50 protein-coding genes (1 of these 50 running past the window's edge) are annotated in these 56,489 nt (G+C 71.5%); 20 read left to right on the top strand and 30 right to left on the bottom strand.

All coding sequences use genetic code 11. The features are described 5' to 3' along the window. A protein-coding gene (locus FV226_RS03670) for a glycosyltransferase (RefSeq protein WP_147761856.1) crosses the window boundary here: on the bottom strand, nt 1-669 show its 5' portion. The gene continues 501 nt to the left of window position 1, outside the view; 669 of the gene's 1,170 nt are visible here — the first part of the coding sequence; its start codon is at nt 667-669; its stop codon lies off the left edge, out of view. 271 nt (nt 670-940) lie between these two features. Continuing rightward, entirely contained in the window at nt 941-2,059 is a 1,119-nt protein-coding gene (locus tag FV226_RS03665) for a glycosyltransferase family 1 protein (RefSeq protein WP_147761855.1), read from the bottom strand. 53 nt (nt 2,060-2,112) lie between these two features. On the opposite strand from FV226_RS03665, the gene FV226_RS03660 reads away from it, so the two are divergent. The 5 genes from FV226_RS03660 (at nt 2,113) to FV226_RS03640 (ending at nt 8,625) form a co-directional block, all read left to right on the top strand. Further along, nucleotides 2,113-3,366, top strand: coding sequence for a glycosyltransferase family 4 protein (locus FV226_RS03660; RefSeq protein WP_147761854.1), 1,254 nt, complete (start codon nt 2,113-2,115; stop codon nt 3,364-3,366). Next, nucleotides 3,347-4,708, top strand: coding sequence for a glycosyltransferase family 4 protein (locus tag FV226_RS03655; protein ID WP_147761853.1), 1,362 nt, complete (start codon nt 3,347-3,349; stop codon nt 4,706-4,708). Before FV226_RS03660 ends, FV226_RS03655 begins: the two co-directional genes overlap by 20 nt. Continuing rightward, the gene (locus FV226_RS03650) at nt 4,698-6,248 is read left to right on the top strand and encodes a lipopolysaccharide biosynthesis protein (protein ID WP_246691482.1); all 1,551 of its coding nucleotides are present in this window, start codon (nt 4,698-4,700) and stop codon (nt 6,246-6,248) included. Before FV226_RS03655 ends, FV226_RS03650 begins: the two co-directional genes overlap by 11 nt. Before the next feature lie 229 nt (nt 6,249-6,477). After that, a complete protein-coding gene (locus tag FV226_RS03645; protein WP_147761851.1) occupies nt 6,478-7,794 on the top strand; it encodes a hypothetical protein in 1,317 nt (438 codons plus the stop codon). Between the two features lie 183 nt (nt 7,795-7,977). Then, a complete protein-coding gene (locus FV226_RS03640; RefSeq protein WP_147761850.1) occupies nt 7,978-8,625 on the top strand; it encodes a GIY-YIG nuclease family protein in 648 nt (215 codons plus the stop codon). Between the two features lie 129 nt (nt 8,626-8,754). Here FV226_RS03640 and FV226_RS03635 read toward each other — a convergent pair whose 3' ends face one another. The 7 genes from FV226_RS03635 to FV226_RS03605 form a co-directional block, all read right to left on the bottom strand. After that, the gene (locus FV226_RS03635) at nt 8,755-9,798 is read right to left on the bottom strand and encodes an SMP-30/gluconolactonase/LRE family protein (protein WP_246691481.1); all 1,044 of its coding nucleotides are present in this window, start codon (nt 9,796-9,798) and stop codon (nt 8,755-8,757) included. Between the two features lie 73 nt (nt 9,799-9,871). Then, complete coding sequence (gene garD, locus FV226_RS03630; protein ID WP_147761849.1) at nt 9,872-11,467, bottom strand: galactarate dehydratase; 1,596 nt, start codon at nt 11,465-11,467, stop codon at nt 9,872-9,874. Between the two features lie 26 nt (nt 11,468-11,493). Beyond that, the gene (locus tag FV226_RS03625; protein ID WP_147753506.1) at nt 11,494-12,867 is read right to left on the bottom strand and encodes an MFS transporter; all 1,374 of its coding nucleotides are present in this window, start codon (nt 12,865-12,867) and stop codon (nt 11,494-11,496) included. A gap of 146 nt (nt 12,868-13,013) precedes the next feature. Next, nucleotides 13,014-13,925 carry a 2-hydroxy-3-oxopropionate reductase gene (locus FV226_RS03620; protein WP_147761848.1) on the bottom strand — a complete coding sequence of 304 codons (912 nt, stop codon included), beginning with the start codon at nt 13,923-13,925 and terminating at the stop codon, nt 13,014-13,016. A 423-nt stretch (nt 13,926-14,348) separates the two neighbouring features. Further along, on the bottom strand, nt 14,349-15,113 hold the full coding sequence (locus tag FV226_RS03615) for an HpcH/HpaI aldolase/citrate lyase family protein (RefSeq protein ID WP_147753504.1): 765 nt from the start codon (nt 15,111-15,113) through the stop codon (nt 14,349-14,351). A gap of 114 nt (nt 15,114-15,227) precedes the next feature. After that, on the bottom strand, nt 15,228-16,589 hold the full coding sequence (gene gudD / locus FV226_RS03610) for a glucarate dehydratase (RefSeq protein WP_147761847.1): 1,362 nt from the start codon (nt 16,587-16,589) through the stop codon (nt 15,228-15,230). A gap of 134 nt (nt 16,590-16,723) precedes the next feature. After that, a complete protein-coding gene (locus tag FV226_RS03605) occupies nt 16,724-17,614 on the bottom strand; it encodes a LysR substrate-binding domain-containing protein (RefSeq protein WP_147761846.1) in 891 nt (296 codons plus the stop codon). 225 nt (nt 17,615-17,839) lie between these two features. On the opposite strand from FV226_RS03605, the gene FV226_RS03600 reads away from it, so the two are divergent. After that, a complete protein-coding gene (locus tag FV226_RS03600; protein ID WP_147761845.1) occupies nt 17,840-18,076 on the top strand; it encodes a hypothetical protein in 237 nt (78 codons plus the stop codon). Next, the gene (locus tag FV226_RS03595) at nt 18,073-18,285 is read left to right on the top strand and encodes a hypothetical protein (protein WP_147753500.1); all 213 of its coding nucleotides are present in this window, start codon (nt 18,073-18,075) and stop codon (nt 18,283-18,285) included. The genes FV226_RS03600 and FV226_RS03595 overlap by 4 nt, the downstream gene beginning before the upstream one ends. A 109-nt stretch (nt 18,286-18,394) precedes the next feature. On the opposite strand, the gene FV226_RS03590 is transcribed toward FV226_RS03595, so the two are convergent. Further along, on the bottom strand, nt 18,395-19,720 hold the full coding sequence (locus FV226_RS03590) for an MFS transporter (protein WP_147761844.1): 1,326 nt from the start codon (nt 19,718-19,720) through the stop codon (nt 18,395-18,397). 216 nt (nt 19,721-19,936) lie between these two features. Here FV226_RS03590 and FV226_RS03585 point away from each other — a divergent pair, with 216 nt between their 5' ends. Then, nucleotides 19,937-20,392: a GNAT family N-acetyltransferase gene (locus FV226_RS03585; RefSeq protein WP_147761843.1), complete on the top strand. Its 456-nt coding sequence runs from the start codon at nt 19,937-19,939 to the stop codon at nt 20,390-20,392. Between the two features lie 15 nt (nt 20,393-20,407). Here the strand turns inward: FV226_RS03585 and FV226_RS03580 are convergent, their stop codons facing one another. After that, nucleotides 20,408-20,665 carry a hypothetical protein gene (locus FV226_RS03580; protein WP_147761842.1) on the bottom strand — a complete coding sequence of 86 codons (258 nt, stop codon included), beginning with the start codon at nt 20,663-20,665 and terminating at the stop codon, nt 20,408-20,410. Nucleotides 20,666-20,726: 61 nt separating this feature from the next. On the opposite strand from FV226_RS03580, the gene FV226_RS03575 reads away from it, so the two are divergent. The 3 genes from FV226_RS03575 to FV226_RS03565 all read left to right on the top strand — a co-directional run bounded on the left by FV226_RS03575 (nt 20,727) and on the right by FV226_RS03565 (nt 24,079). Further along, entirely contained in the window at nt 20,727-21,266 is a 540-nt protein-coding gene (locus tag FV226_RS03575) for a hypothetical protein (protein WP_246691480.1), read from the top strand. 252 nt (nt 21,267-21,518) lie between these two features. After that, nucleotides 21,519-21,887 (top strand): DUF393 domain-containing protein, encoded by a 369-nt coding sequence (locus tag FV226_RS03570; protein WP_147761841.1) that lies wholly within the window; start codon nt 21,519-21,521, stop codon nt 21,885-21,887. Between the two features lie 50 nt (nt 21,888-21,937). Then, complete coding sequence (locus tag FV226_RS03565) at nt 21,938-24,079, top strand: helicase-related protein (RefSeq protein ID WP_147761840.1); 2,142 nt, start codon at nt 21,938-21,940, stop codon at nt 24,077-24,079. A gap of 405 nt (nt 24,080-24,484) precedes the next feature. Here the strand turns inward: FV226_RS03565 and FV226_RS03560 are convergent, their stop codons facing one another. From FV226_RS03560 to rsgA, 7 genes are all read right to left on the bottom strand, one after another. Continuing rightward, nucleotides 24,485-25,675: an MFS transporter gene (locus tag FV226_RS03560; protein WP_147761839.1), complete on the bottom strand. Its 1,191-nt coding sequence runs from the start codon at nt 25,673-25,675 to the stop codon at nt 24,485-24,487. A 105-nt stretch (nt 25,676-25,780) separates the two neighbouring features. Continuing rightward, nucleotides 25,781-26,296 (bottom strand): 2-oxo-4-hydroxy-4-carboxy-5-ureidoimidazoline decarboxylase, encoded by a 516-nt coding sequence (gene uraD, locus FV226_RS03555; protein WP_147761838.1) that lies wholly within the window; start codon nt 26,294-26,296, stop codon nt 25,781-25,783. Nucleotides 26,297-26,312: 16 nt separating this feature from the next. Next, complete coding sequence (uraH, locus tag FV226_RS03550; RefSeq protein WP_147761837.1) at nt 26,313-26,660, bottom strand: hydroxyisourate hydrolase; 348 nt, start codon at nt 26,658-26,660, stop codon at nt 26,313-26,315. A 45-nt stretch (nt 26,661-26,705) separates the two neighbouring features. Then, on the bottom strand, nt 26,706-27,212 hold the full coding sequence (gene uraH, locus FV226_RS03545) for a hydroxyisourate hydrolase (RefSeq protein WP_246691479.1): 507 nt from the start codon (nt 27,210-27,212) through the stop codon (nt 26,706-26,708). Nucleotides 27,213-27,270: 58 nt separating this feature from the next. Then, complete coding sequence (locus FV226_RS03540) at nt 27,271-28,647, bottom strand: MFS transporter (RefSeq protein WP_147761836.1); 1,377 nt, start codon at nt 28,645-28,647, stop codon at nt 27,271-27,273. A 134-nt stretch (nt 28,648-28,781) separates the two neighbouring features. Further along, complete coding sequence (locus FV226_RS03535; RefSeq protein WP_147761835.1) at nt 28,782-30,419, bottom strand: inorganic phosphate transporter; 1,638 nt, start codon at nt 30,417-30,419, stop codon at nt 28,782-28,784. Nucleotides 30,420-30,564: 145 nt separating this feature from the next. After that, nucleotides 30,565-31,578 (bottom strand): ribosome small subunit-dependent GTPase A, encoded by a 1,014-nt coding sequence (gene rsgA, locus FV226_RS03530; RefSeq protein ID WP_147761891.1) that lies wholly within the window; start codon nt 31,576-31,578, stop codon nt 30,565-30,567. Between the two features lie 367 nt (nt 31,579-31,945). Between rsgA and FV226_RS03525 the strand changes: the two genes are divergently transcribed. The 3 genes from FV226_RS03525 (at nt 31,946) to FV226_RS03515 (ending at nt 35,222) form a co-directional block, all read left to right on the top strand. Next, the gene (locus FV226_RS03525; RefSeq protein ID WP_147761834.1) at nt 31,946-33,937 is read left to right on the top strand and encodes a malonate decarboxylase subunit alpha; all 1,992 of its coding nucleotides are present in this window, start codon (nt 31,946-31,948) and stop codon (nt 33,935-33,937) included. Between the two features lie 218 nt (nt 33,938-34,155). Continuing rightward, nucleotides 34,156-34,629, top strand: coding sequence for a hypothetical protein (locus tag FV226_RS03520; protein WP_238272067.1), 474 nt, complete (start codon nt 34,156-34,158; stop codon nt 34,627-34,629). Between the two features lie 176 nt (nt 34,630-34,805). After that, nucleotides 34,806-35,222, top strand: coding sequence for a hypothetical protein (locus tag FV226_RS03515; RefSeq protein ID WP_147761833.1), 417 nt, complete (start codon nt 34,806-34,808; stop codon nt 35,220-35,222). Between the two features lie 43 nt (nt 35,223-35,265). Here FV226_RS03515 and FV226_RS03510 read toward each other — a convergent pair whose 3' ends face one another. From FV226_RS03510 to FV226_RS03485, 6 genes are all read right to left on the bottom strand, one after another. Continuing rightward, nucleotides 35,266-35,598 (bottom strand): hypothetical protein, encoded by a 333-nt coding sequence (locus FV226_RS03510; RefSeq protein WP_147761832.1) that lies wholly within the window; start codon nt 35,596-35,598, stop codon nt 35,266-35,268. Between the two features lie 148 nt (nt 35,599-35,746). Continuing rightward, nucleotides 35,747-36,316, bottom strand: a complete 570-nt coding sequence (locus FV226_RS03505) for a hypothetical protein (RefSeq protein ID WP_238272068.1) — start codon at nt 36,314-36,316, stop codon at nt 35,747-35,749. Between the two features lie 75 nt (nt 36,317-36,391). After that, nucleotides 36,392-37,939, bottom strand: a complete 1,548-nt coding sequence (locus tag FV226_RS03500; protein ID WP_147761831.1) for a chromosome partitioning protein ParA — start codon at nt 37,937-37,939, stop codon at nt 36,392-36,394. Nucleotides 37,940-38,270: 331 nt separating this feature from the next. After that, on the bottom strand, nt 38,271-40,748 hold the full coding sequence (gyrB, locus tag FV226_RS03495) for a DNA topoisomerase (ATP-hydrolyzing) subunit B (RefSeq protein ID WP_210246494.1): 2,478 nt from the start codon (nt 40,746-40,748) through the stop codon (nt 38,271-38,273). 177 nt (nt 40,749-40,925) lie between these two features. Further along, nucleotides 40,926-41,885, bottom strand: a complete 960-nt coding sequence (locus tag FV226_RS03490) for an aldo/keto reductase (protein ID WP_147761830.1) — start codon at nt 41,883-41,885, stop codon at nt 40,926-40,928. A 5-nt stretch (nt 41,886-41,890) separates the two neighbouring features. Continuing rightward, the gene (locus FV226_RS03485) at nt 41,891-42,535 is read right to left on the bottom strand and encodes an MBL fold metallo-hydrolase (RefSeq protein WP_147761829.1); all 645 of its coding nucleotides are present in this window, start codon (nt 42,533-42,535) and stop codon (nt 41,891-41,893) included. 269 nt (nt 42,536-42,804) lie between these two features. Here FV226_RS03485 and FV226_RS03480 point away from each other — a divergent pair, with 269 nt between their 5' ends. Further along, nucleotides 42,805-45,147, top strand: a complete 2,343-nt coding sequence (locus FV226_RS03480; protein ID WP_147761828.1) for a TonB-dependent receptor — start codon at nt 42,805-42,807, stop codon at nt 45,145-45,147. Nucleotides 45,148-45,162: 15 nt separating this feature from the next. Here FV226_RS03480 and FV226_RS03475 read toward each other — a convergent pair whose 3' ends face one another. The 3 genes from FV226_RS03475 to FV226_RS03465 form a co-directional block, all read right to left on the bottom strand. Then, nucleotides 45,163-45,531, bottom strand: coding sequence for a hypothetical protein (locus tag FV226_RS03475; RefSeq protein WP_246691477.1), 369 nt, complete (start codon nt 45,529-45,531; stop codon nt 45,163-45,165). Nucleotides 45,532-45,595: 64 nt separating this feature from the next. Then, complete coding sequence (locus tag FV226_RS03470; protein ID WP_147761826.1) at nt 45,596-47,263, bottom strand: alpha-amylase family protein; 1,668 nt, start codon at nt 47,261-47,263, stop codon at nt 45,596-45,598. 67 nt (nt 47,264-47,330) lie between these two features. After that, nucleotides 47,331-47,645, bottom strand: coding sequence for a BrnA antitoxin family protein (locus tag FV226_RS03465; protein ID WP_147761825.1), 315 nt, complete (start codon nt 47,643-47,645; stop codon nt 47,331-47,333). A gap of 371 nt (nt 47,646-48,016) precedes the next feature. On the opposite strand from FV226_RS03465, the gene FV226_RS03455 reads away from it, so the two are divergent. Both FV226_RS03455 and FV226_RS03450 read left to right on the top strand, forming a co-directional pair. Further along, nucleotides 48,017-51,055: a transglycosylase domain-containing protein gene (locus FV226_RS03455; protein ID WP_147761824.1), complete on the top strand. Its 3,039-nt coding sequence runs from the start codon at nt 48,017-48,019 to the stop codon at nt 51,053-51,055. Nucleotides 51,056-51,195: 140 nt separating this feature from the next. Further along, entirely contained in the window at nt 51,196-52,179 is a 984-nt protein-coding gene (locus FV226_RS03450) for a hypothetical protein (RefSeq protein ID WP_246691485.1), read from the top strand. 75 nt (nt 52,180-52,254) lie between these two features. Here FV226_RS03450 and FV226_RS03445 read toward each other — a convergent pair whose 3' ends face one another. After that, nucleotides 52,255-52,494: a hypothetical protein gene (locus FV226_RS03445; RefSeq protein WP_147754639.1), complete on the bottom strand. Its 240-nt coding sequence runs from the start codon at nt 52,492-52,494 to the stop codon at nt 52,255-52,257. 262 nt (nt 52,495-52,756) lie between these two features. Here FV226_RS03445 and FV226_RS03440 point away from each other — a divergent pair, with 262 nt between their 5' ends. Continuing rightward, a complete protein-coding gene (locus FV226_RS03440; protein WP_147754640.1) occupies nt 52,757-53,005 on the top strand; it encodes a hypothetical protein in 249 nt (82 codons plus the stop codon). 288 nt (nt 53,006-53,293) lie between these two features. After that, nucleotides 53,294-53,914 carry a hypothetical protein gene (locus FV226_RS03435; protein ID WP_147761823.1) on the top strand — a complete coding sequence of 207 codons (621 nt, stop codon included), beginning with the start codon at nt 53,294-53,296 and terminating at the stop codon, nt 53,912-53,914. 20 nt (nt 53,915-53,934) lie between these two features. Here the strand turns inward: FV226_RS03435 and FV226_RS03430 are convergent, their stop codons facing one another. Continuing rightward, nucleotides 53,935-54,618: a hemolysin III family protein gene (locus FV226_RS03430; RefSeq protein WP_147761822.1), complete on the bottom strand. Its 684-nt coding sequence runs from the start codon at nt 54,616-54,618 to the stop codon at nt 53,935-53,937. 150 nt (nt 54,619-54,768) lie between these two features. Beyond that, on the bottom strand, nt 54,769-55,878 hold the full coding sequence (locus FV226_RS03425; protein ID WP_147761821.1) for a COX15/CtaA family protein: 1,110 nt from the start codon (nt 55,876-55,878) through the stop codon (nt 54,769-54,771). A 185-nt stretch (nt 55,879-56,063) separates the two neighbouring features. Between FV226_RS03425 and FV226_RS03420 the strand changes: the two genes are divergently transcribed. Beyond that, a complete protein-coding gene (locus FV226_RS03420) occupies nt 56,064-56,270 on the top strand; it encodes a DUF2842 domain-containing protein (protein ID WP_147754807.1) in 207 nt (68 codons plus the stop codon). The last annotated feature ends 219 nt before the right edge of the window (nt 56,271-56,489 follow it).

Raw genomic sequence — 56,489 nt, 5'->3', positions numbered from 1 at the left:
CGCGAAGGCCTGCACCACCGCGAGCACGTTCTTGTAGGGCACGAGGCGGCTCGCCACGAGGAAGTGCTCGCCGCGCGGCAGGTCCGCGCGGGTCGCCGACTGCGTCACCGGCGGATGGATCACCTCCGCGGTGCGGCCGTAGACCTTGCGGATGCGCCGGGCGACGAAGGCGGAGTTGGCCACCACCGCGTCCGGCCCGTTCGCGGTGCGGGTGTCCCACAGGCGCATCCGGTGCAGGATCATGCGGGCGACCATGCTCTTGACGCCGTGGTCGTATCCGCTCTCCCGCAGGTAGTCGTGCTGCATGTCCCAGGCGTAGCGCATGGGCGAATGGATGTAGGAGACGTGGACCTGGTTCGGCCCGGTCAGGATGCCCTTGGCGACGGCGTAGCTGCTCGAGATGACGAGGTCGTAGGCCGAGAGGTCGAACTGCTCGACGGCGATCGGCATCAGCGGCAGGTACGACCGGTGGCGGGTCCGCACGAACGGCATCTTCTGCAGGAAGCTCGTCTGCGTGGCGCCGAGGCCGATCCGGGCGCGGTCGGCCGGGCTCAGGAAGTCGAACAGCGTGAAGACGTCCGCGTCGGGATAGATCGCCAGGATCTCGCGCAGCACCCTCTCGGCGCCGCCGACGACGTAGAGCCAATCATGGACGATCGCGACGCGCATCTTCGAGACCTCGAAGGAGAGGGACGGCGATGGGACGCCGCTTGCGGATGCGACCGTCAGGTTGAGTGCCCTGAACGATCGCGACCTATGCTTTCGTTAGGTTGAGATGTTTGCGGTTTTAGAAATATCGACCGCTGAAAGGCCGCAGGACAGGCGTAAGACTGCCTATTTCCCCGACGTGGTAAATCTTAACTATACCGATCGCCGTGAATTCGAGGCCGCGTGCCATCGGGAAACGCGGACGGCGCGTGCGCCGGCCTGGGCCTCGCCGTCAGCGCGGGCGGGGCGGCGCGTCGGCGAGCACGGCGTCGAGCAGGTCGGCGTAGCCGCGGGCGGTGGCGGCCCAGGTGTAGCGGGCCTCGTTGCGGCGGCCCTTTGCGACCAGGGCCTCGCGCAGGCCCGGCTCGTCGAGGAGCCGGCGCAGGCATGCGGCCAGCGCGCCGGCGTCGCTGGGATCGAAGGTCAGCGCGCCCTCCCCCGCCACCTCCGGCGTCGCCGAGCGGTCCGAGCACACCACCGGGCAGCCCAAAGCCTGCGCCTCCAGCACCGGCAGGCAGAAGCCCTCGGCGAAGGACGACACGCACAGGCACAGGGCGCCGCGGTAGAGCGCGGCGAGCCGGCGGTCGTCGATGCGCGACAGGCGGACCACCCGGGTGGCCGCCCCGAGCCGCCGGAGCGTCCCGGCGACGGCGTCGGCCGGGTCCTCGCCGACGTGGACGACGGCGAGGTCGGGATGGCTCGGCGCGAGCGCGGCCACCGCTTCGGCGAGCAGGCCGAAGTTCTTGTTGTGCGTGGCGTTTCCGACCGCGAGCACGTAGTGCCCCGCCACCTCCGCGGGGTCCATCACGGCGAGCACGGCGGGGTCGAGCACGGCGGCGGACGGGATCACGCGGACGCGCTCGCGCGCCGCGGGATAGTGATGCTCCAGGTCGCGCCGGGTCGCATCCGAGACCGCGACAACGGCGTGGTTGCGCGCCAGCATCAGCCGGAAGATCCAGTCGGTGGTGAAGGCCTCGCGCGGGCCGGCGCTCTCGGGGATCGTGCGGAAGTACAGGTCGTGGACCACGACCACCCGCGCCCGCCCCCCGGCGCCCGCGCCGTAGGGGTCGATGTTCAGCACCACGTCGATGGCGTGCCGCCGGCAGCAGGCCGGGACGGTGACGAGCTGGGCCAGCACGTCGAGGACCATGATGCGCGGGCGCGGCACGGTCACGACCTCGACGGCGTCGCGGAACGCGGCGGGGAGCGCGTCGCGGGTCCAGGGCGAGCGCAGCACGACGGCCACGTCCGGGCGCCGGACGAGCTCTTCGACGAGCGCGAACGCGACCCGTGCGACGCCCGACGGCTTGCCCCCGAACTGGCTCGGCATGTTGAGGAGGATTCGCTTCATCGACTGGCAATAACCCCGCACTAGGGTCGATCTAGCACCGCCAGATCGAACAGATGCGTATTCTCCACATCACCTCGCTGTTTCAGCCCGAACAGGTCGGCGGGGCGGAGCTGATGGTGGAGACCCTCGTGCGGATGCAGGCGGGCCTCGGGGCGCAGGTCGGCGTCGCCTGCCTGTCGCGCCGGGCCCAGCCGCCCGAGCGGTCGGACGCGGCGACGATCTACCGCCTCGGCCACGGGACGCCGTTCCACGTCCTCGACTGGGCCGAGCACGGACGGCTCGACCGCCTGCGCTACAAGCTCGCCGTGCAGTGGGACGGGCGCACGCTCGCCGCGATGGAGGCGGCGGTCCGCGATTTTTCCCCCGACGTGGTGAACACCCACTCCCTGTCGGAGCTGACCCCGCGGATCTGGCCGATGCTGCGCCGCCTCGGGGTTCCGGTCGTCCACACGCTGCACGACTTCACGAGCCTGTGCAGCAACGGCGCGATGGTGCGCGACGGCCGGGCCTGCGAACGGCAGCACGCCAAGTGCCGCGCCTACGCGCTGCTGCACCGGGTCTGCCAGCGCCCGGTCGAGGCCGTGGTCGGCGTCGGCGCGGACATCCTGGCCCGCCACCTCGCGGCCGGGTACTTCCGCGACGTGCCGGAGGCCCTGCGGCAGGTGATCTGGAACCCGATCGAGGCGGGGTCGCCGCCGGCCCCGCGCGCCCTGCCCTCGGATGGGATCACCTTCGGCTACATGGGCCGGATCGAGGCGTCGAAGGGCGTCGACACCCTGCTCGAGGCCTGCCGCCGCCTGCCCCCTGCCGGCTGGCGCCTGCGCATCGCCGGGCGCGCCGCCGACGGGCTCGACCGCTACGTCGGCCTCGCCGCCGGCCTGCCCGTCGCCTTCGACGGGTTCGTGGCGCCGGACGCCTTCCTCGACCGCGTCGACTGCCTCGTGGTCCCCCCAGTCTGGCCCGAGGCCTTCGGGCGCACGGTCGCCGAGGCCTACGCCCGCGGCGTGCCGGTGATCGGCACGGCCGTCGGCGGCATCGCCGAGCAGGTCGGGACGGGCGATCCCGCCTGGCTCGTGCCGCCGGGCGACGCGGAGGCGCTGGCCGCCGCGATGGCGCGGGTCGTGGCCGACCCCGCCCGCCTCGCGTCCGGCCTCGGCAACGCGGCGACGGTCACCGCCGGGACCCGGCCGCAGGCTGTCGCCGCCCGCTATCTCGACCTCTACCGCACCCTCCTCAGCCCTGAGCCCGCCTTCGCCGACGGATCGCGACTCCAAGGATCAAGGCGCCATGCGCATCCTGCATCTTAGCTCGCTCTACCCGCCGCACATCGTCGGCGGCGCCGAGCGGTCCGTCGAGCACCTGGCGGAGGAGCTCGCCGGCCTCGGGCACACGGTCGCCGCCGCCTGCATCGAGCGGCAGGCCAAGGCGAAGACCGTGCGCAACGGCGTCACGGTCTACCGCATGGCCCACCACAACGACTTCTGGCTCGAGGACTGGGCGCAGCACGGCCGCTTCGCGCGCAACGCCGCCAAGCTGAAGCAGCAGTGGAATTTCGCGGTCGCGGCCGATTTCGGCCGGGTGCTCGACGACTTCCGGCCCGACGTGGTCAACACCCACTCGCTCCTCGACATCTCGACCCTGGTCTGGCGCGAGGCGGCCAAGCGCTCCATCCCGATCGTCCACACGGTCTGCGAGTACGACCTGATCTGCGGCAACGCCGCGATGTTCAAGCACGGCGCGCCGTGCACGCACTGGCACCTCGGCTGCAAGGTCGTGAACGCCTCCAAGCAGCTCACCAACCGCTGGGTCGATGCGGTGGCGAGCGTCGGCACCCGCATCCTCCAGACCCATGTCGACCACGGCCTGTTCCGCCACCTCGCCCCGGAGCGGCGCCGTGTGATCTACTATTCCTGCACGGTGCCCGACGGCGACCCGGAGGCGCGCCGCCGCATCGACCGCACGGGTAAGCCGATGACCTTCGGCTATCTCGGGCGGATCAACGTCGAGAAGGGCGTCGGCACGCTGATCGACGCGCTGGCCGAGGTCGGCTCACGCGCGCACGCCGCCGAAGTGGATCCCGGTTCGGCGAAAGCGTGCGCCTCTGAACCAGACCCTGGAGCCGCGACCGATCGCGCTGCGATCGGGAACGGCGCCGGCGGCTGGCGCTGCCTGATCGCGGGCCAGGCGATGGACGACTCGATCGAGCGCTTCAAGGCGAAGGCCGAAGGCCTGCCGATCGAGTTCGTCGGCTGGGTCGACCCCAAGGACTTCCTCACCGAGATCGACGTCCTCGTCGTGCCCTCGTTCTGGGCCGAGCCCTCCCCGCGCACGGTCTACGAGGCCTACGCCATGGGCGTGCCGGTGATCGGCGCCGATTCCGGCGGCATCCCGGAACTGGTCGGCGAGGACAACGCCGACTGGCTGTTCCGGGCGGGCGACGCGCCCGACCTCGCCGCCCGCATCCGCACGGTGCTGGCCAACGGCCGCTCGAACCTGCCGGACGAGCGCGCGTTCCAGCACGTCCTGCAGGAATCGACCTCCGAGCGCGTCGCCGAGAAGTACCTCGACCTCTACGCCGAGCTCCTCGCCGAGCGCCGCGGCACCGCACCGGACCCGTTGGCGGCGCACGGCCTCCATCATGGCGCCTAGCCCCCTCGGCCCCGCCGCGGCAGCGGACGCGGCGGCGCCGGAGGACGTGGCGGGCCGCTCCGTGCGGGCGGCCGGGTGGGTCGCCGTCAGCTCGGTCGGCAACGTCGTCCTGAGCTTCGTGGTCTTCCTGGTGCTCGCGCGCCTGCTCGACCCGAGCGAGTTCGGGCTCGTCGCCGTCGCGGTCGTGTTCATCGACATCCTGCTCATCGTCACGCGGGGCGGCCTGCCCGACCTCGTGGTCCAGACCGAGCGGCTCGACGACGGCTTCGTGGACACCGCCTTCTGGGTGGCGCTGGCCTCCGGCTGCCTCTACGGGCTGGCGCTCGTCGCGCTGTCGTGGCCGGTCGCCTGGCTGCTGCGCATCCCGGAGCTCCAGCCGGTGCTGGCGGCGCTGGCGGCCACCTTCGTGATCGCGGCGGCCGGCGTGATCCACGAGGCGCGGCTGCAGCGCCGGTTCGGCTTCCGCAGCCTCGCGATCCGGGCGCTCGTCGCCAACCTGATCGGCGGCAGCGTGGCGATCGCGCTGGCGCTCAACGGCTTCGGGGTCTGGAGCCTGGTGATCCAGCGCCTGCTGGCCACCAGCATGACGACGCTGCTGACCTGGGCGGCCTTTCCCTGGCTTCCGGGCTTGCGCTTCGTGCGCCCCCACGCCCGGCGCCAGCTCGCCTTCGGCTCGCGCGTGTTCTCGACCCAACTGCTCCTGACGCTGAGCATCCGCAGCCAGGAGGTGGTCGCCGCCTACTTCCTCTCCACCGCCGACATCGGGCTGCTGCGCATGGCGTGGCGCTGCATCGACCTGATCAGCCAGGTCGCGGTGATCCCGTTGGCCGCCGTGGCGCTGCCGACCTACGCCCGGCTGCAGGACCGGCCGCGCGAGCTGGCCGCGGCCTTCGACGGCTTCGTCGCGATGTCGGCGGTGCTGGCGCTGCCGGCCTTCGTCGGCATGGCCGTGGTGGCGCCCCACCTCGTGCCGCTGCTGTTCGGCGAGCAGTGGCGCGAGGCGGTGCCGGTGCTGCGCATCCTGGCGCTGCTCGGGCCGGAATTCGTCGCGACCTCGATGCTGTGGATGATCTTCACCGCCTCCGACCGGACCGGCACCGCCCTGGTGCTGTCGGCGGGGCAGTTCACGATCACGATCCTGGCCGCGATGGTGACGGCGCCGTTCGGCCTGTCGGCCCTCGTCGTCGGGCACGTGGTGCGCGCCTACCTGTTCTCGCCGCTGGTGGTGCGGGCCGCCGGCCGGTTCGTGCCGCTCGGCAACCTTCGGATCGCGGCCCTGCTGGCGCCGATCCTCGCCTGCTCGGTGGCGATGGGCGCCGCCGTCTCGCTGGTGCAGGAACGGCTCTATGCGCAGCTCGGCGACCACGAGGGCCTCGCGGCGGCGATCGGCCTCGGCATCCTGGTCTACGGCATCCTCGCGCTTCTGTTCCTGCGCGCGCCGCTGCGCCGGAGCGTCGCGCTGATCCTGAACCGCAAGGCCGCCCTGGCCACCGCCGCCGCGCCGCGCGCCGAGGCGGTACCAATCCCCGCGACGCCGTAACACCGAACCTCGGTGAGCCCGGCTCATCGAGGTTCGGCCCCCGCGACTGCGGGGCGGCGGAAGTCCGCCGGACCTCATGGGATCTGACCCATGAGACATGGTCTAATACCAGACCTCGATGAGCCCGACTCATCGAGGTCTTGCCCCCGCGACTGCGGGGCGGCGGCAATCCGCCGGACCTCATGGGATCTGACCCATGAGACATGGTCTAAGCAGTGAGGTGCGATCGATGCCGCCACGCGGGCCCGCCCTGCCCTGCCCTCCGGCCTCGTCGGGGCCGACCCGCCGCCTCGTGCTGGCGGCCGGCGCGTCGGCGCTGGCCGCGCGCCCTGCGCTTGCCGGCGCGCTGCCGTCCCACGCCTGTGCGGACTTCACCGGCTCCGTCGGCGTCAACACCCATTTCGGGCACGGCGGGACCCCCTACGTCGACCGGTTCGCACGCTGCGCGGCGGCGCTCGACGAGCTCGGGATCCGGCACCTGCGCGACGACATCGTGCTGCCGGGGGCGGAGGCGTCGGCGCCGCCGCAATTTCAGCGGATCGCCGAGCTGGCGCGGGCCGGCCACCTGTTCAGCCTGGTCTTCTACGACGGGCTTGACGTCGGGCCGCTGGTGCCGCCCCGGCGCCTGCCCGACGTCGCCGCCTGGTGCGCGGGCGGGCTCGAGATCGCCGAGGGCAGCAACGAGCCCAACATCGCCGCCGGCGCCGGCCGCCCGCAGGCCTCGGCCGAGCACCAGCGCGCGCTCTACCGGGCGGCGCGCAACGCCGGCGGCGCGCTGAAGGTCGCCGGGCCGAGCTACGTCCAGGCCAACGTCGCGGCCGCCGAGTCGCTGGCTAACGCCGTCGACTTCGGCAACATCCACCCGTACCCCGGCATGGAGCACCCGGAGACCACCGGAAACGGCGACCTGCGCCGATTCATTGCCGCCGCCCGGCCGATCTTCGGCCGCGCCCCGCTGCTCGCCACCGAGAACGGCTACCACACCGCGCTCGCCACCAAGAGCTTCCACTTCCCGGTCTCGGAGGCCGTGCGGGCGCGCTACACCCCGCGCCTGCTGCTGTGGAGCTTCCTCCAGGGCATCCGCCGCACCTACCTCTACGAGCTGATCGCCTCGGTCGATCGCGGCGAGGCCGACCCGGAAGGCCATTTCGGCCTGCTGCGCTTCGACGGCGCGCCGACCCCGACCTTCCGGGCGGTCGCCAACCTGATGCGCCTGTTCCGCGCCGGCGCCGCGGCGCCCGCCTCCCCCCTCGACGTGGCGGTCGACGCGACCCCGCGCGACCTCCAGGCCGTCCGCTTCCGGCGCGGCGACGGCGCCGTCCTCGTGCCCCTCTGGCTGGGGATCGACGGCTGGGACCCCGTCAAGCGCCGGGCCCGGCCCGACGCGCCGGCGCAAGCCGTCGCCCTGACGCTCTCGGCCGAGCCGAAGGCGGCCCGCCTTCACCGCTTCGCCGACGACGGCTCCGTGAGCGTGGAGACGCTCGCGCCCGCGCGGACGCTGACCGTCGGGATCACGGACCGGCTCGCGTTCGTCGAGCTGACTTGATCGGGGAGATCGGGGGCTGGGTGTGCGCGCGAGAGTTGGCTTGCGACCAAGTGCGGACGATCAGACGGTCTGTTTTTGGGCCATCGAATAGATCAACTACAGCAGCTTGGTCAGAGACCTGCAAGACCACCGCAGCAAACTGATCCATTGCCATTGTCCGCAGATTTCCTGTATCAGATGATTATGGATAGCATCGATCGTACAAGTTCAGGCTCGGGTCTCAGCATCGTCTACCTACTAACCAATCCCGCGATGCCTGGGCTCGTTAAGATCGGCCGCACGGCACAGGACACAGCCCAGGCACGGCTTGATCAGCTCTACACGACGGGCGTGCCAGTGCCATTCGAGCTGGTTTTTGCTTGCCGGGTCGAGGACGCGGTTCGCGTAGAGCAGGCCCTGCACATTGCCTTTGCTCCTCAACGCGTTAACGCGCGACGGGAGTTCTTTCGCATAGAACCGGAGCAGGCACTCGCAATCCTCCGTCTCCTACACATCGAAGACGCGACGCAGGTCGTCGAGGATCAGTCGTCCTCGATTTCCGAACAGGAACTTGGGGCTACACGGGCGCTTCGCGCGCGCCGACCAAACCTAGACTTCACGGTCTTGGGCATACCTATCGGTGCAGAGTTTCAATGTACGCGGAACGATGCCGTGGTGTTCGTCGTCGGATCTCGAAAGGTCCGTCTCGGAACAGACGAGCTATCGCTTACCGCGGCAACCCGTGAAGTCATGCAGCTGGAATACAGCGTCGCGCCCGGCCCATTCTGGAGCTACCAGGGCAGGTCCATCTCTGAGTTCTACGAGGACGCGTACGGCGAGCCGTCCGCTTAAGGACTGTTTAGTACGATCGCCGAAGCCGAAGGTCTGCTTCCCAGCCGCTGTCTAATTTCGGCTGACCATCCCTATCAGACGGTACCCAGCTTCAGTCTTGAACCAGCAACGCCAAGTCGCAAACACCCCCTACCGCACCGCCCCCCGCGTGTTGACGAACAGCGCGTAGAGCGACTTCGTCGAGGCCATGAACAGGCGGTTGCCGTCGGCGCCGCCGAAGCACAGGTTGGCGCAGCGCTCCGGCAGGCGGATCCGGCCGATCGCCTTGCCCTCGGGCGAGACCACCAGGACGCCGTCGAGGTCGGCGCCCATGCCCCAGCCGCACCAGAGGTTGCCGTCGGCGTCGGCCCGGAACCCGTCCGCGGTGCCCTTGCCGCAATCGAAGAACACCCGGTCGGCGGTCAGCCGCGTGCCGTCTTCCACCACGTCGTAGACCCGGATGAGCCGGTTCGGCTGGGCGCGGGATTCGATGACGTAGAGCTTTGTCTCGTCGGGCGAGAAGCACAGCCCGTTCGGGCCGGCGATGTCGGCCACCACCACCGTGGCCTGTCCGGTCCGCGGGTCGAGGCGGAACACCTGGCCCGGCCGTTCGGGCCTGGCCATCGCCTCGTAGGGGTTGGGGCCGAAGGGCGGGTCGGTGAACCAGATCGAGCCGTCGGAGCGGCAGACGACGTCGTTCGGGGCGTTGGCGGGCTTGCCCTCGAAGCCGTCGAACAGGGTGGTGATCGTGCCGTCGTGCTCGGTGCGGGTGACCCGGCGGGTCTTGTGCTCGCAGGTGAGCAGGCGGCCCTGGCGGTCGCGGGCGTTGCCGTTGGCGTAGTTCGCGGGCTTGCGGAACACGCTCGTCGCGCCTGTCGCCTCGTCCCACCGCAGGATCGCGTCGTTCGCGACGTCGCTGAACAGCAGGCAGCGCATGTCGCCGAAACAGACCGGCCCTTCCGCCCAGCGAAACCCCGTGGCGATCCGCTCCACCGTCGCGGAGAAGATCCGGTACTTGGCGAACGACGGGTCGAGGATCTCGATCGCCGGATCGGGCAGGCGCTCGGAGGGCTCGAAGGCGGCAAGCGCCCGGCCCGCCGGGCCGAGGGTGGCGGCGCCCGCGAGCGCGAGCAGGGTCCGGCGATCGAGGGCGCCCATGGTGATCCTCCCGGCCGGCGTCGTCCCGGCCTGCATGTCGTCTCGTCGTCGGCGGACCCGGCGCATGGCGTGCGCCTCGTCCGCCCTCAAGCGTGCGTCGCGAAGGCCCTCAGGTGATCGGGGCCGGGTTGAACAGCGTCAGGTCGTTGAACAGGCCCCAGCGGTCGGACCAGGGTTTCTTGCGCCCGCTCGCCACGTCGAGGATCAGGCGGAACAGCTCCTCGCCGACCTCCTCGATCGTCGCGTCGCCGGTGGCGATGCGGCCGGCGTCGAGGTCGATCAGGTCGGACCAGCGCTGGCTGAGCTCGGTGCGGGTCGCGACCTTGATGACGGGGCATTGCGCGAGGCCGTAGGGGGTGCCGCGCCCGGTCGAGAACACCTGCAGCGTGATCCCGGAGGCGAGCTGCAGCGTGCCGCAGACGAAGTCGCTCGCCGGCGTCGCCGCGAAGATCAGGCCCTTCTCCGTCACCCGCTCGCCCGGGGCGAGCACGGCGGAGATCGCCGAGGTGCCGGACTTGGCGACCGACCCGAGCGCCTTCTCGACGATGTTGTTCAGCCCGCCCTTCTTGTTGCCGGGCGACGGGTTGGCGCGCCGGTCGGCCTCGCCCTTGGCAAGGTAGTCGTCGTACCAGGCCATCTCGCGCACCAGCGCCGCGGCGACGGCGGGGGTCTTGGCCCGCGGCGTCAGCAGGTGGATCGCGTCGCGGACCTCGGTGACTTCGGAGAACATGACCGTGCCGCCGGCGGCGACGATCAGGTCGGCGCAATGGCCGAGCGCCGGGTTGGCGGTGACGCCGGAGAACGCGTCGCTGCCGCCGCATTGCAGCCCGACCACGAGGTCGGAGGCCGGGCAGGTCTCGCGGCGGCGCCGGTTCAGGATCTCGAGCCGGGCTTCCGCCATCGCCATGATGCTGTCGAGCATCATGGCGAAGCCCTGGTGGCGCTCGTCCTGCATCCGCACGACGCCGCCGTCCTCGGCTGCGTCGCCGTCCGGCAGCAGGCGCTCGGAGACGAGCTTTTCGCAGCCGAGACCCACCACCATCACCGCGCCGCCGAAGTTCGGGTTGCGGGCGAGGCTCTGCAGGGTGCGGATCGGGATCACCGCCTGGGGCGCGTTGATCGCGACGCCGCAGCCGTAGGCATGGGTCAGCCCGACCACGTCGTCGACGTTGGGGAAGCGCGGCAGCAGCTCCGCCTTGATCTTGCGGATCGCCACGTCGAGGGTGCCGGCGACGCATTGCACGCTGATCGAGATCGCCAGGATGTTCTTGGTGCCGACCGACCCGTCCGGGTTGCGGAACCCCTCGAAGGTGTAGCCCTGGAGCGGCGCCGGGGGCGCCGGCACGCGGGTCGCCATCTCCAGGGCGTCGAGCGCGGGCGCGGTCGGGGTGGCGACGCGCGATTCCTCGACCCAGGCGCCGCGAGGGATGTCCTGCGTCGCGATGCCGACGACCTCGCCGTAGCGGCGCACCGCGCCGCCCTCGGGAATCGCCGCGAGCGCCACCTTGTGGCCCTGCGGCACGAACTCGACGAGGGTCAGCCCGTCCGGGAACGCGGTGCCGGCCGGCAGGCCGAACGCGTTGACCACGATGGCGACGTTGTCGCTCGCATGCAGGCGGATGGTGCGGGGGGCGTCGCCCAGGGCGGGCCCGGCCGGCTGGGCCGGCGGGGCTTCGATCACGGCGTCGATCACGGCGTCCTGCATCGGATGCTCCCTGGTGGCGGTCGGTCTCAGGCGCGGCGCAGCTCGACCCGCCGGATGTCGCCGACGAGGAGGAGGTAGGCGCTCATCGCCACGAGCGCGTTGATCCCGACGAAGACCAGCGCCGTGTCGAACGAGCCCGAGGACTGGACGAGATAGCCGATGATGATCGGCGTGGTGATGCCGGCGGTGTTGCCGAACATGTTGAACAAGGCCCCGCTCAGGCCCGCCGCCTCCTTGGGCGAGGTGTCGGACACGACGGCCCAGCCCAGCGCCCCGAGGCCCTTGCCGAAGAAGGCCGCCGCCATCAGGCCGATCACCAGGGCTTGGGAATCGACGTAGTTGCAGGCGATGATCACCATCGAGAGCACCATGCCGGCGATGATCGGCACCTTGCGGGCGATGTTCAGCGAGCCGGTCCGGCGCAGGAGGGCGTCCGAGATCACGCCGCCGAGGATGCCGCCGACGAAGCCGCACAGGGCCGGCAGCGAGGCGGTGAAGCCGGCCTGGAGCACGCTCATGCCGCGTTGCTTGACGAGGTAGATCGGGAACCACGTCAGGAAGAAGTAGGTCATCACGTTGATGCAGTGCTGCGCCACGTAGATGCCGAGCAGCATCCGGTTGCCCAGAAGCTGCTTGATGGTGCCCCAGGTGCTCACCGTCGCGGTGCCGGCGGCCGGTGCGGCGTCGGCCCGCGCGGCCTTGGCGGGGTCCGCCGGGCTTGCGCCGACCTGCACCAGCGCGCCGCCCCGGGCGATCTCGTCGAGCTCGGCCGGCGTGACGTTCGGATGGTCCTCGGGGTCGTGGATCAGCCAGACCCAGAGCAGCACCATCACGAGGCCGATCAGGCCCATGGCGAAGAAGGCGTAGCGCCAGCCGAAGCTCTGGGTGACCCAGGCGGTGAGCGGCGCGAACAGCACCGGCGCGAAGTACTGGGCGGCGTTGAACACGGCCGAGGCCTTGCCGCGCTCGGCCGCCGGGAACCACGCGGTGACGAGGCGGGCGTTGCCGGGGAAGGACGGCGCCTCGGCGACGCCGACCAGCATCCGCATCAGGAAGAACACCGTGACCGCGGAAGCCGCGCCGAGGAAGCCGGCCCAGCCCTGGACGAAGGTGAAGAACGACCAGAAGAACACGCCGCCGGCATAGATCCACTTGGTGCCGTAGCGGTCGAGCAGCCAGCCGCCGGGGAGCTGGGCCGCGACGTAGGACCAGCTGAAGGCGGAGAGGATGTAGCCCATCTGCACGGGCGTGATGCCGAATTCCTGCGCGATCGGCACGCCGGCGATCGAGATGATCGCGCGGTCGGCGTAGTTCAGCACCGTGACCGCGAACAGCACGAGGAGGATGACGTAGCGGACGCGGAATCGCGTCGCCGCCTGCACCGGAATCGCCAGCGACATGGTTTCCTCCCGAGGTCGCCCGACGGATGCGTGCCCGTCGCGGTCGGTTTTCGTCAGGGTTCGAGACTAGTCCGCCCGGTCGATACCTTCCAATCCAAACGATGGATCGATCGATGCCGTCGCGGCATCGATCGATCGAGCCAGGGTCAGGCGGCGCCGACCTCGTGGGCGGCCATGAGCTCCAGGGCGCGGACCATCGCCGAGTGGTCCCAGGCCGCGCCGCCGTTGGCGACGCAGGCCGAGAACAGCTGCTGCGCCAGCGCTGTCGCCGGCAGGCTGACGCCGAGCGCGCGGGCGCCCTCCAGCGCCAGGTTCAGGTCCTTCTGGTGCAGCCCGATGCGGAAGCCCGGATCGAAGGTCCGGTCGATCATGCGCTTGCCGTGCAGCTCGAGGATGCGCGAGGTGGCCAGGCCCCCGGTGATGGCCTCGCGGACCTTGGCCGGGTCGGCGCCGGCTTTGGATGCGAACAGCAGGCCCTCGGCCACCGCCTCGATGGTGAGCGCGACGATGATCTGGTTGGCGACCTTCGCCACCTGGCCCGATCCGACCGGGCCGACATGGGTCACGGTCTTGCCCATGGCCGAAAACAGCGGTCGTACGCGCCCGAAATCGGCCTCGTCGCCGCCGACCATGATCGAGAGGGCGGCGTTCTTCGCCCCGACCTCGCCGCCGGAGACCGGCGCATCGAGGTATGCGCCGCCGCGCTCGGCGATGCGGGCGGCGAAGTCCTTGGTCGCGATCGGCGAGATCGAGCTCATGTCGACCACGGTCTTGCCGGTCTTGCCGGTCTTGCCGGTCTTGCCGGTCTTGATCGCGTCGGCGACGCCGTCCGCGCCGAACAGCACCGCCTCGACGTCGGGGGTGTCGGGCAGCATCAGGATGACGATGTCGGCGTGGCTCGCCACCTCGGCGGCGGTGGCGCAGGCGGTGCCGCCGGCGGCGACCAGGGCCTCGGGCACCGCCCGGCGGCTCTTCAGGAACAGGCTGTGCCCGGCGGCGATCAGGTGCCCGGCCATGGGGGCGCCCATGATGCCGAGGCCGATGAATCCGATGTTCATGGTGGTGTCTCCTGGAATGGCGCGGCGCGTCCTCCCTCGCCCGTCGTGGGCGACAGGATTCACGCATCCCTGAATTCTGGCGGTTCGCTTTGCGCGCATCCCCTCGCCCCGCATGGATCTCGGGCTTGCCCGAGATCCGAACCTGCCTGCCGAAATCGGGCAGGCCCGACTTGGGTGGGGGAGAGGGCTTCGGCGACCTCGTCGTCGGCGAAGCGAGGCGGCAGCCGACGGTGAGGGGGGCGCCCCGGAGGAGGCTCATCCGGTCGCGCCCCCTCACCCCCGCTTCGGCTTCGCCTCCGCTCCCCGGCTGCACGACGGGGTGCCGCCGGGCCTCTCCCCGCGCGCGGAGAGAGGGGAACCCGCGCTGCCTTCGGGATGCGCGGCGAGATGTGTGAGCCCGGTCGCCCGCGGCGGGGTCTCGGCTCAGCCCTTGAAGCGGGCGGCGAGCGCCTCGGATTGGCGGGCGAGCAGGCCCATGTCGGAGCCGACCGCGGTGAAGCGGGTGCCGGCGGCGATGTAGCGGTGGGCGAGCTCTTCGTTGGCGGTGAGGATGCCGGCGTGCTTGCCCGCCTTCCCGATGCGGGCGACGGTCTCCTCGATGATCGCCACCACGTCCGGATGGTTCTGCTGGCCGAGGTAGCCGAGGCTGGTCGAGAGGTCGCCGGGGCCGACGAAGACGCCGTCGACGCCCTCGACGGCGGCGATCTCGTCGAGGTTGTCGAGCGCGCGGCGCGACTCGATCTGCACCGCCACGAAGATCTCGGCCTCGCAGCGGGCGTGGTAGTCGGGGATGCGGCCGAAGCGGGCGGCGCGCGGCGCCTGCGAGAAGCCGCGCACGCCCCGCGGCGCGTAGCGGGTCGCGGCCACGGCGCGACGGGCCTGGTCGGCGTCGTCGATGTTGGGGATCATCAGCGACTGCACCCCGGTGTCGAGGATGCGCTTGATGGTGATCGCCTCGTCGCTCGGCACCCGCACCATGGCGTGGGCCGGGCTCTCCATCATCGCCTGGACCTGGGCGTAGACGTCCCGCAGGTCGTTGGCGGAATGCTCCATGTCGAGGAGCAGCCAGTCGAAGCCGGAGCCGGCCACGACCTCGGTGGAGATCGGGCTGGCGAGGCTGCACCACAGGCCGATCTGCTGATGGCCTTGGCCGAGCGCCGCCTTGAAGCGGTTGGTGAGGACGTCCATCGGATGGTCTCCTGTTGGAATCGGTCTTGAATCGGACGGTTTCGACGCCCCACCCCCGTCATTCCGGCGCTCGCCTTCGGCGAGCGCCGGAATGACGGGGGGAGGATGTCGCCCTCACCGCACGAGGCAGGGGCGCTTGTTGTCGAAGGTCCAGTCGGGGACGAGGAACCGCATCGCCGCCGCGTCGTCGCGGGCGCCGAGGCCGTGGTCCAGGTAGAGGGCGTGGGCCGCCTCGACCTCGGCCATGTCGATCTCGATGCCGAGGCCGGGGCGCTCCGGCACCCGCACGAGGCCGCCGCGGATCGCGAGCGGTTCCTTCGTCAGGCGCTGGCCGTCCTGCCAGATCCAGTGCGTGTCGATCGCCGTCACCTTGCCGGGGGCGGCGGCCGCGACGTGGGTGAACATCGCTAGCGACACGTCGAAGTGGTTGTTCGAGTGCGAGCCCCAGGTCAGCCCGTGGTCGCGGCAGAGCTGGGCCACGCGGACCGAGCCGGCCAGCGTCCAGAAATGCGGGTCGGCCAGCGGGATGTCGACGGCGCCGAGCTGGATCGCGTGGTTCATCTGGCGCCAGTCGGTGGCGATCATGTTGGTGGCGGTGGGGAGCCCCGTCGCGCGGCGGAACTCGGCCATGATCTCGCGGCCCGAGAACCCGTCTTCGGCCCCGCACGGGTCCTCGGCGTAGGCGAGCACGTCGCCCCGCCCCTTGCACAGGCGGATCGCCTCCGAGAGCGACCACGCGCCGTTCGGATCGAGGGTGACGCGAGCCTCGGGGAAGCGCGCGTGGATCGCGGTGACGGCGGCGATCTCGTCCTCGCCGGCGAGCACGCCGCCCTTCAGCTTGAAGTCCTCGAAGCCGTAGGTCTCGTGGGCGGCCTCGGCCAGGCGGGCGACGGCGTCTGGCGTCAGCGCCTCCTCGTCGCGCAGCCGCATCCAGCCGTCGCGGGCGGTCGGCTCGCGGTAGGGCAGATCGGTGCGGCGGCGGTCGCCGACGTAGAACAGGTAGCCCAGCATCGCGACGGCGTCGCGCTGCTGGCCCTCGCCCAGCAACGCCGCCACCGGCACGTCGAGGAACTGGCCGAGCAGGTCGAGGAAGGCGGATTCCACCGCCGTCACCGCGTGGATGGTGACGCGCAGGTCGAAGGTCTGGAGCCCGCGGCCGCCGGAATCGCGGTCGGCGAAGCGCGCCCGCATCGCGTTGAGCACCGCCTGCCAGGCGCCGAGCGGGCGCCCGACGATCAGGTCGCGCGCCTCTTCCAGAACGCCGCGGATGCGCTCGCCGCCGGGCACCTCGCCCAGGCCCCTCGCGCCGGTGGAATCCTCGAGGATCACCAGGTTGCGGGTGAAGAACGGACCGTGCGCGCCGCTGAGGTTGAGCAGCATGCTGTCGCGGCCGGCGACCGGCACGACCCGCATCGCGGTGACGGTGGGGGTGCGCGAGAACCCGCGCGACGGGGCATCGACGGCGTCGGCCTGCATGGTCGCCTCCCGGGGCGTTGACGGGACCGGCGTCTGGCGCGCCGTCTACGCGAAGTTCTCGCAAGGATGCCGATGCGGGTCCAAGCCAAAGGCTGGATCGATCGATGCGTGGCGTGCATCGATCTTGGTATCGATCATTCCGGCGGCAGCGCCGCCAGGATCGCGATGAGGCGTGCGATCAGCGGGTCGTCGCCGTCGCGGCGCCAGGCGAGGTGCAGCTCGGCCGGGCGCGGCGCCGGCAGGCGCAAGGGGCGGAACGCGACCTCCTCGAAGCGCAGGCGCTCGGCCGCCGCCGGCACCAGCGCGACGCCGAGCCCCGCGCGCACCAGCGCCAGGATCGAGTGGATCTGCGTCAGCTGCTGCACGATGCGCGGCTGGATGCCGGCCTCGGCGAACAGGCCGCGCACGAGGTCGTGGAAGTAGTGCGCCTCGTTGGGCGCGGAGGCGATGAACGGCTCGCGGTCGAGGTCGGCCAGCGTCAGCGTCGTGCGCTCGGCCAGCGGGTTGCCGGCGGGCACGGCCACCACCATCGGCTCGGCCAGCGCCCGCACCGAGGCGAGGTCGGGATGGGTGACCGGCGGGCGGACCAGCGCCGCGTCGATGCGCCCGGCCAGGAGTTCCTCGACCTGGTCCTTGGTCACCATCTCGCGCAGCGAGAGCGTCACGTCCGGCAGCTCGGCCCGGGCGGCGATGACGAGGCGCGGCAGGAAGTCGTAGGCCGAGGCCGCCGTGAAGCCGAGCTTCAGCACCCCGGCCCGGCCGGCCGCGACCTGGCGGGTGACGTGGGTCGCGGTCTCGGCGAGCCGCAGGATGCGCTGCGCCTCGGGCAGGAAGCTGCGCCCGGCGGCGGTGAGGCGCACCGAGCGGCTGGTGCGGTCGAGGAGCTGCACGTCGAGGACGCGCTCCAGCACCTGGATCTGCCGCGACAGCGGCGGCTGGGTCATGTTCAGCCGGGCGGCGGCCCGGCCGAAATGCAGCTCCTCGGCCACGGTCGCGAAGCACCGGAGCTGGCTGAAGTCGAACATGCGTGCTCCTGACGGGACCCACCGGCTCTCGGGCGTACCGGACTTCCTTGCATCGCGATGGCGGTCGCGGCCAGACGGACGAGGCCAGCAAGGCGCCGATCGGTCCTGTCGGCTTGCCCCGCGATGCGCTTGACGGTCGTCGCCGTCGTTGACGGTCGTCCGAGCCTCCCTCATTTTGCGGACATGTTCGCGGGGGTTCCCCGGGCGCATCACGGGATGACTCCGATGGCCGGCACGTCCGCTCCGAACAGCCTCGACGTCGCCGAGCAGGTCGCCCGCGTCCTCCGGTCGAACGCCGAGACCCAAAAATTCATTGAGGAGCAGGCCAAGCTGCGTGCCGAGGCGGACAAGCGCGCGCGCGCGCGTGCCTTGGCACCCTGGCAGGTCGCCCTGTCCGGCATGGCCGCGGGTGCTGCGCTGTTCGGCGCGGGCGCCGCCTTCGTCAAGGTGCTGGGCGGGTGACCGCCAGCCGCCTCCGCGACGTGCTCGCCCGGCTGCGCTGGTCGCAACGGGGCTTTGCTCAGGCGCTGGCCTGCGATGACCGCCTGGTGCGCCGCTGGGCGTCCGGGGATGCCGCGATCCCGCCCGATGTCGCACGCTGGCTCGAAGCTCTGGCCGAGGCGCATACCCGCCACCCCGCGCCCGAAGGGTGGCGGCGGCGGTCCGCTTGAGCAGGTTGCGCAGGCGTGCCGTGCGGTCCCGCGCAACCTGCGACCGGTCGGGACGCGTGACCGAAGACACGTCGCCGTTGAAGCGTTGCCTTGCCGACGCGAGCCGGCCCTAGCGCAGCTCCACCCGCCGGATCTCGCCGACGACGACGAGGTAGCAGAACACGGCGACGAGCGCGTTCATCCCGACGAACACCAGCGCGCCGTTGAACGACCCCGTCTGCTGCACGATGTAGCCGATCGCGATCGGGGTGGTGATGCCGGCGGTGTTGCCGAAGGTGTTGAACAGGCCGCCCGAGAGGCCGCCGCCCTGGCGCGGCGAGGTGTCGGAGACCACCGCCCAGCCGAGCGCCCCGACGCCCTTGCCGAAGAAGGCGAGCGCCATCAGCCCGACCACGAGGGCGTCGGTGGCGACGTAGTTGCAGCCGACGATCACCATCGAGAGCAGCATCCCGCCGACGATCGGGATCTTTCGCGAGGCGGTCAGCGAGTAGCCGCGCTTGAGCAGCCGGTCCGAGATCCAGCCGCCCAGGATGCCGCCGACGAAGCCGCAGAGCGCCGGCAGCACGGCGGCGAACCCCGCCTGCAGGATCGACAGGCCGCGCTCCTTCACGAGGTAGACGGGGAACCACGTCAGGAAGAAGTACGTCAGCGTGGTGATGCAGTACTGCCCGACATAGATCCCGAGCAGCATGCGGTTGGCGAGCAGCTGCCGGATGGTGCGGCCGGCGTCGACCTGGGCCACGCCCGCGTCGCGCCCGTCCATGTCGAGGAGGGCGCCGCCGGCCTCGATGTAGTCGCGCTCCCCCTGGTTGATCGCGGGGTGCTCCTTCGGGCCGTGGATCACCTGGGTCCACAAAAGGGCGAAAGCGATGCCGAGCGCGCCCATCAGGGTGAAGACGTGGTGCCAGCCGTAATGGTGGACGACGAAGCCCATCAGCGGCGTGAACAGCACGGTGGCGAAGTACTGCGAGGAGTTGAAGAAGGCCGAGGCGGTGCCGCGCTCGGCGGTGGGGAACCACGCCGCGGTGATCCGGGCGTTGGCGGGAAACACCGGCGCCTCGGCGAGGCCCACGAGGAGCCGCAGGCCGAACAGCACCGCCACCGCGGTGAAGCCGGTGAAGAAGCCGACGGCGCCCTGCATCAGGGTGAAGGCCGACCACAGGAAGATCGCGCCGGCGTAGACCCACTTCGCGCCGTAGCGGTCGAGCAGCCAGCCGCCGGGCAGCTGCGCCAGCACGTAGGACCAGGCGAAGGCGGAGAAGACGTAGCCCATCGCCACCGCGTCGAGGCCGAGGTCCTTGGCCAGCGACGGCCCGGCGATGGAGAGCGTGGCGCGGTCGGCGTAGTTGATGGTGGTGGCGATGAAGAGCATCGTCACGATGAGGAGCCGCACGCGGCTGCGCTTCACCGCGGTCATGGCGAGACTCGCGCCCATGGCGACCTTCTCCCTGAAGGCGGACCGCCCGGCCGTTGCCGGTGCGGACAGCGGTCGTTCTCTGACGACCCCTCGACGGGGTCCCGGCGACCGCTTGCGACCTCAGGTTAAGGGCGTGCTCGGCGCGGCGTCCAACTCAAAGGCTGAATGGATCGATGCAGGCTGCGCATCGATCGGCGGTGGGATGACGATGAACGACGTGGATGGGGACCGGGCTTGAGCGGACGGTACGGGCTGGAGATCCGGGCGGCCAACGCCGCCGACGCGCCGGGGCTCGCCGCCTTGATCGGCGCGGCGGGGCCGGGAATCGCGGTGCGCACCCTCGTCGAGCGGATCGAGGCCCTGCGCGGCCGCGACGGCGCGGCCCTCGTCGCGGTCGAATGGGGGCCGCCGGGCGGCCTCGTCGTGCTGCACTGGTACCGCACCCTCGTGGCCGAGCCGACCGCGCAGATCACCACGCTCCTCGTCGCCCCCGACGACCGTCGGCGCGGGCTCGGGCGCCTGCTGCTGAAGGCCGCGGCGCAGGCCGCGCGCAGCGCCGGATGCGACGGGCTGGAGATGCTGCTGCCGCCGGACCGGCCGGACCTCGAAGCCTTCTGCGCGGCCACCGGCTTCGTCGCGGCCGGCACCCGGATGACGCGGCCGCTGCGCAAGAAGGGCGGCGAGCGCTGAAGGAGGGCGCGGAGCTCAGTGCACCGTCGCGCCTTGGTCCGGGTCGATCTCGACCGCCTCGGCGAAGGGGAATTCCAGCACGATCTCGCCCTCCACGTCGGTGACGACGAGGTTGGCTGTCATCAGCCGGGCTTGGTCCCGGCCGACGCCGAGCGCCGCCAGGACGGTGTCGCGGGCGGTCTCCCAGGCCGCGTCGGCGTCCGGCAGCTCGGCGCCGTCCGGGTCGGTCACCCAATCGTCGCCGATCCGTGTGTTGAAGAAGTAGCGCGGCACGGTACAGGCTCCTGGACGCATCGGGGCTTCACGCAGGCGAAGCGGGATTTCGGAGCAAGACATGGTGAAGCGCAGCCGCGCCGCAACGCCGGGCGAGGCCGGCCGGCTCGCGACGTGGTCGCCGCGCGCGGCGCTGACCACCGCACTCGTGCTCGCGTCGCTCGCGGGCGCCCGCGCGCAGCCGGCGGACGTCTCCGACGCGCGGGCGCTGGCGCTGGTGCGCGGGCACCGCACGCACGGCTTCGTCACCGTCGGCCAGAGCCTCGCCTACGCCGAGCGGGCCCGGCCCCAAAGCTTCCGGCTGGCGCGGGCCCGGGTCGAGCGGCGTGCGGGCGAGCCGTTCACCCGCGTCCGCCTCTGCTATTGGCTCCGCCCCGCCGGACGCCCGGCCGAGCCGGCTTGCGGGATCGACTACCTCGTCAGCGACGGCCCGCCCCATGTCGAGGTCGCCGAGGCCTTCGGAGGCCTCGGCCGCGAACTCGAAGCCGGCCGCGAACGCTTCGTGCGCGCGCTGGACCGCGAACTCGACCTCCGGCGCGATCCGGCCGCGAAGGCGCTCGACGACGCGCTGGCGCCGTTCGACCCCTACGACCGCCGGTAGGGCGGACGCCATCGTCTTCACGCATCTCGCCACGTCTCCCGAACGGGAGAGGGGGGGGCGCGCCGCGCCGTGCTCAGCGCGATCCTGGAAAGGTCACGCCCCTCATCCTGTCCTTCTCCCCCCGGGAGAAGGGACCCGCGCTTGAACCCCGGCCCCTGAGCGGGATCTGCGACCCCGGCCTCGCGGCGTCCGGCCGCGCTGCCGTCGTGGCCCCGCCCCCTATCTCCTAAGAAATCGCAGGAGGACCGTTCCGTGCCCGACGAGACGCTGACCGTCTATTACGACGGGGCCTGCCCGCTCTGCCGGGCGGAGATCGGGCATTACCGCCGCTGCCGCGGGGCCGATCGCATCGCCTTCGTCGACGTGGCGCCCGACGGCGCGCCCCTCGGGCCGGACCTCGACCGGGCGGCGGCCCGCGCCCGCTTCCATGTCCGCGACGCCGACGGCCGGCTCCGGTCGGGGGCCGCCGGGTTCGCCCGGCTCTGGAGCGCGCTGCCGGGCTGGCGCTGGCTCGCGGGGCTCGCGCGGCTTCCGTTGGCGATGCCGCTGGCCGAGATCGCCTATCGCGCGTTCCTGCCGCTGCGTCCGCGCATCGCCCGCCTTCTGGTGCGCAACCGTTGAGAACCCGTCGCCGCGCTTGATCCCGTGGGCCGCGGCCGAGAAGGTAGGGCATGGCTCGCAAGCGCATCCACCTGACCACCGACATCCTCGCCGACGCCCTGCACCGGCTCGGGATCGCGGCGGCCGCGGTCGATCGCGAGGCGTTGCGCCGGGCGTTGGGGCTCCCTGAGCAGGACGGGTTCGTCGAGGACGCCGCCGTGGCGGCCGCGCTCCGCGACGGCGACGCGCGGCGGGCCTTCACCGAGGGCGGCGTCGCGGCCCTGCGGCTCGCCCTGCCGGCGCTCCGGGCCGAGCCGGCGCGGGACGGCGCCCTCGCCTGGCATCTCCGGGTGAGCCTGCCGCTCCTCGACGACGGCCGCCTCGACCTGCGCCTCGACGCGCCGCCGGGCGAGGCGGCGGCCGAGATCCTGGAGGAGATGGCGCTCGGCAACGATCCGGCCTGGCGGCTCGACGACCTGCGGGCGGCGCTTGCCGAGACCGCGGCCGGGTTCGCGCGCACGCTCCACCGGACGGTGGCGCGCCTGCGCGACCAGATCCGCGACGACCTCCACGAGATCGGGGCGGACGCGCCCACCTACATCGCCCACCTCGACCGGTCGCTGCGCGCCCGCGTCTTCACGCCCTCCCCGAACCTCGCCCACGCGATCCTCGACACCCTGAAGACCGTGCGGACGCGGGCGAAGGTGGTGGCGCGCGAGGAATCCGGACGGCGGCGCCTGCGCGACCGGGTCGGGTTCGGCTCCTACATCGACAAGTTCGTGCCCGCCCGCCGGCTGAACCGGCGCATCGTCTTCCACATGGGCCCGACCAATTCCGGCAAGACCTACGCGGCGCTCGAAATGCTGGCGAAGGCGCCGACCGGGACCTACCTCGCGCCGCTGCGCCTGCTCGCGCTGGAGAACTACGAGGCCCTGCTGGAGCGGGGCCTGCGCGCCGGCATGGTCACCGGCGAGGAGATCCTGGGCGAGCCGGACCCGAGCCACACCGCGCGCACCATCGAGACCGCTGACCTGCGCCGCCCGGTCGAGGTCGCGGTGATCGACGAGATCCAGATGCTGTCCGACCCCGACCGCGGCTGGGCCTGGACCAACGCGCTGTTCGGGATTCCGGCGCGGACCGTGATCGTCTGCGGCTCGGACGACGCGCTCTCGCATGTCCGCCGCGCGGCGGAGGCCGCGGGCGAGTCGCTCGACGTCGTGACCTTCGTGCGCAAGACCCCGCTGGTGGCGCTCGGTGAGCCCGTTCCGCTCGAATCCGTGCAGCCGGGGGACGCCGTCGTCGCCTTCTCGCGCCGGGCCGTGCACGAGAACCGCGAGGCGCTGGTGGCGGCCGGGCGCAGCGTCGCCACCATCTACGGCGCGCTCTCGCCGGAGGTGCGGCGGGCGGAAGCCGCACGGTTCCGCGACCGCGAGGCCGAGGTGCTGGTCACCACCGACGCGATCGGCATGGGCCTGAACCTCGGGCCGCTCAAGCGCGTGATCTTCTCGGCCGTCGCGAAGTGGGACGGCACGGCGACCCGCCCGCTCACCAACCCCGAGATCCGCCAGATCGCGGGGCGCGCCGGCCGCTTCGGCCATCAGGACGAGGGCCACGTCTCGGCCACCGACGACGCCGGCCTCGGCCCGATCCGCGACGCGCTCGCCGGCGCGCCGACGGCGCCCGCTGCCGACACCCGGTTCTACGTCCGGCCGGACCTGATCGCGATCGAGGCGGCGGCGGCCGAACTCGGCACCGAGGCGCTCGCCGAGGTGCTGACGCACTTCTCGCGCGCGACCTTCTACGACGGCTCGCCGTTCCAGCCCTCGGCGATGGAGGAGGCGCTGGCGGCGGCGCGGGCGGTCGACAAGGCGCACCTGCCGATCCGCGAGGCCTTCGCCTTCGCGGTCTGCCCGATCGACCGGCGCGACCCGGCCTCGACCGCGGTGCTCGACCGCTGGGTCCAGGCGCGGGCGGCGGGCGCGCCCGTCCCGGCGTTGCGGGCCAACGTCGGCGGCGAGCTCGAATACCTAGAGCGGACGGTGAAGCTCGCCGCCGCCTACCTCTGGCTGGCGCGGCGCTTCCCCGACACGTTCGACGAGGCGGAGGCGACCAAGCTGCTGCGCGGCCGCGCCAACGCCGCCATCGAGCAGACCCTGCGCGAGACGGCTTCGCGCAACCTCGCGGCGCGGACCCGGCCGCGCGTGCCGCCCTGACCGCTGCGGCGTCCTCCCTCCCCTGCGGAGGCTTCCTGATTCACACAGGCCTGGTTCTGGCGGTTCGCTTTGCGCGCATCCCCTCGCCCCGCATGGATCTCGGGCTTGCCCGAGATCCGAACCTACCTGCCGAAATCGGGCAGGCCCGACCTCGTCGTCGGCAAAGCGAGGCGGCAGCCGACGGTGAGGGGGCGCCCCCGGAGGAGGCTCCTCCGTCGGCTCCCCCTCACCGCCGCTGCGGCTTCGCCTTCGCTTCCCGCACGGACGACGAGGTCGGTGCGGGCCTCTCCCCGCCCGCGGGGAGAGGGGAACCCGCGCGTCGTCCGAGGCCGTCACGAGAGGCGAAACCCCAATAGCCTGCAGAAGGCGGAGGGAAGCACGCGTCGGAATCGGACTGGCGCGAAACTAAACCTCGCTCGGCACCACCGGCCGAGCCAGCAGCACAGCCGTCGCGATCCCCACCGCCAAAATCGTGACGGCGCAGGTGGCCAGGGCCGCGAACTGGCCGACGCCCTGCAGCGCCGCGCCGAGCACCGCGACGCCGAGCGCCTGGCCGCAGAAGAACGAGAACGCGTGGAGCGCCACCGCCGAGGCGCGGGCCTTGGGGGCGACTTCGGTCACCTGCACCTGGAAGGTGTTGTGCAACATGTAGAATCCGAGCCCCATGGCGACCAGCGCCGCCGCGTCGAGCTGCCAGCGGCCGGCCACGCCGATCGTCGTCAGCGCGGCCGCGCAGACGAGGCCGCCGCCGACCAGCATCCGCTGCATCCCGAGGAACCGGACCAGCAGCCCGACCAGGGCGGAGTAGATCAGCCCGCCGACGGCGAAGCCCGCGAGCGCCAGCCCGGCCTCGCGCGGGCCGCCCTCCCCCCGGGCCTCGATCAGCGGTGCGAGGTGCGGGAAGATGCCGAACACCGCGATCGCCTCGACGAACACCGCCGCGAACAGCACGCGGGCGCGGGGGTCGGCGACGATCGTCCGGTAGCGCGTGAGCGCCAGGCCGAATTCGGGGCGCCGTGGCGGGAGGCGCTGGCTCCGGTCGAAGCCGAACAGCGTCGCGGCGCAGCCGAGCACGGCGACGGCGGCGTTGATCGCGAACACCCCGTGCCAGCCGACCCGCCCCTCGATCAGCCCGGCGAAGGTCGAGCCGGAAAGCTGGCCGAGGATGACCGCGACGAGAAACCGGCCGATCGCCACCTGCCGGCGCTCCATCGGCACCCGGTCGCCCATCAGGGCGAGCGCCAGCGGGATCACCCCGCCGGCGGCCGCGCCCGCCACCATCCGCAGGCCGAACAGCAGGCGCAGGTCCTGGGCCAGGGCGCAGCCGGCGAGCGCCACGACCAGCACCGCGAGGCAGGCGGCGATGACCCGCTCCTTGCCGACCGCGTCGCCCACCGGCCCGAGGATCGGCTGGATCAGCGCGTAGGGCAGCGCGAAGGCGGTCGAGAGCAGGGCCACGGTGTGGGCGTCGCTGCCGAGGTCGCGCGCCAGCACGCCGACCAGCGGCTCGACCGAGCGCCACGCGAAGGTGCTGGAGAAGCCCGCCGCGGCGAGCACCAGGATCAGGCGAGCGATCGAGGCGGTGGAGGCCGTCATGCGCGGTAGCTCGGGAACGCCCGCCGGCGGAGGCCGGAGCGCGGCAGGCCTAGCCGACATCCGCCCGGTTTGCATCCCCGTCGCTGCCTTCGCCGGCGGACGCCGTCACCCGCCGGAGCCGACGATCCGGTCGAGGCGCATGCGCGTGATCGTCGCGATCTCGCTCAGCGCCGCCTCGGCCTCGGTGTCCGCGTCGCGGGCCAGCCTCCGCTCGAACACCTCCAGGATCGCATCCCGGCTCCGGCCGCGGACCGCGATGATGAACGGGAAGCCGAATTTCTCGCGGTAGGCCGCGTTCAGCCGGTCGAAGCGGTCGAAGTCGGCGGCGGTGAGGGCGTCCAGCCCGGCGCTGCCCTGCTCGGCGACCGAGTCCGCCGTCATCTGCCGTGCCCGCGCCGCGGCGCCCGCGAGTTCGGGGTGTCCGTTGAGGAAGGCGAGCCGTTCCGCCGCGGGCGCCGCGCGCACGACGGCGACCATCGCCGCATGCAGGGCGGCGACGCTCGCGAACGGCCGGGCCGCGTAGGCGCGCTCGGCCACCCAGGGCGCGTGCTCGAACGTGGCGGCGAGGAGCGCCACGAAGCCGTCGCGATCGAGGGCGTCGACGGTTGCGATGTCCGGCATCGGGTCCACGCGGGCCTCAGCTGCCGCGATAGGTGGTGCAGCTGCCCGGCGTGCACAGCATCGGCACGTGGTAGTGCTGCTTCACGTCGAAGATCGAGAACCGCACGACGGCGTCGTCGACGAACGGCTCGGCGGCGTCGGGCAGCGTCTTGAAGTAGTCGTCGATGTGGAACTCGAGCTGGTACTCGCCGACCTTCGCGTCGGCGGCGGCGACCACCGGGCCGTCGGTGCGCCCGTCGGCGTTGGTGGTCATCGACTTCACGAAGCGCCACGCGTCGCCCTCCCTGATCGAGAGGTCGATCCTGACGCCTGCCGCGGGGCGCCCGCGCTGCGCATCGAGGACGTGCGTGCTGATCCCGGCCATGGTTTTCGACTTTCCTGATGATGGGTCGGAGACGGCGGGGCGCGCTCAGCTTCCGCGGTAGTACGAGTAGCCCCAGGGCGAGAACAGGATCGGCAGGTGGTAGCGCTGGGCGACGTCGCGGATGACGAAGCGCACCGGCACCAGGCCGAGGAAGTTCGGGCTCGGCAGCTTGACGCCGAGCGCCTGGAAGTAGGCCTCGACATGCAGCAGCAGCTCGTAACGGCCGGCCTTGAGCGCGTCGTCCACCAGCAGCGGGTCCGCAGGCCGGCCGGTCGGCGAGGTCGTCACGGTCTTGAGCGGGCGGTAGCCGTCGCCGTCGCGGATCGACAGGTCGCAGACCATGCCGGCGCCGGGCGTGCCGTGGAAGTTGTCGATCGCGTGCATCGTCAGGCGGGGCCCGAGGCCCGCCTGCGAGGTCGGCGCGACGGTGAGCGCGCCGGGCTTCTGCGGCGCGGGCGGGGACGTCTGCGCGCGGGCGCCGGTTGAGGCCGCAGCCATGCCGCCGGCTCCGGCGATGACGAGGGAGCGGCGCGTGAGGGAAGGTCGGTCCAAGGGTTCGGTCCTCGCAGGAGACGGTTCGGGGACGGGGGACGGCGCTGCGGCTCGCCGCTCAAGGCAGGGCCGTCTCGCCGGCGGCGGCCACCGCGCGCGCCTCGGCCTGCCGCCTGGGCGCCGGGGCGGGAATGAACGCCAGGATCAGGATGACGGTGGCGAACTCGAAGGCGGCCACGAGCCAGAGGCCGGTGGAGACCGAGCCCGTGGCCTCCTTCAGGTAGCCCATGGCCGCCGGCGCGCCGAAGCCGGCGAGGTTCGCCACCGCATTGATCAGCGCGATGCCGGCGGCCGCGGCCGAGCCGGCCAGGAACTGCCCGGGGATCTGCCAGAACACCGGGATGGCGCTCATCGTGCCGACGATGGCCAGCGTCAGGGCCGCGAGCGCGAGGTGCGGGCTTCCCGGGACGAGGAAGCCGAGGAGCGCGATCGAGACGGAGCCGCCCAGGGCGGCGAGCCCGCAATGGTAGCGCGCCTCGCCGGTCCGGTCCGAATGCCGGCCGTTGAGGATCATCCCGGCCCCGCCGCAGAGGTAGGCGCCCGACATGATCCAGCCGACGGTCGCCGGATCGGTGAAGCCGGCCTCGCGCACGATCGTCGGCCCGAAGAAGGTGAGCGCGGAGTTGGCCGTGACGATGCAGAAGAAGATCGCGATGCACTGCCAGACCCGCAGGTCGGCGAGCGAGGCCAGGATCCGGTGCTCGCGGGGGCCGAGCGCCGCCGCGTCGCGGGCGAGGTCGGCGGCGACCAGCGCCCGCGCCTCGGGCGCGAGCCAGCCGGCCTTCTCGGGCCGGTCGGTGAGGTAGGCCAGCGTGACGAGGCCCGCGAGGATCGACGGGATGCCCTCGATCAGGAACACCCATTGCCAGCCGGACCAGCCGTTGGCGCCGTCGAGGCCCGTCATGATCGTGCCGGCCAGAGGTCCGCCGATCACGCCGGCGAACGCCGAGGCCGACATGAACAGGCCGAACACGCGGGCCCGCCGCCCGGTCGGATACCAGTAGGTCAGGTACAGGATCACCCCGGGATAGAACCCGGCCTCGAAGATCCCGAGGAGGAGCCGGAGCAGGTAGAAGGCCGGCACGGTGGTGACGAACATCATCGCCACGCAGCAGATCCCCCAGAGGATGGTGATCCGGGCGATGGTCTTGCGGGCGCCGACCCGTTCGAGCAGCAGGTTGCTCGGGACCTCGAACAGGAAGTAGCCGACGAAGAAGATCCCGGCGCCGACGCCGTAGACCGTCTCGCTGAACTTCAGGTCGCCCAGCATCTGCAGCTTGGCGAAGCCGATGTTGACCCGGTCGATCCACGACAGGATCCAGAGGGCCATCAGGAACGGCAGCAGCCGCCACGTGATCGTCCGATACGCAGCCTCGCGCGTCGCGCGCTCGGCCGCGGATGGGATCGTGGGCACGGGTTGGACCAGGGCCGGCATCGGAGTCCGCGCGAGGGACCCGGCCTGCGATCACGGGCGGCGCCGGCCGCCGCGCGGTGCGTCCGGGCGTCGGCGCCCTGGCATGCAACCTTCGAGCCAGGGCGCGGACCGCGTCGCGGCCCGCGCGGCCCTGTTCAGAACACGTGGCGGAGGATGAAGAACAGCACGCCCGCCAGGGTGATCGCCGCCGGCAGCGTCAGCACCCACGCCAGCGCCATGTTGCGCACGGTCGACATCTGCAGCCCGGAGCCGTTGGCCGCCATGGTGCCGGCGACGCCCGAGGACAGGATGTGCGTGGTCGAGACCGGCAGGCCGTAGACCTCGGCCAGGCCGATCGTGCCGGCGGCCACGAGCTCGGCCGAGGCGCCCTGCGCGTAGGTGAGGTGGGTCTTGCCGATCTTCTCGCCGACGGTGACGACGATGCGCTTCCAGCCGACCATGGTGCCCAGCCCCAGCGCCAGGGCGACGCAGACCTTCACCCAGGTCGGGATGTAGCGCGTGCCGTCGTTGAGGAGGCCCGCATAGGCCTTCAGCGTGCCGGCCTCGGCCTCCGAGAAGCTGGCGCCGTTCTTCGGCAGCAGGCGGATCGCGTCGGCGGCGAGGTACATGTCGTTGCGCAGGTTCGAGGTCTGCGCCGCCGGCACCTGCTTGATCGCGCCGTAGTTCTTCACGTTGGCGGCGATGTCGGTGGAGAGCGCGGCCAGCGCGCCGTAGACCGCCGGCTGGTTCAGGTCCTTGGTCTTGAGGGCGTCCGAGACCTGCTTGCGGGCGGCCGCGGCGTCGGGCTGGGCCGTGGTGCCGCCGTGGCCGGCGAACACCGTGCTGGCGTTCTGCGAGGTCTGGATGAAGGCCGGCGTGGTGTCGTCGGCCATGGTGCGGTTGAGGGCGTAGGCGGTCGGCGCGGCGCCGATCAGGATCAGCATGATCAGGCCCATGCCCTTCTGGCCGTCGTTGCCGCCGTGGAAGAACGAGACCAGCGTGCAGGTCAGGATCAGCAGCGAGCGGATCCAGAGCGGGGGCGGCGTGTCGCCCTTCGGCGCCTCGTAGAGGTCCTTGCGCCGCACGGTGAACTTGAGCGCCAGCAGCAGGAGCGCCGCGGCGACGAAGCCGATGAGCGGGCTGAACAGCAGCGCCTTGAACACGCCGAGCGCCTGGGCCCAGTCGACGCCCGAGGTCGCGGAGCCCTCCGGCGCCATCAGCTGGTTGGCGAGCCCGACGCCGATCACCGAGCCGATCAGCGCGTGCGAGGAGGAGTTCGGCAGGCCGAAGGCCCAGGTGCCGAGGTTCCAGATGATCGCGGCGATGAGCAGGGCGAAGATCATCGCGTAGCCGGCGCCGGACCCGACCTGCAGGATCAGCTCCACCGGCAGCAGCGTGACGATGGCGTAGGCCACCGCGCCCGAGGACAGCATCACCCCGAGGAAGTTGAAGGCGCCCGACCAGATCACCGCCACGAGCGGCGGCATCGAGTGGGTGTAGATCACGGTCGCCACCGCGTTGGCGGTGTCGTGGAAGCCGTTCACGAACTCGAAGGCGAGCGCGATCAGCAGGGCGAGCCCGAGGAGGACGAAGGCGCCGATCGCCAGCGGCGACTGGCCGACGGCGTTCATGTCGGCGATCAGGCTGACGACGGCGTAGACCAGGCCCGCCACCAGGACGAGCAGGAAGGCGATGATCCCGCCCGGATGCATGCCGCGATCGAGCGTCGGGTCCGAGGCGCGCCGCGGTTCGGCGCCCACCCGGGGCGGCGTGAGGCTGGCGGAATCGGACATGATGGATCTCGACGGCGATCGGAGTTCGGCCGCCTTCGGATAGGCACCGCGCATGACGGTCCGGTGACGCCGTGCGCACGGACGGCCGATCCGCCCGGGACGGCGCGGTTACGACTCCCCGAAAGCCTGAAGACCGGTCGCGCGCTCAGTGCCTGCGCGGGCGGCGGGGCGCCGTCGCCGGGGTCTTGTCGCGGTTCTCCTCGACGAGCTTGCGCCAGCGGTCCAGGCGATCGGGGTCGAGGGCGCCCTCGGCGATGGCGGCCTGCACCGCGCAGCCTGGCTCGTGGGCGTGGGTGCAGTCGCGGAACCGGCAGTCGGGCGCCAGCTCGGTGATCTCGGCGAACAGCGTCTCGATCCCCTCCGCGGCGTCGCTGACGTGGAGCGTGCGCATCCCCGGCGTGTCGATCACCCAACCGCCGCCCGCCATCGCGTGCAGCGAGCGCGCCGTCGTGGTGTGGCGGCCCTTGGCGTCGTGCTCCCGGATCGCGCCGGTCTCCTGCGGCGCGTCCTGGCCGGGCCCGGCCAGCGTGTTGACGAGCGTCGACTTGCCGACGCCGGACGAGCCGACCAGCGCCACGGTCTGCCCGGGCCCGCACCAGGGCGCCAGCGCCGCCGCGGCGTCCGGGCTGCGCGGGTTGACGCCGACCACCGACAACCCGCGCTGGAGCGCTGCGGCCTGCCGGCGGTAGGCCTCGACGTCGTCGGTCAGGTCGCCCTTGGTGAGGAGGATCACCGGGTCGGTGCCGCCCTGGTTGGCGAGCGCGAGGTAGCGCTCCAGGCGGGCCGGGTTGAAGTCGGCGTTGCATGAGGTGACGACGAACAGGGTGTCGACGTTGGCGGCCGCCACCTGCGGGACCTTGCCGCCTTCGGTGCGCCGCTGCAGCACGGTCCTGCGCGACAGCCGCCGGTGCAGGGTCAGGGTCCGCGGGTCGGCCAGGACCCAGTCGCCGACCGTCACGTCGCCGGTGCTGGCGTGGACGGGCAGGAGCAGCTCGACGGGGCCGGCGGTCGACAGGGCGGTCAGGCGGGAGCGGTGGACCAGGGCGATCCGCATCGGCGCGAATCCGGCTTCGTCCGGCGTGCGCTGGTCCTCGAAGAAGTCGGACCAGCCGAGGCTGGCCGCGCCTTCGGTCGGCAGGGGAGCGCCTGGGGATGACAAGGCCGCGCCTGCGGCCGGGAGGGCGTCGGGATGATCGGTCACGGCTTCAGCCCATGACACGGCGCCGGCCGGCTGACCAGCGAGCCGCGGACCGGCCGAACTCGCCGAGGAGACCCGGCGACCGCCCGCGGTGGGCGTTCCAGCCCCGCCCGACTGAATGCAATATTCTCTCTGGCTGCGAGCGAGTTAATTTCAACGTCCCGACAAATAATGTTCGTTTGCAGGGTGGCGCCGGCTTGCCCTAACCTCCCCGAATGCGGTTTCGCGCGGCCATCCCGTCGCGATCCGTCAAGAATAGAGCCTGACCCAACAGGCGCCGCCGAACAGCGGCAACGAGACCGGAACGGTCGTCGGCAGGGAGAGTGGCGTGAAGAAGAACAAGATCGTCAGCGCCGACGAGGCGATCGCGCTCATCCGCACCGACGACGTCGTCACGACGACCGGCTTCGTGCAGAGCTGCATCCCCGAAGCGCTGCACGCCGCCCTGGAGAAGCGCTTCGTCGAGACCGGCGCGCCCGGCAACCTCACCCTGATCATGACGGCGGGCGCTGGCGACAGCAAAGGGCTGGGCACCGGGCGCCTCCACCACGAGGGCCTGCTCGGGCGGGTGATCGCGGCGAACTTCGGGCGGATGCCGAAGGTGGCGCAGGCCGCCCAGGACAACCGCATCCGCGGCTACAACCTGCCGCAGGGCGTGATCTCGCAGCTCTACCGCGCCTGCGCGGCCGGCCAGCCGGGCCTGTTCTCGAAGGTCGGCCTGCACACCTACGTCGACCCGCGCCACGGCGGCGGCCGGGTGAACACCCTGACGACCGAGGAGATCGTCAAGGTCGTGGAGGTCGAGGGCGAGGAGTGGCTGTTCTACCGGGCCACCAAGATCGACGTCGCCTTCATCCGCGCCACCAGCGCCGACCCGTCGGGCAACCTCTGCGTCTCCAAGGAGGCGCTGACGCTGGACAACCTCGCCCAGGCGATGGCGGCGCGCAACAACGGCGGCATCGTCATCGCGCAGGTGGAGCGCATCGTCGAGCAGGGCTCGATCAAGCCCAAGGACGTGCGCGTGCCGGGCATCCTGGTCGACTGCGTCGTGGTGGCGCCGCCCGAGCACCACCGCATGAATTACGGCGTCCAGCACGACGCGGCGCTCGCCGGCGAGATCCGCGTGCCGGTGACCGGCCTGAAGCGGATGACGCTCGACGCGCGCAAGATCATCGCGCGCCGCGCCGCGTTCGAGCTGCCGCCGAACGGCGTGGTCAACCTCGGCGTCGGCGCGCCCGAAGGCATCTCGTCGGTCGCCAACGAGGAGAAGGTCACCCCCTACATCACCCTGACGACCGAGGCCGGGGCGGTGGGCGGCGTGCTGGCCTCGGGCTCGAGCTTCGGCGCGGCGACCAACGCCGACGCGATCATCGACCAGAACCAGATGTTCGACTTCTACGACGGCGGCGGCCTCGACATGACCTGCCTGGGGCTCGCCGAATGCGACGGCGCCGGCAACGTCAACACCAGCCGCTTCGGCGGCCGGCTCAACGGCTGCGGCGGCTTCATCAACATCTCGCAGAACGCCCGCAAGGTGGTGTTCGCCGGCACCTTCACCTCCGGCGGCCTCGTCACCGAGATCGACGAGGGGCGCCTGCGGATCGTGCAGGAGGGGCGCTCGCGCAAGTTCGTGGCGGCCGTCGAGCAGAACACCTTCAGCGGGCCGTTCGCGCAGGAGCGCCGCCAGCCGGTGCTCTACGTGACGGAGCGCTGCGTCTTCAACCTGACGCAGGCCGGGCTGGAGCTGATCGAGGTGGCTCCGGGCATCGACATCGGCCGCGACATCCTCGCCCACATGGACTTCACGCCGGTGATCGAGAACCCGATCCCGATGGACCTGCGCATCTTCCGCGACGAGCCGATGGAGCTCCTGGCCGACCTCCTGAACCTGAACCTGCCAGACCGGGTCAGCTACGACCCGGGCCGAAACCTGCTCTTCGTCAACCTCGAAGGCTGGCAGGTCCGCTCGAAGGGCGACATCGACGCCCTGCGGCAGGTGCTCGAGACCGCCTGCCTGAAGGCCGGGCAGCGGGTGAACTCGGTGGTCAACCACGACGGGTTCCGCATCGGCGAGAACCTCTACGACGACTACGCCGAGATGATCGAGTACCTGTCGAAGTACCACTACCTCACGACGACGCGCTACGCGACGAGCGCCTTCCTGCGCCTGAAGATGCAGGAGGCCCTGAGCCGCCGCGGCCTCGCCCCGCACGTGTTCGAGCGCCGCTCGGAGGCCCACGCCTTCCTCGAAGCCGCCGAGCGCGAGGCGGCCGCGCAGCAGGCGTTGGCCGACATCGTCCCGTTGCGCGCCGCCAGCTGACCCACGGCCCGGCGGTCGTCCGGGCCGGCTTCGGCCTGAGACCCACGCAGGCGGAACAGGGCCGGTGAGCGCCGGCCCGATCGCGGTCGCGCATCCGCCCGTGGCGGGATGGCATCGTCCGGGTGGACAAGGCGGCCTTTTCACGCTTCCTAGACGGCTTCTCCCGGACGGCCCGCGGATGGCATATCCGGGATGACGGTGGCGGTGGCGGAAGGGTCATGATGGGTCCGGCGAACGAGTATCCTTGGGAGAAGGCCTCCGAGCCGGCGCCGGCCGCCGAGAGCCATCTCGCGAACGTATTGCGGCTGGTCGGCACGTCCGGCGGCAGCGTCGCAGCAGTCCCGGCGCGGCCTTCGCCGTCGCAGGATTGGTCGAAGCTGATCGATTGCGTCCGTCACGCGGCCCATCAGACCCGCGCGGTCGAGGCCGCGGTCCAGAAGAAGGAGATGCACGTCCAAGAGGTTCTCGAACGCGTCCGCGAGGATGTGAAGAGCGCCGGAGAGCGCGTCCGGGCGGCCGAGGCGCGGGTGGTCGAGATCCAGAGCCGAACCGATGCCCTGCTCAGGGCCGCGGACGAGCGGGTGGCTGCGGCGGAGGAGCGGGCGCGCATCGCCGAGGACTGGCTGTCCCGCGTCTACGACACGATCGCGAGCGAGTTCGGCCTGGATCCGGACCTGAAGCGGAGTGCCTGATGGCCCCTGTCGCGCGACGTCCCGCGGCCGCGCCGATGGCGGATGAGCCGGATGTCCGGGCGGCCGAGGCTGGGCGCGGCCGTTCGAGGGTCGCGGCCGATGCGACGGCGGCGAACACGGTCGTTCCTCTGTTCGCGGCTCCGGAGGTCGCGGGCGGACCGCCCGGACCGGGTCAGGTGGTCGATTGGCCGTCGGCCATCGCGCAGATCCGCGAGGCCGGCGCGCACCTTCGCCGGATGCACGACGTCGCGCAGGCGATGTCCCGGCACGCGCGGGCGATGATCCGCCGCAGCCTTGATCAGACGGAGGAGGCCGAGCGGCGAGCCCACACCGCCGAAGCCGCGGCCGTGGCGGCCAGCCTGCGCGCCGACGGGGTGGAGGAGCGGCTTCGGCAGGCCGAGGCGCGGGCGCGGCTTGCGGAGGATCGCGCCGCCATCGCGGAGGCCGCGGAAGCCGAAGCGCAGATCTGGCTCAGGCGAACCTATGCCTGCCTGAAGGCCGAGTCTTCGAGCACCGAGTCTTCGAACACCAAGCCCGCGAACACCAAGCCCGCGAACACCAAGTCCGCGAAGGGCGACACGCAGACCCGGTGAAGCGATCCCGAGGGTCCGGGGCGATCGGCGCCGAGGAGAACCTTCAGGATGCGGAAAACTCGTCGTTGATGATGCCCTGAAGGCGCACGAGCCAGTCCTCGGCGGTCTGCGCCCGCTCTTCCGCGGCGAGGGTCTTCCGGTCCGCATCCGCGGCTCGGGTCCTGGCCGCCTCGCACTGCATCGCCGAGGCGTCCTTCGCGATCCTCGCCTCGGTGAGGGCGGCCTGAAGTTCGGCGACCTCCCGGCGCAACACGACGATCTCGTAGTTCAATGCGTCGATGTCCGCCGCGAACGCCTCGCGTTCCCGCTGGACTTGATACACCAGCTTGTTGGCCTGGATCTGGATGGTCTGCCGCCATGCCTTGAGGCGGTGCATGCCCTCGCTGGCCTGGGCGATGAGCCTGAGCGCCGTTTCGGGATCGAACCCCGCCGATCGCGAAGGCACGTAGAGGACGACGGAGCCGCTCTTTCCGGCCTTCGAATTGTCCGACACCAGGGAATCCGACACAGGCGGGGGGGCTCGCTCAGCCGGCGGCGTCGGCGTGCGACGAATCCGTTTCCTGCGCCTTCCTCTGGCCGAAGGCCGCGAACACCGCATCGTGCAGGCGCACCAGCCAGGCCTCGGCGTCGCCAGCCCGCGCCTCGGCGTCGCCGGCGCGGGTCTCGGCGAGGCGGGCCCGTTCCTCCGCGCGCGCCAACTTCTGTTCCCCGGCCGCGATCTGCTGGTTGAGGCGACGCATCTCCTCGGAGGCCTGCGTGACCACGTGGTTGAGCTGCGCTTCCAGTTCGGCGGCTCTCTGCTCGCCGATGCGGATCGCCTCGCTGGCCTCCTGGATGAGATCGATGGCGGAGGACCATTCGCGCAGGGGGGCGCCGCCCCCTTCGGGCGCGCCCGCCGCCTCGCCGCCCGCCGTGTTCTCGAACGACGGCAGCAGGCTGACGATCTTCTCGCCCGGCTTGCCCGCGTTGACCTGCCACGCGCGCAGCATCATCGCGGACCCCGAAGACGACGACGCATCCTTTTGAGCAGTGTCGGACATGGCGAATTCCCGGATGATCGGTTGGGGATAGAGCCGTTCCTTGTCGCGCTGCAAGCGGGAGCGGCTCTAGGTCTCTGTTATGACGTGCTTTCTTTCGCAGGACCGGCGTCCACGTCCGCGGAAAGAACGCTAGCTGGCTTGGTCCGGATGCAGGAACGGACGCACGTTGCTCGGTTCCTGCGGGGCGGCATCGGGGCCCGGCCGCCCCATGTCCTCCTCCATGCCGCGCCAGCCGCGCCCGGAGCGCTTGAGGGCCTCGTACTGCTTCTGGAGCGTGACCCGGGTCTCCCGGGCGATGTCCAGCGCGCCCTGCACGAGGGCGCGTTCCGAGCGCTCGTTCTGGAGATCCTCCGTCAGGCGGCGCGTCGTCGTCTCGAACTCCGTCCGTGCGGCTTCCTGGCGATGAACGATCTGCTCGATCCGCTCGGTGAGGGCCGCGTTGCGCACGCCTGCCTGCTCCAGGGCGGCATCCTTCGCGGCCAGCGCCTTGCTGAGCATGTCGCATCGCGCATCGAGTTCCGCGCGCAGGCGCTGCATCTCGAGGAAGCGTTCCGTCTGACGGGCCAGATCGCTCTGGAGGGAGTCGAGGCGCCGTTCCGCGGTCGTGCGGGCGATGCTCGCCTCCTTGAAGTTGCGGTCGGCGATGCGATGCGCCTCGTCCTTCTCGCGCAGCTGATTGCGCGATTGCGTGAGCAGCTGCTCATGGGAATCGGCCCGGTTGGTCGCCGCCTCCAGCTTCATCGCCAAGCCCGCACGCTCGGTGCGCAGCGTCGTCATCTCGGCTTCGTGCTGCGCCTCGTTGCGCTCGCGCAAAGCCGTCTCGGCGGCGAGCTGGGCTTCGACGGCGCGCAGGCGCTGCCGTTCGCCCTCCGCGATCCCTTCCAGGGTCCGGTGTCGGGCCGCCAGCTCCGAGAGCTGCCCGGCCTGCTCCTCGCTCAGCCCCTGGAGCCTACGGCTTTCCTGCTCCAAGGCACTCAGGCTCTCCCGGGCGCCCAGCAGATCGTGTTCCGATCGCGCGAGGGCGCTGTCGGCGGCCTGAGCCTCCAGGCGAAGCGCCTTGTTCTCGCCGGTCAGGGCCTTGGTCTGCTCGATCTCCGCGAACAGTTGACGGTCCAGGTTCTCGATGGCGAGCGTCTTGTCGCGCAGTTCCACGCGTTGCGTGGCCACCGTCGCCTCCCCGGCCTGCAGATGATCCTCGGCCCGGCTCGCGCGGGCCAGCGCATCCGACAGTTCGCCCGCCAGGGTTGAGATGCGCGTCGACAGCTCTGCGACTTCGAGGCGGATCGTGCGTCCGGACTGGAATTCCTGGGCCAGCGACGTCTCGAGTTCCGCGATGCGCATGCTGGCGCGCGGGAGTTCGTCGCTGATGCTGATGATCGGCTCGAGGATCGACGAGAAGTCGTCCTGCAGCGTGCGGAGGTCGTCCAGGCGATCGACCATCGCCTCGATCCGCTGCCGGACGATCTCGTCGCGCTGGCCGATCGAGTCGAGCGAGGAGCGGAGGGTTTCCGACTTGGGCTTGGCGCGCTCGGTGGAGGCGGCGGCGCGGACGTCGGCCTGCGGCAGGCCTCGATCGGCCCGGGCAGCCCGTTCGGACGCCTCGCGCTGGGGCGAGGGGGAAGGCGAGGGAGCGGGCGGTGTCGGCGACAGCACGTTTCGGAAGGACGTCCAAGCCATCGCAGCGACACTTCTCCACGGCATGCCGGCCCGTTGCGAGCCTTCTGCCGCGCATAGCTAGCACTTTTTCTGCAAATTAAAAAGCATGACAGTAAATTTTCGACGAAACGGCGCATGCAATATCAGAGAAAGGCATTGCCAACATTCAAGTTTTCCCAAGTCAAAACGTCCGACCGACGCTGAGCAAGGTTATGACTTGCTCGACGAGAGACTTATTCTCCTGTGGAAAAGGCGGGATCGCTTTCAGATCTGAAGAGTGCGGCCACGCCGAGACATCTCGGCGAACCTGCGGCGTTCCGTGGTTCGACCGCCGCCGCACCCTGGATAAGTCTTACACGTCGAGGTTCGCCACGCTCAGCGCGTTCTCCTGGATGAACTCGCGGCGGGGCTCGACCACGTCGCCCATCAGCTTGACGAAGAGGTCGCCGGCCTCCTCGGTATCCTTGACCTTCACCTGGAGCAGCGAGCGGATGTCGCGGTCGAGTGTCGTCTCCCAGAGCTGCTGCGCGGTCATCTCGCCCAAGCCTTTGTAGCGCTGGAGCTGCAGCCCCTTGCGGCCGAAGGCCATCACAGCCTCGAACAGGGCGGCCGGCCCGTGCAGGACCGTCGACTCGCCCTTGCGCGAGAACGTCACCGGCTCGCCGTAGATCTCGCGGAGCGCGTCGGCGCGGTCGACCAGGCGCCGCGCCTCCTGCGAGGCGATCAGGCCGGCGTCCAGCGTCGCGACCTGGCGCACGCCGCGCAGCGTCCGCCCGAAGACGTAGCCGCCGTCGGCCGCCTCGCCCTGCCAGCCCTGCTCGATGTCGTCGGCGATGGCGTCGAGGCGCTTGGCCGTCACGTCGGCCAGCACCTCGGCCTCGCCGGCATGCTCGGCCGCCTCCGGCCGGAACGCGCCGGCCAGCACCGCCTGCTCGACGACCGAGCGGTCGTAGCGCGTGTGGAGGTTCAGCAGGATGCCGCGGAAGGCGCGGGCCTCCTCGACCAGGGTCTTGAGCTGCGGCCCGCCGAACGCGGCGCCCGACGCCAGCGTCAGCGTTGCGCCCTCGACGCCCTGGTCGATCAGGTAGTCCTCGAGTGCGCGCTCGTCCTTGAGGTAGAGCGCCTTGCGGCCGCGCTCGGCTTTGTAGAGCGGCGGCTGGGCGATGTAGAGGTGCCCGCGCTCGATCAGCTCCGGCATCTGCCGGAAGAAGAAGGTCAGCAGCAGGGTGCGGATGTGCGAGCCGTCCACGTCCGCGTCGGTCATGATGATGATGCGGTGGTAGCGCAGCTTGTCCGGGTTGAAGCCCTCGCGGTCGGTCGAGGACCGCCCGATCCCGGCCCCCAACGCGGTGATCAGAGTGCCGATCTCGGCCGAGCCCAGCATCCGGTCGGCGCGCACGCGCTCGACGTTGAGGATCTTGCCCCGCAGCGGCAGCACCGCCTGGAACGTCCGGTCGCGGCCCTGCTTGGCCGAGCCGCCGGCCGAGTCGCCCTCGACCAGCAGGATCTCGCACTTGCTCGGGTCGCGCTCCTGGCAGTCGGCGAGCTTGCCCGGCAGCGAGGCGATGTCGAGCGCGCCCTTGCGGGTCACGGTCTCGCGGGCCTTGCGCGCGGCCTCGCGGGCGGAGGCGGCCAGGATCACCTTGCTCATCACCGAGCGGGCCTGGGACGGGTTCTCCTCGAGCCAGTTCGACAGGCCCTCGTTGAGCACGTTCTCCACCGCCGGGCGGACCTCGGAGGAGACGAGCTTGTCCTTGGTCTGGGACGAGAACTTCGGGTCCGGGACCTGCACCGAGATCACTGCGGTCAGGCCCTCGCGGCAATCCTCGCCGGTGAGGGTGATCTTCTCGCGCTTGGCGATGCCGGAGGATTCCGCGTAGCCGGTGACCTGGCGGGTCAGCGCGGCGCGGAAGCCAGCCATGTGGGTGCCGCCGTCGCGCTGCGGGATGTTGTTGGTGAAGGGCAGCACGGTCTCGTTGAACGAGTCGTTCCACCACAACGCCACCTCGACGCGGATGCCGTCGCGCTCGGCGCGCACCATCACCGGCTTGCTGACCCCGTCGATGGGTTTGCGCGAGCGGTCGAGGTAGCGCACGAACGCCTCGATCCCGCCCTCGTAGTACAGCTCCTCGCGCCGGTGCTCGGCGTGGCGCGCGTCGGTGAGCACGATCCGGACGCCGGAATTGAGGAAGGCGAGCTCGCGCAGGCGCTTCTCCAGCGTCGCGAAGTCGAACTCGATCATCGTGAAGGTGTCGGTCGAGGGCAGGAAGCTGACCTCGGTTCCCTTACGCCCCTCGCCGGGGCCCTCCACCTTGAGCGGAGCCACGGCGTCGCCGTGGCGGAACTCCATCGTATGCTCCTTGCCGTTGCGCCAGATGCGCAGGCGCAGCCATTGCGACAGGGCGTTGACGACCGAGACGCCGACGCCGTGCAGGCCGCCCGAGACCTTGTAGGAGTTCTGGTCGAACTTACCGCCGGCGTGCAGCTGGGTCATGATGACTTCGGCCGCCGAGACGCCCTCCTCCTTGTGGATGTCCACCGGGATGCCGCGGCCGTTGTCCGAGACGGTGCAGGAGCCGTCGGCGTTCAGCGTCACGGTGACGAGGTCGGCGTGCCCCCCCAGCGCCTCGTCGATGGCGTTGTCCACCACCTCGTAGACCATGTGGTGGAGGCCCGAGCCGTCGTCGGTGTCGCCGATATACATGCCGGGGCGCTTGCGCACCGCATCGAGGCCCTTGAGCACGCGGATCGATTCCGCGCCGTAGGCGTCGACGAACTCGGCGGGTGGCACGGCGCCCTGGGACGGGTCGTTCGGGTTCTGGTTAGACATCAAGGTCCTCGGGCAGGCGGGTCTGAGCGCGAGGGTCCGGCGCCCGCTTGGGAGCAGCCCCGCCTGCGATTCGATCAGTCCGCCTCATATAGGCGTTCCGCCTTGAAATTGCATCGTTTCCGGGCACGCACGGCCAAGCTCGTTCCTGTGTTCTGACCGGGCGGCGTTAACGCCGGGTTAGGCCTGAATCCCGCCCGCCGTCGCCGCGTCGAGCCGGGCGACCGCGTCCGGCGAAAGCCGCAGGGTCACGGCGCCGACGAGCTCGTCGAGCTGGGCCGTCGAGGTCGCGCTGGCGATCGGCGCGGTGACGCCGGGCCGGGCCATGATCCAGGCGAGCGCCACCTGCGCCGGGGTGGCGTCGTGCTCGGCGGCGACCGCGTCGAGGACGCCCAGCAGCGCAAAGCCCTTCGGCGTCAAGTACTTGGAAACCCGGTTCTCGCGGGCGCGGCCGGCGGCGGATTCCGCCGAGCGGTACTTGCCCGTGAGGAAGCCGGCCGCCAGCGAGAAGTAGCCGATGACGCCGAGCCCCGCCTCGCGGCACAGGGGCGCGAGATCGGCCTCGTAGCCGCGCTCGGCGAGGCTGTAATCGGGCTGCAGGCATTCGTAGCGCGGCAGGCCCTCGCGCTCCGAAATCGCCAGCGCCTCGCGCAGGCGAACGGCCGAGAAGTTCGAGGCGCCGACCGCCCGGACCTTGCCCGCCTGGATCAGGCGTTCGTAGGCGCGCAGCGTCTCCTCCTGCGGGGTCGCCGCGTCGTCCGCATGCGACTGGTACAGGTCGATCCGGTCGGTCCGCAGCCGGCGCAGCGACGCCTCGCAGGCCTCGGCGATGCGCGCGGGCGCAAGGCCGGTGCGGCCCTCGCCCATGTCCATGCCGACCTTGGTCGCCAGCACGATCCTGTCGCGCAGGCCGCGCGCGGCGAACCAGCGCCCGATCACCGCCTCCGACTCGCCGCCGGCATGACCGGGCGCCCAGCGCGAGTAGACGTCGGCCGTGTCGACGAAGTTCAGGCCCGCCTCGACCAGGCGGTCGAGGATCGCGAACGACGTGGTCTCGTCGGCCGTCCAGCCGAAGACGTTGGCGCCGAGGCACAGGGGGGCGACGGCGAGGCCGGAGCGGCCGAGGGGGCGCTGTTCCATCGCGCTCAACCCTGCAGGAACGGGTTCGAGACCCGTTCCTCGCCGAGCGTCCCGGTGGGGCCGTGGCCGGGGATGAAGGCGAGGTCGTCGCCGAGCGGCAGAACCTTCTCCAGGATCGCGCGGATGAGCTGGTCGTGGTTGCCGCCCGGCAGGTCGGTGCGTCCGACCGAGCCCTTGAACACCACGTCGCCGACCAGCGCGAAGCGCGCGTCGCGGCTGACGAAGACCACGCTGCCGGGCGAATGTCCCGGCGCGTGCAGGATGTCGAAGGCCAACGGCCCGACGGTGACCGCGTCGCCCTCGTCGAGCCAGCGGTCCGGCGTCACGACGCGGGCGCCGTCGATGCCGTAGTTGGCGCCGGTCTCGGGCAGCGAGTCGAGCAGGTAGCGGTCGGCCTCGTGCGGGCCCTCGATCGGCACGCCCAGGCGCTCGCGCAGCTCGGCCGCGCCGCCGGCATGGTCGATGTGCCCGTGCGTCAGCAGGATCTTCTCCACGCGCACGCCCTGCTCGGCGATGGCCGCCTCGATCCGGTCGAGGTCGCCGCCGGGGTCGACGACGGCGCCGACCTTGGTCGCCGCGTCCCAGATCAGGGTGCAGTTCTGCTGGAAGGGCGTCACCGGGATGATCCCGACGCGGGGCGTGCCTGGCATGGTCGTCCGTTCACGAAACTGGAGGGCGCGAGGTCCACACGTTCTAGCCCGTATCGGATCGAGCCGCACCCCACGGACGCTTGTATCCGAAATGCGACGGCCGGGCCGATTCACCGGCGCCCCGCCGGACTCCGCTGGTTGGTTGACCGCGCAACCGATACAACCTTGTGCGCAATCCTATGTCGTCCCGCGGATCCGCCCGTGCCTGTGTCCGTGCCGCCCGCACTCCTCGACGCCGCCGCACGGCCGCCGGCCGCGCCGCGCGTCGAATGAGGGCGTTCCGGCATCCGGGGCCAAGCGCCCGCGCCCGGCGGATCGCGCCGGCCCTGGCGCTGGCCCTGGCCCAGCTCCCGTCCGCGGCGGTGGCCCGGGAGCGGGCCGAGGACGGCGTCACCCTCGACGCGCTGACGGTGACGAGCGAGGCCCCCGCCGGCGCGAGCCGCGCCCTCCTGGCCCGCACCTTCGGCGTATCCGCTCCGCCCGGGTCGGCGCCGGCTCCGATCGAGAACCCGGTCGGCCAGGTGGTGACGTCGCTCGGCCGCGCCGGCACGATCGACGACCGGCCGCCGACGACGATCGGCGCGGTGCTCGCCAACAGCCCCGGCGTCACCGTCCGCCAGGGGCTCGGCGGCCGCGACGTGGTGATCTCGATCCGCGGCAACAACGCCCGCTCCACCGGCATCACCCGCAACATGGTGGTGCTGGAGGACGGGTTCCTGGTGACGCAGGCCGATGGCGCCTCGCGCTTCGACCTGTCGGACCCCCGCGCCTATTCCCGCATCGACGTGTTCCGCGGGCCGCAATCGGCGCTGTTCGGCAACTACGCCAGCGGCGGCGCGCTGGCGTTCCGCACCCGCACCGGCCGGGAGATCGACGGCTACGAGGTCGCGGTCGACGCCGGCAGCTTCGGCGCCCTGAACAGCGCCTTCGCCGTCGGCCAGGCGAGCGGCCCGTTCGAGATCAGCCTGTTCTCCAGCGACGCGCGCGGCGACGGCTACCAGGGCCATTCGAGCTTCGACACCCAGACCGTGAACCTGCTGGCGAGCTGGACGCCGAGCGCGGACGACCGCTTCACCCTCAAGGTGATCGACAACCACGTCTCCGCCGGGCTGCCGGTGCGCGCGTCGCTGAACCAGTTCACCCTCAACCCGTACCAGCGCGGCTGCGAGACCGCGTCCGCCGCCGCGCCCGGCTGCGCGACGGTCGCGCTCCTGCGCAACGGCGTCTCCGGCCGCACCGTGGCGGTGACCGCCGACCAGGGCGGGTTCGGGCGCGACGACCGCCGCACGGTCGTCGCCGGGCGCTGGGAGCACGACGTGGACGCGCAGACGACCTGGCGCGTCCAGGCCGGCTACGACGCGCGCTCCTACGACCAGCGGTTCTACGTGCAGGCCGGCCGCGCCAGCCTGCCGTCGGTCAACCTCGCCGCCGACCTGACCCGGCGCGGCGAGCTGTTCGGGCTCGCCGCCACCGGCTTCCTGGCCTTGGGCTACGACACCATCGACATCCGCGCGCCGACCTTCAACCGGGCGGCCTTCGGCGGCCCGCGGCTCGGCGCGCTGGTCGGCCTGCAGGAGGCGACGCAGGAGAACCTCGGCGGCCGGGCGCGGGCCGAGATCGCCGTGTCCGACCGCTGGACCGCCGTGCTCGGGGTCGGCGCGACGCGCACCGCGATCTCCGGGCGCAACACCACCTTCGCCTACACGGAGGCCGGCGCCGCCTCCGCGGTCACCCCGGTCGACCCGGCCTACGTCAACGTCGCGCCCGAGCTCGTCCTCGTCTACCGGCCGGATGCGGACTGGGCCCTGCGCGGGCGGGTCGCCACCGGCTACGCGACCCCGTCGGTGGGCAACCTGTTCGTCACGCCGGCCGGCATCCCCGGCTCGAACACCGGGCTCCGGCCCCAGGAGAACCTCGGCTTCGACCTCGGCGCGGAATGGTCGCCGCTGGCGGGCGTGCGCGTCAGCCTCACCGGATTCTACGAGTTCTTCCGCAACGAGCTGGTCGGCCAATCCCCGGGGGCGGGGCTCCTGTCCTACACCTTCAACGTGCCGGCCTCCGAGCACCGCGGCATCGAGCTCGGAGCGGAGGCGGCCCTCGGCTCGGGCTGGCGGGGGACGCTGGCCTACAGCTTCGACGCCCAGGTCTACACCCGCTTCGTCGAGCGACTGGCGGCCGGCGCCTTCGCCGCCGCGTTCGACCGGGCCGGCAATCGCATCGTCGGGGTGCCGGAGCACCAGGTCCTCGCCCGGATCGGCTACGACGTGCCGGCCGGGCCGCTCGCCGGCCTCGGCGCCTACGCCGAAGCGGTGATGCAGGACGGCTTCTTCCTCGACAACGCCAACCTGTTGCGGGTGCCGGGCTTCGCGGTCCTGAACCTCAACGTCCACTACGCGACGGCGCTCGTCGGCTACGCCCGGCGCCTCGACCTCTACGGCGAGGTCCGCAACGTGTTCGACACGGCCACTGTCGGCGCCGCCAACCCGCTCGCCAATTCCCTCAACGCCGTCACCGGCCTGCAGAACGGCCGCGCCGTCCTGGCCGGCACGAGCGGGGCGATCTTCGCCGGGCCGCCGCGGACCTTCATGACCGGGATGCGGCTGCGGTTCTGACGCGCGCCCGGCGCCTTACTCTGACGCGCCGCCCTTCGGCCGGCGGAACCCGTCGTGGAGCGCCAGCATCTCGGCCATGCCGAGCGCCCGGCTGCTCCATCGGGTCTCGGCGGTGTTCACCTGGGTGAAGCGGTCGTGCGACCGGCCGCCATAGGCGCCGAACAGCACCCGCCCCTCCGCGCCGTCCGGCGCCGGGCGGTCGATCCGGTACGAGGGCGGTCCGCCCTTGGCGGTGACGCCGATCCGCACCGCGGCGTCGCCGAAATGCTTCTGGCACATCCGCATGGTGGCGAGCACGGCGCGAAGGTAGGCCTCGCCGTCCTGCAGGTCGGGCAGCACGTCCGCGATGGTCGCATCGGGCGAAAGAGGGTGGCGTCGGGGCATCGGCATCTCGCTTCGTGCTCCCCCCTACCCTGCCGGGGGCGCAAGCGCGAGGCGTCCGCGCCGCTCAGGTCGGCTTGCGCTTCAGGAGCGCGTCGAGGCCGCCGACCCGGAACCAGTGGTAGCCGTAGCCCTCCAGGTACAGGCAGTGGCGCCCGTCTTCGTCCGCCTCGCTCCGCGCGCCGGTGAGCAGGTCGACGAGCACGAGGCCGTCCGGCGCGGCGACGCCGGTGTCGAGAGCGAGTTCGGTCGGGCCGGGCCCGAGGTTGTGCACGCACAGGACCGCGTTGCCGCGCCAGTCGTAGCGGAGCGCCAGCACCGCCGGCCGGCCGGTCTCGAGGGCGGTGACGTCGCCCCAGCCGATCTCCGGCGCCTCCTTGCGCAGGCGGATGACGCTCTGCATCCAGTTGAGGAGCGAGCCCGGGTCGTGGCGCTGGTCGGCGACGTTGACGTGGGCGTAGCCGTAGGGGCCGTGGTCGATCGGCGGCATGGTCGGCGTCGCCGACCGGGTGAAGCCGCCCTGGGCCTCCGGGGTCCACTGCATCGGCGTGCGGGCGCAGTCGCGCTCCTTCAAGGACAGGTCGTCGCCCATGCCGATCTCGTCGCCGTAGCGCAGCACCGGCGTGCCGGGCAGGGTGAACATCAGCGAGTAGGCCAGGCGGATGCGGCGCGGGTCGCCGTCGAGCATCGGCGCGAAGCGGCGGCGGATGCCGCGGTCGTAGAGCTGCATCCCCTTCTCGGGGCCGAATTCCTCGAAGACGGTCTGGCGCTGCTTCTCGGTCAGGCGGCCGAGGTCGAGCTCGTCGTGGTTCCTCAGGAAGATGCCCCACTGGCACGAGAGCGGGCGCGGCTTCGTCCGCTCGATCGCCTTGGCCAGCGGCCGCGCGTCGTGGCCGGCCAGCGCGTAGAACGTCGCCTGATTGATCTGGAAGTTGAACATCATGTGCATGCGGTCGGCGTCGTCGCCGAAGTAGTCGAGGTCCTGCTTGGGCAGGATGTTGGCCTCGGCCAGGATGATCGCGTCGCCCTTGCGCCATTGCAGGAACTCGCGGAAGTCGCGCAGCATGTCGAACTGCTCGGTCGGCGCACCCGCCACGTCGGCGCCCTTGCGCGCGATGACGAAGGGCACCGCGTCCATGCGGAAGCCCGAGACCCCGAGCTCGATCCAGAACCCCATGATCTTCAGGATCTCGGCCAGCACCGCGGGGTTGGCCGTGTTCAGGTCGGGCTGGAAGTCGAAGAAGCGGTGGAAGTAGTAGGCCTTGGCCTGCGCGTCCCAGGTCCAGGTCGTCTTCTGGACACCGGGAAACACCATGCCCTCGGAGGCCGTGGCCGGCTTCTCCTTCGACCAGACGTACCAGTCGCGGTAGGGCGAATCCGGGTCGGAGCGCGCGGACTGGAACCAGCGGTGCTGGTCCGAGGTGTGGTTGACCACGAGGTCGATCAGCACCCGCAGGCCGCGCTGCTTGGCGGCGTGTGTGAAGGCGACGAAGTCGCCGAGCGAGCCGTAGGCCGGGTCGACCCCGTAATGGTCGGCGATGTCGTAGCCGCCGTCGCGCTTCGGCGAGGGCTGGAACGGCATCAGCCAGACCGCGGTGACGCCGAGCCCCTGGAGATAGTCGAGCCGCCGCTCCAGCCCGGCGAAATCGCCGATCCCGTCCCCGTCGGCATCCATGAAGGTGCCGACCGACAGGCAGTAGATCACCGCGTTCTTGTACCAGAGGTCGTTGATCATGCGCGTGGCCCTCGTCGGGGTCGAAGGGGCCGCGGCGTCCGGGCGCGGCGACGGAACGGACGGACGGCTACTTCCGCGCGTGTTCCATGTAGGCGCGCAGCACGGCGTTGATCCGGGTCTGGTACCCGCGTCCCTGGCCCTGGAAGAAGGCCAGCACGTCGGCGTCGAGCCGGATCGTCATCGGCTTCTTGCGCGACTCGGGGTGGAAGACCGCCTTGCTCCAGTCGATCTCCAGCCCCGCCTCGTCGGGATCGGACGCGATCGCGGCCTCGACATCGGTCATGGCTTTCACGGCCTCCCAGTCGGTCTCGCTCTCCCCGCGCTCAACCATCGCCTTCAGTTCCGCGGAGGAATAGCTGACGATACGCTTCCCGCTCTCCATTGCGTGCTCTCCTCATCGAGATCGCTCGCCGCGTCTCGCTCCGCCATGTCCAGATCAGAGTGACGAACAGGTCGTCCAGGATCGCGACCGTGAACTGGCGTCTCTCGCCGCGGTCTGCCATCGAAGAGGGCAGCCGCATCTCGGAAGTCGAGCCGATGCTTGAGCAGATTCGTCCGGCGCTTGGCCTCGTCCCACTCGAACATCGCACCTCACCGTAACGTGTCCATACGAGGCGTCAATACGCTGCCGCACGCAAGCCCCGAGCCTGGGAGGCTCCTTAAAACAGCCGCGTTGTGCACGCCCTGTTCAGCCGCCCGCGCCAAAGGTCGGCGTGCGCTGAGAAACCCAGCCGTGCCGGTGCCCCGGATCGCATGAACACCATCCTGATCAAGCTGTTCGCGACCGCCCTGACGCTGAGCCAGGTCACGACCAAGCCCGAGGCGCTGAAGACCCAGTTCGACCCGGCCGTGGACGGTCCGCAGGTCGTTCAGATCCTGCGCGACGGCTGCGCGCACATGCGAAAGGCCTTCGACATCGAGGACATCAACCTCGACGAGCTGATTTCCACCGCGATGGAGGATCCGACGGCCGTGGCCGGGCCGGCGGCGCCGAAGATCCTGCACGGGCTCGACATCGGCGAGCTGAACACGAGCTACAAGCAGTTCTGCAAGGGCGAGAACCCGAAGGGCTCGCCGTTCGACGCCCGCGAGGTGATCGAGTTCTACAACCGCGCGACCACCGACCTGCCGACCGCCGAGGCCCTGCGCGACAAGGCGCTGCCGGGCATGACCCGCATCCTCGACGCCTCGGGCAAGCCCTTCGCCGAAACCTTCGAGCCGAACGGCCGCCGCCTCGTCGTGCCGATCGCCGACGTGCCGCCGCTGGTCCGACAAGCCTTCATCGCCGCCGAGGACAAGCGCTTCGAGAGCCACCACGGCATCGACGAGCGGGGGGTGATCCGCGCCTTCATCGGCAACCTCGCCGCCCCCGGCCGGCCGGCCGGCGGCTCGACCATCACGCAGCAGGTGGTGAAGAACCTCTCGGTGGGCGACGACGTCACCTACGAGCGCAAGATCCGCGAGATGATCGTCGCCTCCCGCCTGGAGCGCATCCTCGGCAAGCCGCAGATCCTCGGGCTCTACCTCAACGGGATCTATCTCGGCCGCGGCGCCTACGGCATCGAGATGGCCGCCAGGAGCTATTTCGGGAAGTCGGTCGGGCAACTCACCCTGCCCGAGGCGGCGTTGCTCGCCGGCATGCCCAAGGGGCCGAACTTCTACAGCCCCGACAAGTACCCCGAGCGCGCCCGCGAGCGCCGCGCCTACGTCCTCGCTCGCCTCAAGGAGGAGGGGGCGATCACCGAGGCCGAGATGGCGGCGGCCGTCGCCTCCGACCTCGGGCTGAAGCCGGTCGAGACCGCGCGGCGCGATTCCGGGTTCTACGTGGTCGACCACCTCACCCGCGAGGCCCGCACCTTCGCCGGGCTGGATTCGCTCACCGCCCACTCCTTCACCGTGCGCTCGACGATCAACGCCGGGCTGCAGCGGGCGGTCGAGGGCGCGTTGCAGGACGGGCTGGCGAATTACGAGCGCGGCACCGGGCGCCAGACCTATCCGGGGCCGGAGTTCAACCTCACTGAGAGCGTGCGCAAGCTCCAGGCGGCGGTCCCCGCCCCCGAGGCCGCGCCGCAATCGCTGCCGGGCGTCACCGGTGCGGAGGCCAAACCTACAGAGATCAAGCCTGCCGAGGCGAAGGCGCCCGTCGGCAGGCCGGCGCGCGGGAAGGCGACCGTCGCCGCGCCGGCCGGGAAGCCCGTGTGGCTGCGCGCGCTCGAGAGCGCCCGGCCGGTGCTCTACGACGTGCGCTGGCCGCTCGCCGTGGTGCTGGAGACCGGCCGCAACGGCGTGAAGGTCGGGCTCGGCGACGGCCGCGTCGCGTCGCTCGATCCCGGCATCGCGCGGGGCAAGCTGCAGCCCTACGACGTCGTCCGGGTGAAGCTGCGCGAGGGCACGGGGCCTCGTGACGAGAAGGGCCTTCGTGCCGAGATCCGGGTGAAGCCGTCCGTGCAGGGTGCGGCTCTGGTGCTGGAGAACCGAACGGGGCGCATCCTGGCGATGGCCGGCGGGTTCTCCTATCCGGCGAGCCAGCTCAACCGCGTGACGCAGGCGGTGCGCCAGCCGGGCTCGACCCTGAAGCCGCTGACCTACCTCGCGGCCCTCAACGCCGGGCTCCAGCCCAACACCCTGGTGATGGACGCGCCCGTGACCCTGCCTCCGATCGGCGGGGTCGGCGACAGCTGGTCGCCGAAGAACTACGACGGCGGCGGCTCCGGGCCGACGACCTTGCGGCGGGGCTTGGAATTCTCGAAGAACCTCGTCACCGCCCGCCTGCTCCAGGGCGGCATCGCGGACAAGGCGCCGGCCAGCCTCAAGCGCGTCTGCGACATCGCGCTGGAGGCGCAGATCTACGCGGCCTGCGAGCCGTACTATCCGTTCGTGCTCGGCGCCCAGCCGGTGCGGATGATCGATCTCGCCGGCTTCTACGCCGCGGTCGCCAACGAGGGCGCGCGCACCGCGCCCTACGCCCTCGAAGGGATCGAGCGCGACGGCACGCCCGTCTACGCCCACGCCGCCCGCGAGCCGGTGCGGATCGGCTCGGCCGACCGGGTGGCGTTCTACCAGCTCAAGACCATGCTCCAGGGCGTGACCAACCACGGCACCGCGGCGGCCCTGTCGCGGGTCTCGCAGTTCGTCGCCGGCAAGACCGGCACCTCGGAGAACGAGAACGACGCGTGGTTCGCCGGGTTCACCAACGAGGTCACGGTGGTGGTCTGGGTCGGCTACGACAACGCCGACGGCACCCGCAAGACGCTCGGCCGCGGCCAGACCGGCGGCCACGTCTCCGTGCCGATCGCGTCGGCGATCTTCCAGGCGGCCTGGGCCAACGGGGTGGCCAAGACCGCGCTCGCCCCGCCCTCCCCCGAGGCGCGTCAGATGCTCGTCGACGTCTCGATCGACCCGCGCAGCGGGCAGCGCGTCGCGGGCGGCGGGTTCACCGAGCACTTCCGCAAGGCCGCCGACGGCCGCATGGCCGACACGCAGTACAAGCTGCTGCCGCGCGAGAACGCCTACGCGATGCGGCCGGACGCGGAGGACGGCGACCTCTCGGGGACCGAGGACGGCGCGGACGTGGCCGGCGACGCCTACGGCAACCGCGCCCCCGACGCCGACCTGCTCGACCCGTTCGGCGACCGCCGCCCGGCGCTCCGCAGCCGGCGGGCGCAGGGCGACGTCGAGGGCGGCTACCGGCCCTGGCCCGGCCAGACCGCGCGTTCGCCCTTCGGCGACGACGACCTGCGCCCGCGCCGCCGCGATCCCGACTACCTGTTCGGCGACGACCCGCGCTACTGACGCCGCCCCTCCCTTCTCCCCTTCGAGGTCCTTCCGTGCTGCTGCAGCGACCCGTTCGCCTTGCCTTGCCCCTGCTCGTGCTCGCGGGCGTCCCGTCCGCGATGGCCCAGGCGACGCCCCCCTCGCCGGCGCAACCGGGCATGGCCGCGACGGCCGCGACGGCCGCGACGGCCGGGCGCATCCGGGAGGTCGCCTCGGTCGCCGCCGTCGACCCGACCACGCTGAAGCCCGGGACGATCCTGGTGAGCGACCACCGCGACACCCCCTCGGCGCCCGAGAACGGGCTGACGCCCTACCTCGACTGGGTGCGGACCAAGCCGGTGGAGGCGGCCGCGCTCTCGCCCTTCCCCGGCTACAAGGAGCCGGACTACACCACCACCGTGAACGGGGTCGCCAAGCCGCGGCACGAGGCGCTGAAGGTCTACGTCGCCGAGGGGCGCTTCGTGGTGGCACGGCCCGCCGAGGCGATCGACCTGTCGGCGCTGGCGCAGCTCGGCTTCGTGCAGGCGATGGACCCGGCGATCAAGCACAAGGCGCTCGACCCCGCCGACGTGACGCCGACGAAGGACCCGGCCGCGGCCTTCGCCCGCCGTCCCGACCGGCCGTGGTGCGAGCCGGGCACGGTGTGCATCGAGTCGCGCTACGACCTGGAGGGCAAGCTGCCGCTGGGCGTGAAGCTCGCCAACAAGCTGGAGGAGGGCGGCGCCAAGAAGATCGCCGAGTTCGTCTCGTTCCAGAGCGAGCTGCGCACCCTACCGCCCGACCGGGCCGCGAGCCTGGGGGCGCTGACCAAGGTCGACACCACGGTGACGGGCGGGCTCGAGCAGACGATCTTCTGGGTCAACCAGATCCTGCGCTTCGGCAAGTTCCTGGCGGTGTTCCAGCCGATGCCGAACGACCCGACCAAGACCGTCGTCACCACCTACATGGCGCTGGCGATCAAGGGCGACGTGCTCGACCGCAAGGCGGAATACGCCCGCGTGCCCGTGCTGAGGAACCTGCTGCCGGCGCAGGTGCTGATGGGCAACTCGAGCTTCAACACCGGCACCTCGATCAGCGCCGGCCTGCCGACCTACGCCCGCAACCGCATCGCGGCCTTCGCCGACGCCCTCGCCAAGCGCTGAGCGCCCCCGGGGCCTCGCCCCGCACCGCGGAAGGCGGCGCGGGGACCGGCCCGAACGATCGGAGACGCCGGCGGATCAGTAGCCGCGATTCACGATCGAGGGCATCGAGGGCTGCGTGTACAGGCGGTTCACGTCGGGCCGGGTCTGGGTGCCGTTGGTGTCGTTCGAGCGCCGGTAGTTGTCGGTGTTGAAGGTCTCCGCCAGGCCGCTGCGGCTGTCGGGGCCGTCGACGCTGTTGCAGGCGGCGAGGCCGCCGAGCAGGGCGGCCGCGAGGGCGAGGGGAGCAAGGGTCCGAAGGGTCGGGACGGGGCGCATCGCAGGTTCCTGGGGCGTCATCGTGAGGGAGGCGCGGGAATCGCCGGTGCCGGCGGAGGTGTCGGGCCGGTGTGGCCGCGTCAAGGCGGTGCCGCTCGCGTAAAGCGGTTGCCGGGGATCCGATGTCGGATGGCCACGGAAAAGTCACCACGGCGTGGCTTTGCGGCCGCGAACCGGGGCATTCGTGTGGAGGAGCCGCCCCACAACCCTGGCCAAGCGGCCGCGTTCCGGCGACAACCGCCGGGATGAGCCGAAAGCCTTCATGAGCAACGTCCTGCCCTTCCGCCCGCGCACCCCCGTGCAGCAACTCGCCCGGTGCGAGGTCGTCGCCGTCGCCGGCGACCTCCTCACGCTGCTCGAACAGCTCGAGGATGTGAGCGCGCGCGCCGCCGCCATGGGCCGCCCGGCCCTCGAGGTCGAGCGCACGGTCCAGCACCTGCTCGACGCGGTCGGGGCCGTCGAGCGCGCGCTCGACTGCATCGGCGAGGGCGAGCAGGCCGCGCCGGCCTGACGCCGGGCGCCACGTCCCGACCCGAATGCACGACTCGAACGGGGCATGAGAACCCGAACGAGGACGGCGCGAACGCAATCCGACCCCGACGCGAGCGCCTCTCGTAGGCTCGTCGCACGCTCGCCCTCACGAGCCCGCCTCCCGCACTGACACACCGAGCCGACCTGCCGACGTTGCGTGCAATGTCCGCGGAACTGTCGCGCTTAAGTTGTCGTTGAGGGGGTGTCGCAGCGCACGCGCCGTGCGGTGCGCCCCATTTCCAATGCTCGAGCATCCTCGGAGGGATCGATGACGTCGTCCTTGAACCGTCGCGCCCTCGCCGTGGTGATCGCCGGCGGCCTCGTCGCAGGCGGCGGCGCCCAGGCCCAAGCGGCGGAGATCGGCTTCTTCGAGGCCTTATTCGGCGGGGCGCGGCCGGCCGTGCAGGCGCCCGAGCCGAGCCAGCCCGCCTACGCCGGGGCCCAGATCCGTCACCGCAGCCGCCGGGCCGCCGCGCCGCGTCCGCGGATCCGCTACGCCGCCCTGCCCGCCTCGGAGCCGTTGAAGGTGCGGATCACCGATCGCCAGAAGCCGATCGACATGAAGGGCGGCGCCGTCGCCGCCCTGATGAAGGACGAGACTCTGCGCCCCGGCGACATCGTGGTCCTGAACACCGGCGCCCGCGTCTTCACCGGCGATCCCGACGCGGCGCACACGATGCGCGACTTCGTCCCGGTGGAGCGCTCGACCTACGTCGACCGCGGCACCCGCAAGCAGCTCGCGGCGCTGATGGCGCCGGCCTCGGCCTTGCCGGCCGACCAGGCCCGGAAGTTCGTCGAGCGCCTGAAGAGCACCCCGCGCACCCCCGCGACGCTCGTGCCGCAGCAGGCCTCGATGCGGATTATCAGCCCCTGGACGGTGGCGCCGTAAGGCGCCGACCCGCTCGCCGTTCAGGTCGCCGAGGCGCCGGCGAGGCTCGACCAGACCGTGCCGTAGTGGCAGGCGGCCGCGGCGAGCACGAAGGCGTGCCAGATGGCGTTCTGGAACGGCAGCTTGCGCCAGACGTGGAAGATGACGCCGACCGAGTAGAGCAGGCCGCCGACGGCGAGCATCCATAGGGCGGTCGGCTGCAGGGCCGCGATCACGGATTCGTAGGCGAACAGGCCGCACCAGCCCAGCAGCAGATAGAGGCCGATCGACAGCCGGTCGAAGCGGCCGGGCAGCAGCAGCTTCACGGCGATGCCGATCCCGGCCACGATCCAGACGAAGGCGAGGAGCCCCCAGGCCATCGGCCCGGTCCCGACGAGGGCGACGAGCGGCGTGTAGGTGCCGGCGATCATCAGGTAGATCAGCGCGTGGTCGGCCCGGCGAAGCAACCATTTGCGCCGGCCGACGGGGTAGAGGTTGTAGGTCGCCGAGACCGCCAGCATCGAGACCAGTGCGGTGGCGTAGACCGCCACCGCGATCCGCTCGGATAGGCCGAGATGCTCGGTCAGCGCCATCGAGATGAGGGCGACCGCACCGGCGAGGCCGAGGAGCACGCCGAGGCCGTGGACCACCCCGTCGGCGACGATCTCGCGCGGGGTGTAGTGCCAGGTCAGACCGACCGGTCGTCCATCTTCGGCCAGGAACATCACAGCCTCCTGCAACGCGTCAAGGCTAAGCCGTTTCGATGACACTCGTTCCACCGGCAGACCACGCAGCCCCGGTCGATCGCGACTTTTCCACCGTTCAGGATCAATCTTCATCCTGAACCGGTGATGTCAGAGGTCTCCGAGGCTCCGTCAGGCCCCCCGGCCTGCGAGCGCCTCGAAGCCGAACGCCGCCACCGCCGGCCCGCTGGCGCGGGACGCGCGCACGAGGCCGCGGCTCAGGCGCGCATGCACGGTGGCCATCACCAGCACGGCCATCGCCAGAACCTGGTGCGCAAGCGCCGCCCAGAGCGGCACGGCCATGAGCAGCGTCGCGATCCCGAGCCCGGCCTGCGCCAGGGCGAGACCGGCGACGCCGGTGGCGCGGCGCGCCACGGAGCTGGCCGGAGCGGCGACCCGCGCGTCGACCGCGTGCGCGAGGGCGACGGCGAGGAGCAGGTAGGCGGTGAGCCGGTGGTTCAGCTGGACCAGGGTGACGTTGTCGACGAAGTTCTCGATCCAGGGCCGCACCGAGAACAGGGTCTCCGCCGGCGGGATCAGGGCGCCGTCCATGGTCGGCCAGGTGTTGTGGACGAGGCCGGCATGGGAGCCGGCCACCAGCCCGCCGAGGAAGATCTGCGCGAGCACCAGAGCCGGCAGGGCGAGCGCGACCGCGCGCAGCCGCGGCGCGGCCGGGGCGACGCCCGCGCTGCGCTCGCCGGCGGCGAGCCACACGAGGCCCGCCAGGATCAGGCTCGCCATGGTGAGGTGGAGGGCGAGCTTGATCGGCGCCACCGCGGTCATGCCGGGCTGCAGCCCCGAGGCCACCATGATCCAGCCGATCGCCCCCTGCGCGGACCCGAGGATTCCGAGCGTCAGCAGGCCGAGCCCGAGGCGCCGGCTCAGCATGCCGCGCCACCAGAACGCGATCAGCGGCAGGAAGAACACAAGGCCGACGATCCGCCCAAGCAGGCGGTGTCCCCATTCCCAGATGTACAGGACCTTGAAGTCGGACAGGCCCAGGCCCTGGTTGAGGATGCGGTATTGGGGCGTATCGCGGTACTTCTCGAACTCGGTCGCCCAGTCGGCGGCCGAAAGCGGCGGCACCACGCCGGTGACGGGGCGCCATTCGGTGATCGACAGGCCGGACCCGGTCAGGCGCGTCGCGCCGCCGACCGCCACCATCGCGACCACGAGGGCGGCGAGGAGGTAGAGCCAGATGCGGACGGCGCCTTCGCGGCGCGGGGATTCGGCAGGCCTCATCGGGGCGTCGTCGCTCGGATCGGTGAGAGGGAGCCACCGGGTTAGGCAAAGCCGGCGCCCGCGGCAACGTCCGGCGTTGCCGCACGCCACCCGAATCGTAGGGAAGCCAAGGGGATGGCGCCGATCCGACGCGTTGCCATCGTCGCGCCTCGGCGCTACCCCCGGGGCTCGCACGAGGGAATTGCATGCGCCGCCGCACCCGCACCCTGATCGGGACGATCGGGATCCTGGGCTTCGTCATCGTCTACGCGCCGCTGGCGATGGCTCTCGCCGACAGCCGCATCGCCGAGGCCCCGCCCCTGCTCCAGACCGTGCTCTACAGCATCCTGGGCATCGCCTGGATCTTCCCGCTGATGCCGCTGATCAAGTGGATGGAACGGCCCGACCGCTGAGGCCGCCCGCGTTTTCGCCGCACTCGGGGGCGAGAAGCGGCCGACCCGCGCCGCTCGCCTCGCAGATGTCGTTCATGCCCCTCCCGAAATCGTCCCCCGCCCTCGCCGGGTTGCTCCTCCTGTGGCTCGGCGGCGCCGCCCAGGCCCAGGGGACGCCGCGCTCGGTCGGGGAATGCGAGCGCCTGAAGAACGACCTCGCCTACAACCAGTGCCTCGCCA

Source organism: Methylobacterium sp. WL12, assembly GCF_008039475.1.
GTDB classification, from domain to species: Bacteria; Pseudomonadota; Alphaproteobacteria; order Rhizobiales; family Beijerinckiaceae; genus Methylobacterium; species Methylobacterium cerastii.
Note: the sequence above shows the minus strand (reverse complement) of the source record. Positions and strands in the feature narration are given on the sequence as shown.

Excerpts from the sequence above, each read along its gene's own strand:
- FV226_RS03665 (WP_147761855.1), bottom strand. The coding sequence starts at position 2,059 with ATGAAGCGAATCCTCCTCAACATGCCGAGCCAGTTCGGGGGCAAGCCG.
- FV226_RS03660 (WP_147761854.1), top strand. The coding sequence starts at position 2,113 with ATGCGTATTCTCCACATCACCTCGCTGTTTCAGCCCGAACAGGTCGGC.
- FV226_RS03655 (WP_147761853.1), top strand. The coding sequence starts at position 3,347 with ATGCGCATCCTGCATCTTAGCTCGCTCTACCCGCCGCACATCGTCGGC.
- FV226_RS03650 (WP_246691482.1), top strand. The coding sequence starts at position 4,698 with ATGGCGCCTAGCCCCCTCGGCCCCGCCGCGGCAGCGGACGCGGCGGCG.
- FV226_RS03645 (WP_147761851.1), top strand. The coding sequence starts at position 6,478 with ATGCCGCCACGCGGGCCCGCCCTGCCCTGCCCTCCGGCCTCGTCGGGG.
- FV226_RS03640 (WP_147761850.1), top strand. The coding sequence starts at position 7,978 with ATGGATAGCATCGATCGTACAAGTTCAGGCTCGGGTCTCAGCATCGTC.
- FV226_RS03635 (WP_246691481.1), bottom strand. The coding sequence starts at position 9,798 with ATGCAGGCCGGGACGACGCCGGCCGGGAGGATCACCATGGGCGCCCTC.
- garD (WP_147761849.1), bottom strand. The coding sequence starts at position 11,467 with ATGCAGGACGCCGTGATCGACGCCGTGATCGAAGCCCCGCCGGCCCAG.
- FV226_RS03625 (WP_147753506.1), bottom strand. The coding sequence starts at position 12,867 with ATGTCGCTGGCGATTCCGGTGCAGGCGGCGACGCGATTCCGCGTCCGC.
- FV226_RS03620 (WP_147761848.1), bottom strand. The coding sequence starts at position 13,925 with ATGAACATCGGATTCATCGGCCTCGGCATCATGGGCGCCCCCATGGCC.
- FV226_RS03615 (WP_147753504.1), bottom strand. The coding sequence starts at position 15,113 with ATGGACGTCCTCACCAACCGCTTCAAGGCGGCGCTCGGCCAAGGCCAT.
- gudD (WP_147761847.1), bottom strand. The coding sequence starts at position 16,589 with ATGCAGGCCGACGCCGTCGATGCCCCGTCGCGCGGGTTCTCGCGCACC.
- FV226_RS03605 (WP_147761846.1), bottom strand. The coding sequence starts at position 17,614 with ATGTTCGACTTCAGCCAGCTCCGGTGCTTCGCGACCGTGGCCGAGGAG.
- FV226_RS03600 (WP_147761845.1), top strand. The coding sequence starts at position 17,840 with ATGGCCGGCACGTCCGCTCCGAACAGCCTCGACGTCGCCGAGCAGGTC.
- FV226_RS03590 (WP_147761844.1), bottom strand. The coding sequence starts at position 19,720 with ATGGGCGCGAGTCTCGCCATGACCGCGGTGAAGCGCAGCCGCGTGCGG.
- FV226_RS03575 (WP_246691480.1), top strand. The coding sequence starts at position 20,727 with ATGGTGAAGCGCAGCCGCGCCGCAACGCCGGGCGAGGCCGGCCGGCTC.
- FV226_RS03565 (WP_147761840.1), top strand. The coding sequence starts at position 21,938 with ATGGCTCGCAAGCGCATCCACCTGACCACCGACATCCTCGCCGACGCC.
- FV226_RS03560 (WP_147761839.1), bottom strand. The coding sequence starts at position 25,675 with ATGACGGCCTCCACCGCCTCGATCGCTCGCCTGATCCTGGTGCTCGCC.
- uraD (WP_147761838.1), bottom strand. The coding sequence starts at position 26,296 with ATGCCGGACATCGCAACCGTCGACGCCCTCGATCGCGACGGCTTCGTG.
- uraH (WP_147761837.1), bottom strand. The coding sequence starts at position 26,660 with ATGGCCGGGATCAGCACGCACGTCCTCGATGCGCAGCGCGGGCGCCCC.
- FV226_RS03540 (WP_147761836.1), bottom strand. The coding sequence starts at position 28,647 with ATGCCGGCCCTGGTCCAACCCGTGCCCACGATCCCATCCGCGGCCGAG.
- FV226_RS03535 (WP_147761835.1), bottom strand. The coding sequence starts at position 30,419 with ATGTCCGATTCCGCCAGCCTCACGCCGCCCCGGGTGGGCGCCGAACCG.
- FV226_RS03520 (WP_238272067.1), top strand. The coding sequence starts at position 34,156 with ATGATGGGTCCGGCGAACGAGTATCCTTGGGAGAAGGCCTCCGAGCCG.
- FV226_RS03510 (WP_147761832.1), bottom strand. The coding sequence starts at position 35,598 with ATGCACCGCCTCAAGGCATGGCGGCAGACCATCCAGATCCAGGCCAAC.
- FV226_RS03500 (WP_147761831.1), bottom strand. The coding sequence starts at position 37,939 with ATGGCTTGGACGTCCTTCCGAAACGTGCTGTCGCCGACACCGCCCGCT.
- gyrB (WP_210246494.1), bottom strand. The coding sequence starts at position 40,748 with ATGTCTAACCAGAACCCGAACGACCCGTCCCAGGGCGCCGTGCCACCC.
- FV226_RS03490 (WP_147761830.1), bottom strand. The coding sequence starts at position 41,885 with ATGGAACAGCGCCCCCTCGGCCGCTCCGGCCTCGCCGTCGCCCCCCTG.
- FV226_RS03485 (WP_147761829.1), bottom strand. The coding sequence starts at position 42,535 with ATGCCAGGCACGCCCCGCGTCGGGATCATCCCGGTGACGCCCTTCCAG.
- FV226_RS03480 (WP_147761828.1), top strand. The coding sequence starts at position 42,805 with ATGAGGGCGTTCCGGCATCCGGGGCCAAGCGCCCGCGCCCGGCGGATC.
- FV226_RS03475 (WP_246691477.1), bottom strand. The coding sequence starts at position 45,531 with ATGCCCCGACGCCACCCTCTTTCGCCCGATGCGACCATCGCGGACGTG.
- FV226_RS03470 (WP_147761826.1), bottom strand. The coding sequence starts at position 47,263 with ATGATCAACGACCTCTGGTACAAGAACGCGGTGATCTACTGCCTGTCG.
- FV226_RS03465 (WP_147761825.1), bottom strand. The coding sequence starts at position 47,645 with ATGGAGAGCGGGAAGCGTATCGTCAGCTATTCCTCCGCGGAACTGAAG.
- FV226_RS03455 (WP_147761824.1), top strand. The coding sequence starts at position 48,017 with ATGAACACCATCCTGATCAAGCTGTTCGCGACCGCCCTGACGCTGAGC.
- FV226_RS03450 (WP_246691485.1), top strand. The coding sequence starts at position 51,196 with ATGGCCGCGACGGCCGCGACGGCCGCGACGGCCGGGCGCATCCGGGAG.
- FV226_RS03445 (WP_147754639.1), bottom strand. The coding sequence starts at position 52,494 with ATGCGCCCCGTCCCGACCCTTCGGACCCTTGCTCCCCTCGCCCTCGCG.
- FV226_RS03440 (WP_147754640.1), top strand. The coding sequence starts at position 52,757 with ATGAGCAACGTCCTGCCCTTCCGCCCGCGCACCCCCGTGCAGCAACTC.
- FV226_RS03435 (WP_147761823.1), top strand. The coding sequence starts at position 53,294 with ATGACGTCGTCCTTGAACCGTCGCGCCCTCGCCGTGGTGATCGCCGGC.
- FV226_RS03430 (WP_147761822.1), bottom strand. The coding sequence starts at position 54,618 with ATGTTCCTGGCCGAAGATGGACGACCGGTCGGTCTGACCTGGCACTAC.
- FV226_RS03425 (WP_147761821.1), bottom strand. The coding sequence starts at position 55,878 with ATGAGGCCTGCCGAATCCCCGCGCCGCGAAGGCGCCGTCCGCATCTGG.
- FV226_RS03420 (WP_147754807.1), top strand. The coding sequence starts at position 56,064 with ATGCGCCGCCGCACCCGCACCCTGATCGGGACGATCGGGATCCTGGGC.